The organism is Burkholderia sp. MSMB2157WGS (assembly GCF_001532755.1).
In the GTDB taxonomy this organism is placed as follows: domain Bacteria; phylum Pseudomonadota; class Gammaproteobacteria; order Burkholderiales; family Burkholderiaceae; genus Burkholderia.
The window spans coordinates 1-55,787 of sequence record NZ_LPJG01000014.1 but is presented as its reverse complement, the minus strand read 5'-3'; the positions used below and the strand labels follow the sequence as shown (position 1 = coordinate 55,787).

Below are 55,787 nucleotides of genomic sequence, written 5' to 3'. Positions count from 1 at the left end.
AGTATTCGTGCAGTTCGTGTCGCCGAATGCGCCTGCGGGGCCGCCGAACAACACGCCGTCGAATACGTCGACGCGCGGCGCCGTCTCCGCGGCGCCCGTGCGGGTCGTGCCGAATCCGCAGTCGATCGCGAAGCCGTCGCGCCATCATGGCGGCGACAAGGGCAAGGCGGCGCATCACTGAGCGCGATACGTCGAATGCATTGAAAGAGCGCGGGAAATGCCGCGCTTTTTTATTTCCTGCCAGTTTTCAATCGGTCGGGGCGATGCGTGCTCACCACCACCAGCCCGGATAGCCGTAACCGATGCCCGTGCCCCAGCGATTGCCCCAACCGCCGTAGTATCCGCCGTAGACCGTCACGGGCGGCGGCGAGTAATAGGCCCACGCGCGTGCGGCCGCTTCGGCCGCCATCGCGCTGTTCTGCTCGCGCAGGACCTGCTGGTCGATCTCGTCATAACGCTTGCGTTCGGCGCTCGACAGCACCGGCGGCTGGCCACCCGACGCGCTCGGTTCGGGCAGGCGGCTCAGGATCGTGGAACTCGGCGGCGGCATCGCGCAGCCGGCAAGCGCGAGCGTGCCGGCGGTCGTGCTCGCCACGACGATGCTGCGGATGGTGCCAAAGGGGCGGGGGCGATTCATGTGTTTCTCCTGCGGCGCGCCGACCGTGGAAAGCGGCTGGCACCGAAGGCCGGCCCTCCGGCGCCGGAGCCGTGCATGCGGCGCTCGTGCGTCATTATGCGCCCGTGCCGCGCCGGTGACGGGCACGGGCGCGCGGCTCAGTGACGCTGGTCGGTCGCGGGTGCGATGCCGGTTTCGATGCCGGGCGCCGCGAACAGCTGCGCGACGTCGACCGGATCGAACTCGTAGCGCTGGTTGCAGAACTCGCAGTGGATCTCGACGTGGCCGCGCTCGACGATCACGCTGTCGACTTCTTCGCGACCGAGCATGCGCAGCATCGCACCGACCTTCTCGCGCGAGCACGAGCACTGGAAGCGCGTGCCGGCCGGTTCGAAGTGCTGCACGTTTTCCTGCCAGAACAGCCGGCGGAACACCACTTCCGGTTCGACCTCGAGCAGTTCCTTCGCGGACAGCGTGCCGCCGAGCGTGCACACGCGCTCCCACGTGTCGATATCGGTTTCGGCGTTGCGCGGCACGATGCCGCCGTCGCCCGGCAGCTTCTGCAGCAGCATGCCGACCGCGCGGTCGCGATCGGCGGCGAGCCACAGCCGCGTGTCGAGCTGCTCCGAGTGATGCATGTAGTGCTCGAGTACTTGCGACACCGATTCGAGCGGGCCGTCGACGCCGTTCAGCGGCACGATGCCCTGGTACGGCTGCTGGCCGGGCAGTTTGTCGGCCGGATCGAGCGTGATCACGCAGCGGCCGTGGCCGCTCGCGTTGACGAGCGCCGCGAAACGCGTGTCGTCGCCGATCGTCTGCGCGGCGTCGCCCGAGAACTTCGCGGTGGCCCGCATCGACAGATCGGACCCGCACTGGACGACCAGCATCTGGACCGGCCCGTCGCCGAAGATCTGCATGATCAGGGTGCCGTGAAATTTCAGGTTCGCGGACAGCAGCGCGCACGCGGCCATCATCTCGCCGAGCACCGTGCGCACGGGGGCAGGGTAGTCGCGGCGGGTGAGTACTTCCTGCCACGTGTTGCGCAGCGAAACGATCTCGCCGCGCACGGGCGCCGCATTGAACATGAATTTCTGTAACTGGTCGCTCACTCTTCTTCCTTGAAATCCGTGCGAATCACCCGATCCGCACGAGTTGCTCCTTGAAATGCGCGCGTCGCTCGACATACGTCTTCGCGTTCGCGCGCAGCCGCGCGACGTCTTCGGCCGACAGCTCGCGCACGACTTTCGCCGGTGCGCCGAGAATCAGCGAGTTGTCCGGGAACGTCTTGCCTTCCGTCACGACCGCGCCGGCACCGACCAGACAGTTGCGGCCGATGACCGCTCCATTCAAGACCACCGCCTGAATCCCGATCAGCGAACCTTCGCCGATCGTGCAGCCGTGCAGCATGGCCTGGTGCCCGATCGTCACGTTCTCGGCAATCGTCAGCGGAAAGCCCGGGTCGGTATGCAGGACCGCGCCTTCCTGGACGTTGCTGCCGGCGCCGACCGTAATCGGCTCGTTGTCGCCGCGAATCGTCGCGCCGAACCACACGCTCGCGTTTTCCTCGAGCACGACTTTACCGATGATGGCCGCCGTATCGGCGACGAATACGCTTTCGTGGATCGTCGGGGCCGTCTCGCCCAGCTTGTAGATCGTCACGGAGTCTCCTTGTCTCTTCGATGATGGGCGCCGGTAGAATGGCGCGTCCGGTTTGCCCGGCGCGTGGCGCCGCTGAACAAACGCATATTGTAAACCGTCGCGTGCCTGTGCTCCCGCGACGCGTACGCAAGGTGTCCCTGTTTATGAGCATCGTGTCTTCTTCTTTCGGCCAGGTGCCGGCCTGCGTGCGCAGCGTGGCGCTCGATGCGCTGTGTGTCGCCGAGCCGGCGGCCAAGGCCGCGCAGGTGCGCGCGCTGCACGATGCGCTGCGGGCCGGGCAGGCCGCGATCGCCCCGTCGCTTCGACTGCGCGAACCGGCCGGTCTGCCCGGCCGCCCGGCGCGGCCGCCGCTCGTCGAGCCGCGCCAGCTCGAGCGGCGCAGCATGCGGTCGCCGGAAGGGCGCGCCGTGCTGCTGCACGCGCTCGCCCATATCGAGTTCAATGCGATCAACCTGGCGCTCGACGCGGTCTGGCGCTTCGCGGGCCTGCCGGACGCGTTCTATGCGGACTGGCTGAAGGTCGCGACCGAGGAGGCCTACCACTTCACGCTGCTGTCCGACCGGCTCGCGGCATTCGGGCACGCATACGGCGATTTTCCCGCGCACAACGGGCTGTGGGAGATGTGCGAGCGGACCAAGGACGACGTGCTGGCGCGCATGGCGCTCGTGCCGCGCACGCTCGAGGCCCGCGGGCTCGATGCGTCGCCGCCGATCCGCGCACGGCTCGTGCAGGCGGGCGACGATGCGTCGGCCGCGATCCTGGACGTGATCCTGCGCGACGAAATCGGCCACGTCGCGATCGGCAACCGCTGGTTCCGCCATTTGTGCGACGCAGCCGGCCGCGATCCCGTACCGACTTATCGGCAGCTCGCCGAGCAATACCACGCGCCGCGGCTGCGCGGCCCGTTCAATTTCGATGCGCGACGCGACGCGGGCTTCGAGCAAGCCGAACTCGACGAACTGGCCGAGCAGGACGCGGCGGACGGACGTCCCGCGCCTTAGCCGGACCACGCGTTCGGGTGCGTCCTTGGTGGCTGCCGGCCGGCTCGCACGGCCGATCGACGGCATGCTGCCGGCGGGCCCCGGGACGACCTTGCCACTAGAGCGGTACTTCGATTGCCGGCCGCCGGAACCGGACTGTCGCCGCTATAATCGAACGACCATTCTTTTTTTGGCGGCTGCGATGAGTGCCTCGAGTTCTGTTTCCGATTTCGTCACGGTGCGCGGCGTCCAGCTGCATGTGCGGCGCTGGGGCCGGCCCGATGCGCCGACGCTGTTCATGCTGCACGGCTGGATGGACGTTGCGGCGTCGTTCCAGTTCGTCGTCGACGCGCTCGCGGGCGACTGGCAGGTGATCGCGCCCGACGCGCGCGGCTTCGGGCTGTCCGACTGGCCGGTCGCGCGGCAGGGCGGCGGCCATTACTGGTTCCACGAGTACCTGGGCGATCTCGATGCGCTCGTCGACCGCTATGCGCCGACCGGCGAGGTCAATCTGGTCGGACACAGCATGGGCGCGAACGTCGTGTGTCTGTATGCCGGCGCGCGGCCGGAACGGGTGCGGCGCGTGGTCGACCTCGAGGGGTTCGGGCTTGCGCCGGCCCGCGCCGAACAGGCGCCGCGCCGGCTGCGCGGCTGGCTCGACGAGCTGCGCGAGCCGCCCGCGCTGCGGCCGTACGCGTCCCTCGACGACGTGGCGGCGCGCCTGATCAAGACCAATCCGCGGCTCGACCCGCGCCGCGCCGCGTTTCTCGCCGCGCACTGGTCGAAACGCGGCGACGACGGCCTTTACCACCTGCTGGCCGACCCGGCGCACAAGATGCCGGGCCCGCTGTTGTACCGGCTCGACGAAGTGATGGCCATCTGGAAGCAGGTGCGCGCGAAGGTGCTGCACGTCGAGGCCGTCAATTCGCCGACGCTCGCGCACCTCGCCGGCGACATCCCGCTGCCCGAATTCAAGGCGCGCTTCGACGCGTTCCCCGACTGGCGCGAGAAGCTCGTCGAGGATGCCGGCCACATGGTGCATCACGACCAGCCCGAGCAGATCGCGTCGCTGATCGAGGCGTTCTGCGCGTAGGCGCGTGGCGGCGCCGGCACGGCAGGCGGGCGGCGCAATTGCCGCGTTGCAGTAGAATGAGGCCTTACCTGCCATGCCGACGATGAACGCCGATCTCCACTGCCATTCCAATGTTTCCGACGGGTTGCTGTCGCCTGCCGACGTCGCGCGCCGCGCGCATGCGGGCGGCGTGACCCTGTGGGCGCTGACCGACCACGACGAGATCGGCGGCCAGGCGGCGGCACGCAGCGAGGCGGAAGCGCTCGGCATGCGCTATCTGAGCGGCGTGGAGATTTCGGTCACGTGGGCATCGCGCACCGTGCACATCGTCGGTCTGCACATCGATCCCGCCCATCCGGCGCTGGTCGACGGCCTGTACCGCACCCGCCACGGCCGCGCGGCGCGCGCGCTGGCGATCGCGGAGCAGCTCGCGACGCTCGGCATACCCGGCGCGTACGAAGGCGCGCTGAAATACGTATCGAATCCCGATCTGATCTCGCGCACGCACTTCGCGCGCTTTCTCGTCGAGAACGGCCACGCCGAATCGACGACCGACGTGTTCGACCGCCTGCTCGGCGACGGCAAGCCCGGCTTCGTCCCGCATCGCTGGGCGTCCTTGTCCGACGCGGTCGGCTGGATCCGTGCGGCGGGCGGCGAAGCGGTGGTCGCGCATCCGGGCCGCTATCGCTATACGCCGGTCGAATTCGACGCGTTTTTCGGCGAGTTCATCGATCTCGGCGGTCGCGCGATCGAGGTCGTCACGGGCAGTCACACGCCCGACCAGTACCGCGAATACGCGGACGTCGCGCGCCGCTTCGGTTTCGAGGTGTCGCGCGGCTCGGACTTCCACGCGCCGGGCGAGGGCCGCATCGAGCTCGGCGGCCTGCCGCCGTTGCCGCCCGACCTGACGCCGGTCTGGGAGCGCTGGCTCTGACGCCGGGCGGCTTCGGCCGCCCGCGTTGCCGCCGATGCGCATCCGACTTCTCCCTCTTTACGTGTCCCCATGTCCCAGTTCTTCAGGATTCATCCGGATAATCCGCAGCCGCGCCTGATCAAGCAGGCGGTGGAGATCGTCAGCAAGGGCGGCGTGATCGCGATGCCGACCGATTCGAGCTATGCGCTCGCGTGCCATCTCGACGACAAGGATGCGGTCGAGCGCGTGCGCCGGATTCGCGGCCTCGACGAGAAGCAGCATCTGTCGCTGCTCGTGCGCGACCTGTCGGAGCTCGCCAACTTCGCGATGGTCGACAATCGCCAGTATCGGCAGATCAAGTCGGTGACGCCGGGCCCGTACGTGTTCATTCTGCAGGCGACGAAGGAGGTGCCGCGCCGGCTGTCGCACCCGTCGCGCAAGACGATCGGGTTGCGCGTGCCCGATCACGCGATCACGCTCGCGCTGCTGGAGTCGCTTGGCCAGCCGCTGCTCGGCACGACGCTGATCCTGCCGCCGGACGACGAACCGCTGAACGATCCCGAAGAAATCCGCACGCGGCTCGAGAAGCAGGTCGACCTCGTGATCGACGGCGGTGCGTGTCCGCGCGAACCGTCGACGGTGATCGACCTGACCGGCGATGCGCCCGAACTCGTCCGCGCGGGGCGCGGCGCGCTCGAACCGTTCGGGCTTTCGGCCGCATGATGTGTCGTGCCATTTTTGCGCGAGTGCGCTTGTTACAATAACGCGATATGGATGCTTCCCTGATACAGACCATCGCCGTCTACGCGCTGCCCGTGATCTTCGCGATCACGCTGCACGAGGCCGCGCATGGTTACGCCGCGCGCCTGCTCGGCGACAACACCGCCTACGCGATGGGACGCGTGTCGTTCAATCCGATGCGCCACATCGACCCGCTCGGCACGATCGCGATTCCGCTCGCGATGTACTTCCTGACCGGCGGCGCGTTCCTGTTCGGCTATGCGAAGCCGGTGCCGGTGTCGTTCGGCAACCTGCGCAATCCGCGCTGGGGCAGCCTGTGGGTCGCGCTCGCGGGGCCGGCCTGCAACTTCGTGCAGGCGCTGGTCTGGGGCCTGCTGACCCTCGTGCTGCCGGCCGTCGGCATCGACGAGCCGTTCTTCACGCGGATGGCGTTCGCCGGCGTCAGCGCGAACCTCGTGCTCGGCGTGCTGAACCTGTTTCCGCTGCCGCCGCTCGACGGCGGCCGCATCCTGGCGGCGCTGCTGCCGACCAGGCAATCGATCGCGCTGTCGCGCATCGAGCCGTACGGTTTCATCATCGTCCTCGTGCTCGTCACGACGGGCGTGCTGACGAATTTCTGGCTGCGTCCGCTCGTCAACGTCGGCTACGCCGTCCTGAGCGCCGTCCTGTCTCCCTTCGCCTCGCTTTTCTAACGACAATCATGTTCCCAGAACGTATTTTCTCCGGCATGCGACCCACCGGGTCGCTGCACCTCGGTCATTACCACGGCGTGCTGAAAAACTGGGTGAAGCTGCAGTCCGAGTACCCGTGCTTCTTCTGCGTCGTCGACTGGCATGCGCTGACGACGCACTACGAGACGCCCGAGGTCATCGAGAAGAACGTGTGGGACGTGCTGATCGACTGGCTCGCGTCGGGCATCGACCCGGCGCAGGCGACGCTGTTCATCCAGAGCAAGGTGCCCGAGCATGCGGAACTCGCGCTGCTGCTCGGCATGAGCACGCCGCTCGGCTGGCTCGAACGCGTGCCGACCTACAAGGAGCAGATGGAGAAGCTGAAGGACAAGGATCTGTCCACCTACGGCTTCCTCGGCTATCCGGTGCTGATGGCCGCCGACATCCTGCTGTATCGCGGCTCGCTCGTGCCGGTCGGCGAGGACCAGGTGCCGCACGTCGAGATGACGCGCGAGATCGCGCGCCGCTTCAACTACCTGTACGGCCGCGAGCCCGGTTTCGAGGAGAAGGCGCTCGAAGCCGCGAAGAAGCTCGGCGGCAAGCGCGCGAAGCTCTATCACGAGTTGCGTAACGCGTATCAGCAGGAAGGCGACGACGAGGCGCTCGAACAGGCGCGCGCGATGCTGCAGGAATCGCAAAGCCTGTCGATGAGCGACCGCGAGCGCCTGTTCGGCTATCTCGAAGGCGCACGCAAGATCATCCTGGTCGAGCCGCAGGCGCTGCTGACCGAAGCGTCGCGGATGCCGGGCCTCGACGGGCAGAAGATGTCCAAGTCGTACGGCAACACGATCGGCCTGCGTGAAGACGCCGAGACGATCACGAAGAAGGTCCGCACGATGCCGACCGATCCCGCGCGCGTGCGCCGCACCGATCCGGGCGATCCCGACAAGTGCCCGGTGTGGCAGCTTCACCAGGTCTATACGGACGAAGCGACGCACGAATGGGTGCAGAAGGGCTGCCGCTCGGCGGGTATCGGTTGCCTCGACTGCAAGCAGCCGGTCGTCGAAGGCATCCTGCGCGAACAGCAGCCGATGCTCGAGCGTGCGCAGAAGTACATGGACGATCCGTCGCTGTTGCGCGCGATCGTCGCGGACGGTTGCGACAAGGCGCGCAAGTACGCGACGGAAACGATGCGCGACGTGCGCGACGCGATGGGCCTGTCGTACAACTGATCCGGCGCATGAGCGAGTCCGTCATCGCCGCCGCGGGCGGCCACGTCGGCCAGGCCGAGCCGTCGCGCTGGGTTGCGCAATGGGCGCGGCTCGTGCCGGCCGGCGGGGCGGTGCTCGACGTCGCGGCGGGCGGCGGCCGCCATGCGCGCTGGTTCGCGTCGCGCGGGCATCCGGTCGTCGCGCTCGACCGCGATCCGGCCGCGCTGGCCGCGTTGCGCGCGATTCCCGGCGTCGCCGCCCGCGCCGCCGATCTCGAAGGCGCGCCATGGCCGCTGCCGGCCGACGAGCGGTTCGCGGCCGTGATCGTCACGAACTATCTGCATCGCCCGCTCTGGCCCCATCTGCTCGCTGCCGTGGCGCCCGGCGGCGTGCTGATCTACGAAACCTTCGCGCAAGGAAACGAAACGGTCGGAAAGCCGTCCAATCCCGCGTTCCTGCTCGCCCCGGGCGAGTTGCTGGACGCCGTGCACGGCCATCTGCGGGCGGTCGCGTACGAGAACGGTTTCGTCGCCGCGCCGCGCGAGGCGTTCGTCCAGCGTCTTTGCGCAGTGCGCGAGGGCGCGACCCCAAAGGCGGGGGCGGGAATTCCACGTTACGAACTGCCCGGCTAATCCGCTACAATCTCAATGTTTACCGGTACACAATCAATCGCGTTTCATGGCTAACGGCACCCAAGACGGCATTCAAATCCGCGGCAGCATCCCCGCGATCGTCACCCCGATGCTCGAAGACGGCAGTCTCGACCTGCCGGCGTTTCGCAAACTGATCGACTGGCACATCGCGGAAGGCACCGATGCACTCGTCGTCGTCGGTACGAGCGGCGAGTCGGCAACGCTCAACGTCGAAGAGCACATCCTGATGATCCGCACGGCGGTCGAGCATGCGGGCAAGCGCATCCCGATCATCGCGGGCGCGGGCGGCAACTCGACCGCGGAGGCGATCGAGCTGACGAAGCACGCGAAGGCGGTCGGCGCGGACGCGACGCTGCAGGTCGTGCCGTACTACAACAAGCCGACGCAGGAAGGCATGTACCGCCACTTCCGGACGATCGCCGAAGCGGTCGACCTGCCGGTGATCCTGTACAACGTGCCGGGCCGGACGGTCGCGGACATGGCGCACGAGACGACGCTGCGCCTCGCGCAGGTGCCGGGCATCATCGGCGTGAAGGAAGCGACCGGCAACATCGATCGCGCCGCCCACCTGATCAAGGCCGCGCCGAAGCATTTCGCGATCTACAGCGGCGACGATCCGACCGCGATCGCGCTGATGCTGCTCGGCGGCCACGGCAACATCTCGGTGACCGCGAACGTCGCGCCGCGCGCGATGAGCGAGCTGTGCCGCGCGGCGCTGGCCGGCGACGTGCAGACGGCCCGTACGCTGCACATGAAGCTGCTGTCGCTGCACAAGAACCTGTTCATCGAAGCGAACCCGATCCCGGTGAAGTGGGCGCTGCAGGCGATGGGCAAGATGCAGGGCGGCATTCGGCTGCCGCTCACGGCGCTCGACGAGCGCTGCCACGATGCCGTGCGTTCGGCCCTCGTCGAGGCCGGCGTTCTCGCCTGATGCCGAGGCGGCCGCGTCCTGCGGCCGCCGGCTCGACCCCTGATCAACCCGCACCGGCCGGCTCCGTCCGGCGCCGCTCCTGACGAGCGTTCTAGCAAGACGAAGGATTTCATGAAACGTTTCGCCTTTTCCTCTCGTGCCATCCAGTTGTCGGTGATGGCGCTGGCGCTGGGCGCGCTCGCCGGCTGCGATACGCTGAACGACTACCTGGCCCCTGACCGGGTCAACTACAAGAACACTGGTTCGGCGCCGCCGCTCGCGGTGCCGAGCGACCTGAAGCCGGTGCCGACGACGCAGCAGTTCGTCGCGCCGCCGACCAATGCCGGGCTCGGCACGCTGCCGCCGCGGGCCACGACGCAGGCCGGCAATGCGACCGACGGTATCCCGAGCGCGCAGGATCCGCTCGGCATGCACATCGAGCGCGACGGCGATCGCCGCTGGCTCGTCGTCGACGGCCGGACGCCCGAGCAGCTGTGGCCGATCCTGAAGGAGTTCTGGCAGGAGAACGGCTTCTCGCTGAAGACCGATGCGCCGTCGACGGGCATCATGGCCACCGACTGGGCCGAGAACCGCGCGAACATTCCGGACGACTGGTTCCGTCGCACGATCGGCAAGGTCATCGATTTCGCCTATTCGTCGGGGACGCGCGACCGCTTCCGCACGCTCGTGAACCGGACGTCGGACGGCAACACCGACATCTCGATCACGCACAGCGCGATGGAAGAAATGATGGTCGGCCCGCAGGGCGGCACGTCGTCGCGCTGGGAAGAGCGTCCGCGCAACCCGGTGCTCGAAGCCGTGTTCCTGTCGAAGCTGATGCAGAAGTTCGGCCTGACCGACGCGCAGGCGAAGCAGTTGCTGACCGATGCGCGCCCCGCGACGGCGCCGGCGCAGGTCGCCGACACGAGTGGCGGTGCAGCGACGCTGCAACTGGCCGAGTCGTTCGACCGCGCGTGGCTGCGCGTGGGCCTGGCGCTCGACCGGACCAACTTCACGGTCGACAATCGCGACCGCGAGAAGGGGGTCTACACCGTGCGCTACGCGAACTCGATGGAAGAGCTCAAGCGTGACGGCCTGTTCGGCAAGCTGTTCTACGGCGGCCCGTCGGCGGCCAAGCCCGGCAAGGAATATCTGATCAACGTGCGCGCGCAGGGCAATGGCGGTACGCAGGTCGCCGTGGTCGGCGCGGACGGCCAGATCGACAACTCGTCGGACGCGCAGCGGCTCATCTCGCTGCTGCACGCGCAACTGAACTGAGCGCGTGCGATTCGCCAGCCTCGGAAGCGGCAGCGAAGGCAACGCGCTGGTCGTCGAGGCCACGAGCGGCACGACGACCACCCGCGTGCTGCTCGACTGCGGCTTTTCCGCCAAGGAGGTCGAGCGCCGGCTCGGCCGACTGAATCTCTGCATCGCCGATCTCGATGCGATCCTCATTACCCATGAACACAGCGACCACGTCGGCAGTGCGCTGACGCTCGCACGCCGTGCGTCGCTGCCGCTCTACATGAGCTGGGGCACCGCGCGCGCGGTCGGCGCGGACGAGGCCGATGTCGATCTCCACGTGCTGTGGGGCGACGAGACGGCCGCGATACGCGATCTGGCCGTGATGCCCTATACGGTCCCCCACGATGCGCGGGAACCGCTCCAGTTCGTCTTCACGGACGGAAGCCGCCGGCTCGGCGTGCTGACGGACGTCGGGATGGCCACGCCGCACATCACGGCCGTCCTGAGCGGCTGTGACGCGCTGGTGCTCGAATCCAACCACGATACCGCGATGCTGGCCGCCAGCCGCTATCCGCAGTCGCTGAAGGCGCGGATCGGCGGCAACCACGGCCACCTGAGCAACGACGCGGCGGCGGACATCCTCGCGTCGCTCGAACGCAGCCGTCTCCAGCATCTGGTCGCGGCCCATCTAAGCCAGCAGAACAACCTGCCGGAACTGGCTCGCCAGGCGTTTGGCGGTGTACTCGGGACGGACGGGGAGGACGTGATCGTGGCCTCGCAGGACGCGGGCTTCGACTGGCTGATGCTCGTGTGAGCGGGCAGAGGCTGCTGCGGCAGCTTCAAGCGGCTGCCGGGCGCGCGATTCGAAAGCGGCAGACGTAAAAAAACCGGCCCTCGGGCCGGTTTTTTTCAGCTGATGCTGAAGGCTTACTGGCTTGCGCCCGAAGCCGGAGCAGCCGTCGCTGCCGAAGCAGCCGACGCCACTGCAGCAGCAGCGTCGCTCGCAGCAGCCGTTGCCGACGAAGCAGCAGCCGAAGCGTCGCTCGCAGCACCAGCAACTGCCGAAGCAGCCGACGAAGCAGCAGCAGCCGCGTCGCTTGCAGCCGACGAAGCAGCTTGATCAGCGCTCTTGTTGCAAGCAGCCAGTGCAACAGCAGCCAACAGGGAAGCTACGAGGAGGGATTTCTTCATGATCACGTCCTTTTATGGTTAAAGGTAAGCAACAGCGCGAAACAATACCGGTAATGTGCTCCAACACCGACCTGGGCCGCTGGTGGAGACGCACTTCTAGAGCGTGAATCTTCCCTACGGCTTGGGCGGAAATTATATGCACTTTCCTATCGACCGTCGACAAATGCGGGGTCAATACGTTGTCTTTCCCATACAGAATTTGATCTGTACGGGCATACGGGGCGACTCACACTAATTCCGGCTTCCGACCCGTATCCAGCCCGCACGATACCACTCGTGCAACAAAGCTGTCATCGACGGAACCCGGGATAGTGTTACAAACCGTTTCGCCTCCATCTGGCGTCGATTGGCCAGTTCGGGCAGCCATTCATCGGCTTGCTCGAGCGGCCCTTCCTCGCCATTAATGAAGTACGAGCGCGCGTTATACATCAATGCAGCCCTTCTGTCGAGACGCACGCCACGGCGTGACGCTTGCGTGACGAACGCGGCCTCGGACAGCGGACGCTCGGGCGGGTCGAAAACAACGCTCGGTTTCGGCTCGCTCAGGTAGCAGCCGAGGAATTCGGCGACGTCGCGCTTGCGCCAGCGGATCGCGTCGACGATCTCGGCGACACGGTCGATCATGGCCGGCGGCAATTGCGCGGGCGCGTCGACGGCCGGCTGCTTCGGATCGCGGTAGAGGTCGTCGCCGCGCGCGTCGCGCAGGCCGCCGCGCTCTGCGAGGTAGTACAGGAACTGGGCGCCCAGCTCGCCGGCGGACGGGGCCCGGAAGCCGATCGAGCAGGTCATGCACTCGCCTTCGGCGACGCCGTCGTGCGCGATGTGCGGCGGCAGGTACAGCATGTCGCCGGGCTCCAGCACCCATTCGTCGCTCGGCTCGAAGTTCTCGAGAATCTTCAGCGGCACGTCCGGCTGCAGCGACAGATCCTTCTGCGCGCCGACCCGCCAGCGGCGCCGGCCTTCGACCTGCAGCAGGAATACGTCATAAGAATCGAAGTGCGGGCCGACGCCGCCGCCGTCCGTCGCATACGAGATCATCAGATCGTCCAGCCGCGCGTCAGGGATGAAGCGGAAGCGGTCGAGCAGCGCGCGGGCCGCGTCGACGTGCAGATCGAGCCCCTGCACGAGCAAGGTCCAGGATTTGCGCGTGACCGCAGGCAGCGAGTCGGGCTCGAACGGACCGTGCGCCAGTTGCCACTTGTTACGAAAATGGGTGATCAATCGCGATTCCGCGTCATAGTCGGCGGCGAGCTCGAACAATGCGTCGCGCGTGACCGGCGACGCGACGCCGGGAATTGCCTGGCGGATCAGCAGCGGCTTTTTCTGCCAGTAGCCGCGCATGAATTGCGCCGGCGTGAGGCCGCCGAGCAGCGGCGTGGGAAGATCGGAGGGCGGCGCGCCGAGCGGGGCGGCAGCGGCATCCCGCGGTTCGGCTTGAGACCGGTTGCGCATCGTATAATGGGACTTGTACTTGGGAGAATTGGATGAAAATCGCAAAAAACACCGTCGTATCGGTCACTTACAAGCTGTCGGACGCACAGGGCAATCTGATCGAGGAAAGCGACGAGCCGATGGTCTATCTGCACGGCGGCTATGATGGCACGTTCCCCAAGATCGAGGAACAGCTCGACGGGCACGAGGCGGGCTACCAGGCGCAGATCCAGCTCGAGCCGGAGGACGCGTTCGGCGACTACGATCCCGAGCTCGTGAAGATCGAGCCGCGCGATCGTTTTCCCGAGCCGCTCGAAGTGGGCATGCAGTTCGAAGGCACGCCGGAAGACGCCGACGAGGAAGTCGACTCGCTGATCTATACGGTCACCGATATCGCCGAAGACAAGGTCGTGCTCGACGGCAATCACCCGCTGGCGGGCATGGCGCTGCGTTTCGCGCTGACCGTGAAGGACGTGCGCGAAGCCACCGAAGACGAAATCGAGCACGAGCACGCGCATGGCGCGGAAGGGCTCGAGATCGTCGACGAGGATGACGACGAGGACGGCGAAGCGCCGTCAGGGCGTACGCTGCACTGAGCTTGCCGGCAGGCCCGGCGCCGGCCCTGATGCGGCGGGCGGCGCCGGCCACGACGCGCCGCCCGGTGCGGCGCCGTCGCCCTGCAACGGCGGCGCGACCGACGACGCGTCGGGCAGCGCCGGCAGTGCGGGGATTTCCGGCATCTGCGGCAGCGGCACGTCGTCGCGTGGCACGAGCGGCAGCGTGGGCGGCACCGGCAGGTTCTTCGGCACCTCCTGCAGGCTCACGTTGAAGATCGTCTGCCGCGCCGGCGATACGGTCACCTTGACCCATTGATTCGCCGGATGGCGCGGTCCGATCGCGACGCGCGTCACGTTTCCTACCAGCTCACCGTCGTCGGCATGCAGCGGACGGTCGATCAGAAAGCCGTTCGCCAGCGGTTCGCCGCTCGCGTGCATCACCAGTATCGGGCCGCGGAACGTCGCCGCCGCCTTCACCAGCGTTCGTTTCAATTCACGGAAGCCGTCGCGCACGCGCGGCCGGTTGAAACGCAGCCACGCGAAGCGCTCCGAGCGTTCGTAGCGTTCGAACTGCGGATCGCCCTCGAAAATCACGACCATCGCGCGGGCTTCGCGCCGCTTCGCATATTCGGCGGCGTGGTCGATCCAGAAGCCGTTCGCGATGATGCGGTCCTCGAATTCGCCGTTGCGGCCGCCCGCCGTCAAATAATGATTGTTCGGCGCGGGCGCATTGAGTGCGACGTAGACAATGTCGTCGCGCATCCAGCGTGCGTTCTCGCGATATGGCCGGAACCGTGCGACTTCGCTTTCCCTCGTTATCTGCAGCGCACCGGGGTCGGGCAGCGCCGACTCGGCGAGCAGCGTCTGTCGCACGAAATCGAGCCGCTCGACCGGATCGTAGCCGCCGCCGGCCGCGGTGTTGCACGCGATCCAGTCGTCGTGGCCGGGAATGAACACGAGCGGCACGCGCGCCGAATCCAGGATCGCGCCGCGCTGCGAATACAGCGTGTCGCGGCATGCTTCCTTCGGGCCTTTGAGATCGCCCGCGTAGACCACGAACGCGAGATTGCGCTCGCGTGCGATCGCATCGAGCAGCCGCTGCGCGGCCGGTTCGTCCGCCGGCCCGTTGATGACGCCCGACACCACCGCGAACGAGTGGGGTGCGGTGCTGCGCTTGGGCGGCGCGGCCAGCGCGCCGGCCTGCGCCAGCGCAAGCATTGTCGCGGCGAGCGCGGCGGCAGCGCGGGCCGGCAGGCCCCGCGGAATGCGCTTACGCGTGCCCGTCGGCATCGTACGACCGGACCAGCGTGCGCAATTCGTACAGCAGGTCGAGCGCCTCGCGCGGCTTGAGATCGTCGGGATCGATGTCGCGCAGCTTTTCGAGCGCCGGATGCGGCGTGGCGGGCAGCGCGGGCGCATCCGCGCATTCGAGATCGTCGATGGTTGCCGGCGGCGCGCTGAAGAGATCGAGTTGTGGCGTGTGCTGGGATGCCGACTGCTGTTCGAGATACGCGAGGTGCTTGCGCGCGGCGCGGATTACGGGCGCCGGGACGCCCGCGAGCTGCGCGACCTGAAGGCCGTAGCTCTGGTTCGCCGGGCCTTCGTTGACCGCATGCAGGAATACGATCCCGTGGCCGTGCTCGACGGCCGACAGATGGACGTTGGCCGCCTGCGGGAATTCGGCCGGCAGTTGCGTCAGCTCGAAGTAGTGCGTCGCGAACAGCGTGTAGCACGCGTTGTGCGCCAGCAGGTGGCGCGCGATGGCCCACGCGAGCGCGAGGCCGTCGAAGGTCGACGTGCCGCGGCCGATCTCGTCCATCAGCACGAGGCTTTGCGGCGTCGCGTCGTTGAGGATCGCCGCGGCTTCGGTCATCTCGACCATGAACGTCGAGCGGCCGCCCGCGAGATCGTCGGCCGCGCCGATGCGCGTGAAGATTCGGTCGATCGGGCCGAAGCACGCCGATTTCGCCGGCACGTAGCTGCCGACGTACGCCATCAGCGCGATCAGCGCGGTCTGCCGCATGAACGTGGACTTACCGCCCATGTTCGGCCCGGTGATCAGCAGCAGCTTGCGATCGGCGCCGAACCGGCAGTCGTTCGCGATGAACTGCTCGACCTGCGCTTCGACGACCGGATGGCGACCCTGCTCGATTTCAATGCCGATCTCGTCGGTGAAGGTCGGGGCGACCCAGTCGAGCGCACGCGCGCGTTCGGCGAAGGCGGCCAGCAGGTCGAGTTCGGCGAGGGCCGATGCGACGCGCTGGCACTCGGGGATGAACGGCAGCAGCGCCTGCAACACCGAGTCGTACAGCGCACGCTCGCGCGCCAACGCGCGCTCCTGTGCGGACAGCGCCTTGTCCTCGAAGGTTTTCAGTTCCGGCGTGATGTAGCGCTCGGCGTTCTTCAGCGTCTGGCGGCGGCGGTAATCGTCGGGCACCTTGTCGGTCTGGCCGCGCGTGACCTCGATGTAGAAGCCGTGCACCTTGTTGTATTCGACGCGCAGGTTCGCGATGCCGGTGCGCGCGCGCTCGCGCGCTTCGAGATCGATCAGGAACTGCCCGCAGTTCTCCGAAATGTCGCGCAGCTCGTCGAGCTCGGCATCGTAGCCGCGCGCGATCACGCCGCCGTCGCGCACCATCGCGGCCGGCTCGGTGGCGATCGCGCTCGTCAGCAGGTCGAGGCATTCGGCGGGCGGCGCGAGCGCCGCGTCGATGCGAGCGAGCGCATCCGCGTTCGCGACGATCGCGCCGATGCGCTCGCGCAGCGCCGGCAGCGCGGCGAACGTATCGCGCAGGCTCGACAGGTCGCGCGGGCGCGCCGACAGCAGCGCGAGACGCCCGGTGATCCGTTCGACGTCGGCGATCTGGCGCAGCGCGCTGCGCAGCGCATCGAGGCTCGCGTTGGCCGGTGCATCGAGCAGCGCGCCGATCGCCTGTTGGCGCGACTGCGCGGCAACCGACGCGCGCGGCGGGTGATGCAGCCAGTGGCGCAGCAGGCGGCTGCCCATCGTCGTGCAGCAGGTGTCGAGCAGCGAATACAGCGTGGGCGACTCGGTGCCGCGCAGCGTCTCGGTCAGTTCGAGGTTGCGGCGCGTGGCCGGATCGAGACCGATGTATTCGGTTTCGTTCTCGACCTTCAGGCTGCGCACGTGCCGCAGTTGCTGGCCTTGCGTGGCCGCTGCGTAGAGCAGCAGCGCGCCGGCCGCGCCGCACGCGCTCGTCAGCGAATGCGCGCCGAAACCGTCGAGGCTCGCGACGTCGAGCTGGTCGCACAGGCGCTGCGTGCCCGACGCGATGTCGAAGTGCCAGGCCGGCACGCGCTTGCTTGCGCCCGCGCCGGCGGGAATGGCGTCGGTTGCACCGTCCGGCGTCAGGATTTCGGCCGGCCGGATGCGTTCGAGCGCAGCGGCAAGCTGCTCGGGCTCGATTTCGGCGAGCCGCAATGCGCCGCTCGCGAGGTTCAGCCACGCGAGGCCGATATTGACCGCGACGCCGCGCTTGTTGTGGCCGGTGCACATCGCGAGCAGGTAGACGTCGTTCTTGTCGGACAGCAGCGCGGCATCGGTCAGCGTGCCGGGTGTGACGACGCGTACGACCTTGCGCTCGACCGGCCCCTTCGACGTGGCCGGATCGCCGATCTGCTCGCAGATCGCGACCGATTCGCCCATCTTCACGAGCTTCGCGAGATACTGCTCGACCGCGTGATGCGGGACGCCGGCCATCTTGATCGGCGTGCCGGCCGACGCGCCGCGCTGCGTGAGGGTCAGGTCGAGCAGGCGCGCCGCTTTTTCCGCATCCTCGAAGAACAGCTCGTAGAAGTCGCCCATCCGGTAGAAGACGAGCGTGTCCGGATGATCGGCCTTGATGCGCAGGTACTGCTGCATCATCGGGGTATGGCCGGCAAAGGCCTCGGGCGACAGCGTGGTCATAGGTCAGGCATTAAGTTGTTGCTTGGGTTGCCCGAGTTTACCAGTGGCTTCGACGTCCACGCGCGAAGTTCGCCGTTTGGCCAGGTGCAAGCGATGGCCAGCGGCAGCGGGCGATGCCTACTTGCTCTCGTCCAGCGCGTCGTTCCAGACCTTCGCGCCTCGCTCGTGCGAGGCAACGCCTTTGAAGAACGACTCGATGGCGGCGCGCATGTCGAAGTCGTCACACTTGTCCCACAAGACGAGTTTGGGTTTGTGTACGCGGAAGTCGCCGGTGCTCTTCGGCGTGTATGCGACCGCAATGGCCGCCCTTGCCGACGGGAAAGCGTAGGACCGCGCTTCCAGAACGATCGCATCGAGCTTTTTGCCATCGGGAGTCGCGAGCCGGCCGTCGTACGCCAGTACGCCGTCGCTTGCGTTGGACGGATCGCTGTCGAGACGCTTTCGACCTTGCGCGACTGCCTCGGCTGCATCGTCGAACACCAGCCGCTCGATTTTCCGCTGACCGTCGTCGGTCTGAAATGCCGCGATGGGGGTAAGGCCATCTGCGTCGGAGACACACCAGACGGCATGCGCCGCAATAAAACCAGCTAGTTCGAAGGCGGTGAGCATGATAGTGGGGGCGGACAGGTCAGAGCCGAGCGCTCATATGACCGGGAAAGTTGCTTTCGACTGCACGAGTTTACCAGCGGTCCAAACGGGACCGCTCGCAGTTCGCCATTCGGTCGGTCGTCGGCGATGGCGATCGGCTGCCATGTGAGAGACGTGCCCACTCGACTGCCAGCCCACAAAGCAAAGCGTCCGACGTCGCCGGACTGCTCCCGCATCGCTGGATACCCCGCGCCACCAAACTGGCAAGATGGGTTCACCGGTGCCTACAATCAGACCAATGCGTGCGCCGATTCCGAAAGACTTTCCCCAACGCCCCGTATCGGCGACTCGATTTCGTCTCGCGGGCGCCGCCGCGTCGATTACCTTGGAGCAACAGGAGAACCCGATGATCAAAGTCAGTGTCATGTACCCGTACGCCGCAGGCGCGCGATTCGATCATGCTTACTATCGCGAGCGGCATATGCCGATGGTGAAACAGCGCCTCGGCGCCGCATGCCTGTACTACACGGTGGACAAGGGAATCGCCGGTGGCGCTCCGGGCATGGATCCCGTGTACGTGGCCAAGTGCGACTTCGTCTGTACTTCCTTCGAAGCTTTCCAGGCGGCCCGCGATCCGCATGCGCAGGAGATCATGGCCGACATTGCCAATTACACGGATATACGCCCCGTGCTGCAGATCAGCGAGGTGGTCGTGGAGCGTTCGGAAACCTGATCCAGGTTCCGATATCGTCAGGCATTGCATGCGCGCGCGACGTACGCGGCCTGGCCACGCCGCGCCTCGCCCCGCGGTGCCGATGTCCGGTTTCCGTCATGGCCACCGGTACGTCGCCTTGACCGGCCCTCATTTCGTCGGGGATGCAAGCCGGCGTATTGCGGGCGAGCGGGGAGAATCGGATCCGTCCGGAAACGCCATGACCTGTGAAACGTTTGGCAAACTGCGTCATCCGGCCCATCCGTCTTTCTGCTGGCCGATACGCTCGGGACTTACACCGATTCGCGTCGCAAAACTGAAACTTGGGCCCGTGTCGACGAGATCGGCGTGCTACGCTGAAACGTCGATGTATAAAAATACAATAGATTAACGGGGCACGAACATGAAGCAAGCCGTACAGGATGTCGGGGGAGCGTGCGCGCAAAGTACGCCGGTGTCGCCCATGACCGCGGTCGCGGGCAAGTCGGAGCGGATCGATCCGATCGAGCTTGGCGCTCGCGTGTCTTCGGTGACCGTGCTGGGCGCATTCGCCTATTTGATTTATATGCAGTGGCGATTGAATCCGAGCCGGATCACGCTGATCCTGCTGCTGGTTTCCGCGGGACTGACCGTCGGAATGTCGGCTTTCGCGAAACTGCCGAAGCGGCGCGACTGGCATCCCGTCGCGGTGATCGTGGCGCTGGGCGGTTCGTTCTACTGCCTTGCCTATCAGCTGAACGCCAGTACGCAACTGATTCCGGAATGGGCAGGCGGCGTCTGGCAAGTTTCCGGGATTGCGTGGCAACTGTTCGCGAAGCTGTCGCTGGGGCGCTCGTTCGGTCTGCTGCCGGCGAATCGCGGCGTGGTTTCGACCGGGGCGTACCGGTTCATGCGTCATCCGATCTATGCCGGTTACCTGTTGTCCGAAATCGGCTTCCTGCTTGCGAATTTCAGTACCCGGAACCTGCTCACGATCGGCATCTGGATGCTGCTGCAGATCGCGCGAATCGTCATGGAGGAGAGGGTGTTGTCGGAAGACGCCGATTATCGTGCGTACAAGACGAAGGTGCGGTACCGGTTGATTCCGGGCGTGTTTTGACGGGAACACCGAAAGCGCGCGACGGCCGGGCGCCGATCGCGCATGGGCGCGGCGGACACGCGAAAGCCGGCGCGTTCGGGTCACGGACCTTCGCGCGCCGGCCCCGTATCGCAGATCAGGACGCGTGCGCCGACGTCAGGCTGAGCGCCACTGCCTGCGCGACCTCGATCCCGTCGATCGCTGCCGAATAGATGCCGCCCGCATAGCCGGCGCCTTCGCCGGCCGGATACAGGCCTTCGACGTTCAAGCTCTGGTAGTCGTCCTTGCGCCGAATCCGGATCGGCGACGACGTGCGCGTTTCCACGCCGGTGAGCACGGCATCGTGCATCGCGAAGCCGGCGATCTTCTTGTCGATCTCGGGCAGCGCTTCGCGGATCGCTTCGATCGCGTAGTCCGGCAGCGCGGTGCTGAGATCGGTCGGATTCACGCCGGGCTTGTACGACGGTTCCACGGTGCCCAGCGACGTCGACGGCCGGCCCGCGATGAAATCGCCGACCAGTTGGCCCGGCGCGCGGTAATCGCCGCCGCCGAGTTCGAATGCGCGTTCTTCCCATTTGCGCTGGAACGCGATGCCGGCGAGCGGACCGCCCGGATAGTCGTCCGGCGTGATGCCGACGACGATGCCCGCATTCGCATTGCGCTCGGCGCGGGAATACTGGCTCATCCCGTTGGTGACCACGCGGCCGGGCTCCGAGGTCGCGGCGACCACCGTGCCGCCCGGGCACATGCAGAAGCTGTAGACGGCCCGCCCGTTGCTTGCGTGGTGGACCACCTTGTAGTCGGCCGCGCCGAGCTGCTTGTGGCCCGCGAACTTGCCGAAGCGGCTGCGATCGATCAGCCCCTGCGGATGTTCGATGCGAAAACCGAGCGAGAACGGCTTGGCTTCGATGTAGACGCCGCGGTCGTGCAGCATCTGGAACGTGTCGCGCGCGCTGTGGCCCACGGCCAGCACCACGCGGTCGCACCGCAGCGTTTCCCCGTTCGACAGCTTGAGCGCGCGCACCTTGCCCTGGTCGATGTCGATGTCGTCGACGCGGGTTTCGAAACGCACTTCGCCGCCGAGTTCGTGGATCGACGCGCGCATTTTTTCCACCATGCTGACGAGTCGGAACGTGCCGATGTGCGGCCGGCTCAGATACAGGATGTCCTCGGGTGCGCCGGCCTTGACGAATTCGTCCAGCACCTTGCGGCCATAGTGGTTCGGATCCTTGATCTGGCTGTACAGCTTGCCGTCGGAGAACGTCCCCGCGCCGCCTTCGCCGAACTGCACGTTGGATTCGGGGTTGAGCACGCTCTTGCGCCACAGGCCGAAGGTGTCCTTGGTGCGCTCGCGCACGGCCTTGCCGCGTTCGAGAATGATGGGACGGAAGCCCATCTGCGCGAGGATCAGCCCCGCGAACAGCCCGCACGGCCCCATGCCGACGACGACCGGGCGCAGGAAATCGGCGTGCTCGGGCGCCTTCGTGACGAAGTGATACGTCATGTCGGGCGTCACGCCGCAATGCGGCTTGCCGGCGATGCGCTCGAGCGCGGCCGCCTCGTCGGTGACTTCGACGTCGACGATGTACGTGAGCTTGATGTCGGCGCGTTTGCGTGCGTCGTGCGCGCGGCGGAACACGGTGTAACGGAGCAGTCCGTCTGCCGCCACGCCGAGCTCCGCGAGGCGCGCGCGAATCGCGGCCTCGAGCGCGCTGTCGGGGTGGTCGAGAGGGAGTTTGATTTCGCTTAGCCGTAACATGGGGACTCGGATGCGATTGCCACGGCGCCGTGGCGGTGTTGATACAGGCGGGGCCGGCACGCCGGCGGCGTCGTTCGCCGTGCGGGCATGCCGGACGCAAACCATGCGCTGTCGTTGCCGGACGAGCGGTGCGAGCGGCGGTACGCCGACCCGTACGGGCAACGCGAGCAACTTCAGGATAGGCGCACGAAGCGACCCGTGTGCACGGAAGATTGTCCCGCGTGTCGGGCGATCGGCGCGCCATCGTGACGATGCCGCGCGAGCGGTTTGCGCGAAAGCCGCGCCGCGCGGGCGCGGCCCGGGCTCATTCCGCTGCCGGATGCACGCGGCTGTAGCGGTTCAGGATCGGGATCATCTGCGCGTAGATCTTCGGGTTCGCGGCGACGATCTCGTGGCGATGCAGGAAATCGGCGTCGCCCGTGTAGTTGCCGACGAGGCCGCCGGCCTCGGTGATCAGCAGGCTGCCCGCCGCCATGTCCCACACGTTGATGCCTTGCTCGAAGAACGCGTCGAGGCGGCCGGCCGCGACGTTCGCGAGGTCGAGCGCCGCCGCGCCCGGGCGGCGCAGGCCCGTGCAGGCCTGCGTCATCTCGGTGAAGAGGCGCGCGTAGGCGTCGAGGCCGTCCTTCTCGCGGAACGGGAAGCCCGTGCCGACCAGCGCGTCCGACAGGCGGTCGCGGCGGCCGACGCGGATGCGGCGGTCGTTCAGGTACGCGCCGCGGCCGCGGGTGGCCGTGAACAGGTCGTTCTTGTTCGGATCGTAGACGACGGCCTGCGTGACGACGCCCTTGTGCTCGAGCGCGATCGATACGCAGTAGTACGGGAAGCCGTGGATGAAGTTGGTCGTGCCGTCGAGCGGATCGATGATCCACTTGAATTCGGATTCGTTCTCCGATTCGCCCGATTCCTCCGCGAGGATCGCGTGGTCGGGGTAGGCGGTCTTCAGCGTCTCGATGATCGCGTCTTCGGCGGCCTTGTCCACTTCGGTGACGAAGTCGTTCTGTTGCTTCTTGCGGATCTCGATCAGGTCGAGATCGAGGGACGCGCGATTGATGATCTGTCCGGCGCGGCGCGCAGCCTTGACAGCAATATTGAGCATGGGATGCATGAGCCTGGATCCTGTAGCCGGCGGCACGGGCCGCCACGAAGTGGGACAACCGCCCGGAACGGCGCAAGCGTGCCGGGGCGAGGTGAGACGCGAATTGACAAAGAGCGGGGTACGACCCGCGCTGCGCCGAGCGCAACACGTAAAGGCATGATTTTACCCGATTTTCGGCGCTTTCAGGCGACCGGCATGCGGGGAAACCCCCACTGGCCGTCCGGACGAGTGGGTTTGCGGGAGCGATGGCGATACCATACGGCCATTCTGATGAACCGAGTCGTATCGTAGTGGAAACCTCGCAGAACCCCGCCGCGCCGTCCGAATCGGGCGCGGCCTCGTCCTCGCCGCCGACCGGCGGCTTCACGTCCACCCGTTTCGTGCTTGTCGAGCCGAGCCATCCCGGCAACGTCGGGGCGGCCGCCCGCGCGCTGAAGACGATGGGCTTCTCGCGCCTCGTGCTGGTCGCGCCGCGCGTGCCGCACGTGCAGCGCGACCCCGAGGCGATCGCGATGGCCAGCGGCGCGGACGACGTGCTCGCGTCCGCGCACGTCGTGCCGACGCTCGGTGAAGCGCTGTCCGGCGTTCACTGGTCGATCGCGCTGACTGCGCGCACGCGCGAATACGGGCCGCCGCGCCTCGCGCCGCGCGCGGCCGCCGCGCAGGCGAGCACGCAGGTCGGCACGGGCGACATCGCGCTCGTGTTCGGCAACGAGCGCACCGGCCTCGCGAACGAGCATGTCGAGCAGTGCAGCGCGCTCGCGCACATTCCGGCCAACCCGGCCTACAGTTCGCTGAATCTCGCGCAGGCCGTGCAGGTGCTCGCATACGAGTTGCGCGTCGCGTTTCTCGAGCAGGCGAGCGAGCCGTCGGCGCAGCCGCAGGCCGAAGCCGGCACGCTCGCGCAGAGCGACGAAATCGAGCGGATGTACGTGCACCTCGAGAACGCACTGATCGCGCTCGACTTCCTCGATCCGCGCAACCCGAAGAAGCTGATGCCGCGGCTGCGGCGCCTGTTCGCGCGCACGGGCCTCGAGCGCGAGGAGGTCAACATCCTGCGCGGTGTCGCGAAGCACATCCTGCTGAAATCGGGCAAGCCGGGCGGCGACGCGTAAGGGGCCCGCGCTGCGATTGTCAGGCGCGGGGGAGTTCGCCGATGAAGGCGGCGTGTGGCCGGACAGGCCATGCAGCGGCCGACCGGCCACGCCGAACCCACTGTTTCTCCCGATCGACCCTCCGCGGAAACCCCGTCGCAGCAAGCGTCCCGGCCGAATACCCGTGCCGGCCGCGGGGTGAACGCGCGGCCGCGTGCGGCCCAGCGCGACTGGCCCTACAATCGCCGGACGTCATAAGCAAATGACCCGGCGCGATAACGGCCGGCATTGCCGGCGATGCGCGCCGGCCTTTTCCCTGATCACATCATGTTCACGAGACTGCGCGAAGACATTGCAACGATTCGCGAGCGGGATCCCGCCGCTCGCAGTGCGTGGGAAGTGCTGACCTGTTATCCGGGGCTGCATGCGCTCGTGCTGCACCGTTTCGCGCATGCATGCTGGCGCGCGAAACGCTACTGGCTCGCGCGATTCGCGTCGCAGGCCGGTCGATTCCTGACCGGGATCGAGATCCACCCCGGCGCGACGATCGGCCGGCGCGTGTTCATCGATCACGGCATGGGCGTCGTGATCGGCGAGACGGCGATCGTCGGCGACGACTGCACGATCTATCAGGGCGTGACGCTGGGCGGCACGTCGCTCACGCGCGGCGCGAAACGCCATCCGACGCTCGAGGCCGGCGTGATCGTCGGTGCGGGCGCGAAGGTGCTCGGCGGGTTCACGGTCGGCGCGGGCGCGAAGATCGGCTCGAACGCGGTGGTCGTCAAGCCGGTGCCGGCGGGCGGTACGGCGGTCGGCAATCCGGCGCGCATCGTGATGCCGGCGCAGCCGAAGCTGCAACCCGAACGCGCGGCATTTTGCGCATACGGGATCACGCCGAACGCCGACGATCCGATGTCGCTCGCGATTCACGGGCTGATCGATCACGCGGCGAAGGAAAGCCGCCGCGTCGACGAGATCGTCGCGGCGCTCGAGCGGCTCGGCACGCATCTGGAAACGCTGCAGGGCGCCGACGCGGCGGGCCTCGACCTGCGCAGGCTGTCCGCGGTGCTGGAAGGCAGGACGGTCGAACGCCAGATGTAACGAACGGGAAGGGCGCCGACGGCGGCTGTCGGCGCGGCCGCGGCGGCGTCAGTCGAGCGGCATCGCGTGGATGCCTTCCGCATCGACGCGCAGGTAGCCGCCGCGCGGCGTGCCGTGATCGAGATCCCAGTCGGGCAGCACCCAGCGGATTCCACCCGGTTCCGCGTGGCGCGCGGGGCGGTGCGTGTGGCCGTGAATGATCACGCTCGCGCGGCTTTTCCGGAACAGCGCGGCCACGCCTTCCCGCGTGACGTCGTAGAGGGCCGAAGCGGGGCGCATGCGGCCCGCTTCGCTGGTCGAGCGCATGCGTTGCGCGAGCGCGCGGCGCCAGCGGAACGGCCACGCGAGAAACAGCCATTGCGCGACGCGGTTGCGCGCGAAGCGACGGAACATCTGGTAGCCGCGGTCAGCTGTGCATTGCGCGTCGCCGTGCGCGAGCACGATGCGCTGGCCGAACGCGACGATCAGCGAAGGATCGGGCAGCAGCATCGCGCCGGCCGCCTTCATGAAGCGCCGGCCAAGCAGGAAATCGCGGTTGCCGTGCATCACGTAGAGCGCGATGCCGCGTTCCGAGAACGTGTGCATCAGCGCGGCCATGCGCGCGGCGAACGGATCGTCGTCGAGGATGTCGTCGCCGATCCAGTATTCGAACAGGTCGCCGAGGATGAACACCGAATCGGCGCTGTCGGCGGTGTATCTCACGAAATGCTCGAACGCGGCGACCGTCTTCGGAATCGCTTCGCTCAAGTGCAGATCGGAGAGAAACAGGAACGGGCGTGCGGCTTGCGCGTATTCGCGCTCGCCCGGCACGCCCGCGGAGACGCTTCGCGGCGGACTCTCCTGCAACATCGAAGTGCCTCCGTAACGACTGCGCGTCAGACCACCACGGCCTTTTCGATCACGACGTCGTCGGTCGGCACGTCCTGATGGAAGCCGGCGTTGCCCGTCTTGACGCCCTTGATCTTGTCGACCACGTCCTGGCCTTCGACGACCTTGCCGAACACCGCGTAGCCCCAGCCCTGCGGCGTCGGCGACGAGTGGTTCAGGAAGTCGTTGTCGTTCACGTTGATGAAGAACTGGGCGGTCGCCGAATGCGGATCGTTCGTGCGCGCCATCGCGATCGTGTAGTTGTCGTTCTTCAGGCCGTTGTTCGCTTCGTTGTCGATCGGCGCGTCGGTCGGCTTCTGCTTCAGGCCCGGCTCGAAGCCGCCGCCCTGGATCATGAAGCCGTTGATCACGCGATGGAACACGGTGCCGTCGTAATGGCCCTTCTTCACGTAGTTCAGGAAGTTCTCGACCGTCTTCGGTGCCTTCGCGGCGTCGAGTTCGAGCTTGATCACGCCGTGGTTCGTATGCAGTTCAACCATGATGAATTCCTTCGGTGAGGCGGTTTAAATGGCACGCGGCCGGTCGTGCGACGCGGCCGCGTGAGGCGCCGGACGTGCCGGCAGGTGCTTACTTCGAGACGATGCTCGCCGATTCGATCACGACCGGCTGGGCCGGCACGTCCTGCATCGGGCCGCGCGAGGTCGTCGCCACGCCTTCGATCTTCTTCACGACGTCGAGACCCGACACGACCTTGCCGAACACCGCATAGCCGTTGCCGTCCGGGTTCGGGTAGTCGAGGCCGCCGTTGTCGACCGTATTGATGAAGAACTGCGCGGTCGCCGAATTCGGGTCGCTGGTGCGCGCCATCGCGATCGTGCCCGTCAGGTTCTTCAGACCATTGCGGCTCTCCAGCGGGATCGGCGCACGGGTCGGCTTCTCCTCGAAGTTGGTCTTGTAGCCGCCGCCCTGGATCATGAAGCCCTTGATCACGCGATGGAAGATCGTGCCGTTGTACTGGCCGGACTTCACGTAATCGAGGAAGTTGGCGACGGATTTCGGCGCCTTCTCCGGATAGAGCTCGACGCGGATGTCGCCCTGCGAGGTCTTCAGCTGCACGACGGGGTGCGCGGTGGCCGTTTGCGCGAACGCGGGTGCGGTCGCGAGAAGGGCGGCGCCGCCAAGCGCCAGCAACAGACGTTTCATTGCGATCCTCAGGTTGGGAGGGGAAGGAAGGCCGCGCCGCTTATTTCGACGGCGCGACGTACGGCGCCGCCAGTGCGCCCGACGGACCGCTGAACTGGAACGTCGGCGACATCGGCAGCGTGGTGGTGCTCACGTTCGCGGCGGCGCGATCGGTGTAGTCGCGCGTGGTCGGCGTCGTCGCGCGGGCGTTCGGCGCGGCCTTCGACGGCGACACGATCTTCTGGAGATCAGCGAGGCGCTGCGCGGTCGCGCCGCTCGTGCGGCCGAGCGATTGCGCGCGCTTGTACGATTCGGCCGCGAGCCGCAGGTACAGATCGCCGAGGTTCTCGTACGCGAGCGAGTAGCTCGGGTTCGATTGCGTCGCGGTGACGAGCGCGGTGCGCGCTTCGTCGTAGCGGCCGTGTTTCGCGTAGAGCGCCGCGAGATTGTTGTACGGCTCGGGCAGTTCGGGGTACGCCTGCGTGATCGCGACGAACTGCTGGATCGCGTCGTCGTCGCGGTTCAGGCGGGCCAGCACGGTGCCGCGCTTGAACTGCGCCTGCACGTCGTGCGGGTTCGACGCGATGCGTGCGTCGAGCTGCGCGAGCGCCTGCTTCCACTGCTTGCCGGCGATCGACGCGTCGATTTCGGGGGTGCCGTCGGCGACCGCCGGGGCCTTTTGCGCATGCGCCGCGGGAGCCGCGAAAAGCGTCAGCGCGACGCCCATGACGGTGGTCGCAACGAGGGTCGCAGCGCTCGGCGCGCGGCCGCGATGAGGTTTCATAGGCGTAAATCGGAATGTTATACTCCGAGCCATTCTAACAAAACGTCTGCGCGTTCCGGCGAGCGTCAGACAGTCTTTCTCAGCCTCTCGTGGCCGTCACCGCTGTGCTTGCAGCCTGACCGCCCCATGTGATATCGAGGACGCGCGGCCTGGCGCCGCGGCAGATGGTCCGTCCGTTTCACATGCTGGGCGAGCTTCGCCAGGGCGGTTTCCTTCGGCTCACGGTTCATCTCTATGGAATCACTGCGCATCTACAACACGCTCGCGCGTGACAAGCAAGTTTTCGTGCCGCGCCAGTCCGGCGAAGTGCGGATGTACGTATGCGGGATCACCGTCTACGACTATTGTCACGTGGGCCACGCGCGCATGCTGGTCGTGTTCGACCTCGTCCAGCGCTGGTTGCGTGCGATCGGCTATCGGGTCACGTATGTGCGCAACATCACCGACATCGACGACAAGATCATCCGCCGCGCGGTCGAGAACGGCGAGACGATCAAGTCGCTGACCGACCGCTTCATCGGCGCGATGCACGAGGACGAAGCCGCGCTCGGCATCCAGCGGCCCGACATCGAGCCGCGCGCGACGCAGTTCATCCCGCAGATGCTCGGCATGATCGAGACGCTCGAGACGAACGGCTACGCGTACCAGGCGACCGACGGCGACGTCAATTACTCGGTGCGCAAGTTCACGAACTACGGGAAGCTGTCGGGCAAGTCGCTCGACGATCTGCGCGCGGGCGAGCGCGTCGCCGCGAACGACGCGAAGGAAGATCCGCTCGACTTCGTGCTGTGGAAGCGCGCGAAGCCGGAAGATCCGGAAGGCGCGTCGTGGGCGTCGAAGTACGGGATGGGGCGCCCGGGCTGGCACATCGAGTGCTCGGCGATGGGCTGCACGCTGCTCGGCAATCACTTCGACATCCACGGCGGCGGGCAGGATCTGCAATTCCCGCACCACGAGAACGAGATCGCGCAGAGCGAAGGCGCGACCGGCGAGACGTTCGTCAACTACTGGATGCACAACGGCTTCGTGCAGGTCGACAACGAGAAGATGTCGAAATCGCTCGGCAACTTCTTCACGATCCGCGAAGTGCTCGAGCGTTACGACGCGGAAGTCGTGCGCTTCTTCATCGTGCGCACGCACTACCGTTCGCCGCTCAATTACAGCGACGTGCACCTCGACGATGCGCGCGCGTCGCTCACGCGTCTGTACACCGCGCTGAAGGACGTCGACGCCGATACGCTCGCGCTCGACTGGAACGAGCCGCACGCGCAGCGTTTCGCGGCCGCGATGAACGACGATTTCAATACGCCGGTCGCGGTGGCGACGCTGTTCGAGCTGGCGGGTGAAGTCAACCGCACGCGCGATGCGTCGCTCGCGCGGCAACTGAAACAGCTGGCGGGCCTGCTCGGCCTGCTGGGCCGCGAACCGCGCGCGTTCCTGCAGCAGGCGTCGGGCGCCGCGCAGGCGGGCGGGCTCGCTGCCGACGAGATCGAAGCGAAGATCGCCGCGCGCGTCGCGGCGAAGCAAGCGAAGGACTATGCCGAAGCGGACCGGATCCGGGCGGAATTGCTCGACGCCGGCATCGCACTTGAAGACAAACCGGGTGGATCGACCGAATGGCGTCGCGTATGAGCGCGGTGCGTTCCACTGACCGATCCGTCAGGTAGGAGGCAAGATGGCAACGGCCAGAAAAGCGCCGGTCAGGCGCGCGACCCCGGTCGCCGCGCGTCCGGCAGCCAAGCGCGTACCGGCGACGAAGGCGGACGCGACGCGCGCCGTGCCGAACGGCGCGCTGAACGGTCATGCGCAGCCTGCGGCCGCGCCGCCGGCCGCCGACACGGCCCGCAAGACACGTGTGTCCGAAGCGGACGGCGAGGAGGTCGTCGTGCGTCCTGCCTATTGGGACAAGGCGTGCGCGGACCTCGTCAAGCGCGACCGGATCCTGAAGAAGCTGATTCCGAAGTTCGGCCCCGCGCATCTCGTGAAGCGCGGCGACCCGTTCGTCACGCTCGCGCGCTCGGTCGTCGGCCAGCAGATTTCGGTGCCGTCCGCCCAGTCGCTGTGGGCGCGCATCGAGGACGCCTGTCCGAAACTCGCGCCGCAACCGGTGATCCGGCTCGGCGCGGACAAGCTGATCGCATGCGGGCTGTCGAAGCGCAAGACGGAATACATCCTCGATCTCGCGCAGCATTTCGTGTCGGGGGCGCTGCACGTCGACAAATGGACGTCGATGGACGACGAGGACGTGATCGCGGAACTCACGCAGATCCGCGGCATCAGCCGCTGGACCGCCGAGATGTTCCTGATCTTCAACCTGTCGCGGCCGGACGTGCTGCCGCTCGACGACCCGGGCCTGATCCGTGCGATCAGCGTCAATTACTTCAGCGGGGAACCCGTCACGCGCAGCGAGGCGCGCGAGGTCGCGGCCAACTGGGAACCGTGGCGCACCGTCGCGACCTGGTACATGTGGCGCAGCCTCGATGCGCCCGACGCCGACGCCTGAGCGCCGGCTATCGGGTTTTAAACATCAATAGTTGAGAGCCGGTTTTGAGCGTCGCCCGCGCGGGTAGAATACGCGCTGCCGCAAGACCCAAGGATTCGAACACATGAAGACCACGTTTCTGGATTTCGAACAGCCGATCGCCGAACTCGAGGCCAAGATCGAAGAGCTGCGATTCGTGCAGGACGACTCGGCTGTCGATATTTCGGAAGAAATCGAGCGGCTGTCGAAGAAAAGCCAGCAACTGACGAAGGACCTCTACGCGAACCTGTCGCCGTGGCAGGTTTCGCAGATCGCGCGGCATCCGCAGCGTCCGTACACGCTCGATTACGTCGCGGAGCTGTTTACCGATTTTCACGAGCTGCATGGCGACCGCGCGTTCGCGGACGACCTGTCGATCGTCGGCGGTCTCGCACGCTTCGGCGGCCATCCGTGCATGGTGATCGGTCACCAGAAGGGCCGCGACACGAAGGAGCGCGCCGCGCGCAACTTCGGGATGCCGCGCCCGGAAGGCTATCGCAAGGCCGAACGCCTGATGCGTCTGGCCGAGAAGTTCGGGCTGCCGATCTTCACGTTCGTCGACACGCCGGGCGCGTACCCGGGCATCGGCGCGGAAGAGCGCGGCCAGTCGGAGGCGATCGGCCGCAATCTGTACGTGATGGCCGAGCTGAAGACGCCGATCATCACGACGGTGATCGGCGAGGGCGGCTCGGGCGGCGCGCTCGCGATCGCGGTGGCCGATACCGTGATGATGCTGCAGTTCTCGACCTACTCGGTGATCTCGCCGGAAGGCTGCGCGTCGATCCTGTGGAAGAGCGCCGCGAAGGCGCCGGAAGCGGCGGAAGCGCTGGGCCTGACCGCGCACCGCCTGAAGGCGCTCGGCCTGATCGACAAGATCGTCAACGAGCCGCTCGGCGGCGCGCATCGCGATCCGAAGGGCATGGCCGCGCTGCTGCGCCGTGCGCTGGCCGATTCGCTGCGCCAGTTCCAGGGCATGAGCATCGATGCGCTGCGCGAGCGCCGCTTCGAGCGCCTGATGGCCTACGGCAAGTTCAAGGAAACCACGCCCGGCGCATGACCGGCTGCGTATTCGATTCGCGCGCCGCTGCGCGCGCGTCCCGCTCGTGATCCCGCCCACCGAATTCTCCGCCGACCGTGTCGTATTCGACGCGGTCGGCGTTGCGCTTTCCGGCCTGCCGCCGGATGCGCGCATCGCGATCGCCTACAGCGGCGGTCTGGATTCGACGGTGCTGCTCGATGCGGCCGTGCGCGTCGCGGGCGCATCGCGCTGTGTCGCGCTGCACGTGCATCACGGCCTGAGCGCGAACGCCGATGCATGGGTCGCGCATGCCGAAGCGGAGGCGGCGCGGCGCGGTGTCGCATTCGAATCGATGCGCGTCGACGTGCCGCGCGACAGCGGGCTCGGTCTCGAGGCGACCGCGCGCGAGCGTCGCTACGCGGCGCTCGACGAGATGGGCGAGCGCCACGGCGTGGCGGCGTTGTGGCTCGCGCAACATGCGGACGACCAGGCGGAAACGGTGCTGCTGCAACTGTTGCGCGGGGCGGGAATCGCGGGGCTTGCCGCGATGGCGCCGCGTTATCGCCCCGACGGCACGCGCATCGAGCGTGTGCGTCCATTGCTGCGACTGTTGCGCGCACAACTCAAGCGCTATGCGGAGCAGCACGCGCTCGCGTGGATCGACGACGAATCGAACGGCGATACGCGCTATGCGCGCAATGCGCTGCGCATCGACGTGCTGCCGGCGCTGGCCGTGCATTTCCCGGGCTTTCGCGACGCGCTCGGTCGCGCGGCCCAGCATGCGGCGGCCGCTCAGCGGCTGCTCGACGATCTGGCCGAGCTGGATTTCGCCGTCGCCGCGCGCGACGACGGTCGGGCGCTGTCGCGCGATGCGCTGGTCGCGTTCGACGACACGCGAGGCGCGAACCTGCTGCGCTTCTGGATGCGTCGGCTCGGTTTGCCGGGCGCGTCGGCTGCCCGGCTGGCCAACATGATGCGGCAACTGCGCGCGGCGCGCGACGCGCATGCGCTGCGCGTCGATCATGCGGGGCAGTGCCTGCGGCTCTATCGCGATGTCGTCTACTGGGAAGCGGGCGACAGCAGCGAACCGGCCGACGACGGTACGGGCACGCCGCAACCGGAGGCGGCGCTCGCCTGGGACGGACAGGAAGTGTGGCGCCTGCCGGGATGGCGCGGCACGTTCGTGTTCGCGCCGGCCGACGCGGGCAGCGCGGACGCGGTGCCGGAGGCGCTGCTGCGCGGCGCGCGACTGGCGGTGCGCACCCGGGCCGGCGGCGAAAGGATGCGTACGTCGCCGGGCGGGCCGGGCCGGACGCTGAAGAATCTGTTCCAGGAGCGCGGCGTGCCGGCGTGGCAGCGCGACGTGCCGCTGCTGTTCGCGGGCGACCGACTGATCTACGTGCCGCGGCTGGGCGTCAATCGCGACATCGACGTGCCCGAGGACGCGGCGCCCGGCGCCCCCGCATCCCCCGCATGGCGCCGGATCGAATGGCGCCCGGACCTGCTGATCGCCTAGCGGCGGCGGGCTGCCGGCGGCGCGACGGCGGGCCCTTTTTCACCATTTGGTAAACAGCGCCGGAACGGCCGTCGACACGGTGCGCGGCTTGTCAAGCGGGCTTCTATCGGGTACGCTCGGTCGTTTGCTCGGCTCGATTTTTGAGCGTTTTGTGCAGGTTTTCCGCGTGACGTACCCGGTTTGCGCGGCCTGATCGGCCTTCCGGGCAAAATCCGTCACGCTTGCGTGTTGCGTCCCAGCCGTCCCCCTCGTCGTCCGTCCACAGCCACAAGCCGCGTGACCGAACGGCTCCGCGGCCTGCCCAGCGCGCCCGTGCGGTTTCTCCTCCAGTTCAGAACGACAATGGCACTCATCGTACACAAATACGGCGGCACTTCGATGGGCTCGGTCGAGCGCATCAAGAACGTCGCGAAACGCGTCGCAAAATGGCATCAGGCCGGGCACCAGATGGTGGTCGTGCCGTCGGCGATGTCCGGCGAAACCAACCGTCTGCTCGGTCTTGCGAAAGAGATTTCGAGCCAGCCGAGCCCGCGTGAGCTCGACATGATCGCGTCGACCGGCGAGCAGGTCAGCGTCGGCCTGCTGTCGATCGCGCTGCAGGAAATCGGCGTCGAGGCCGTGAGCTATGCCGGCTGGCAAGTGCCGATCAAGACCGACAGCGCATTCACGAAAGCACGCATTCACTCGATCGACGACGAGCGCGTGAAGGACGATCTGAACGCGGGCAAGGTCGTGATCATCACGGGCTTCCAGGGCGTCGACCCGGACGGTCACATCACGACGCTCGGCCGTGGCGGCTCGGACACGTCGGCGGTGGCGGTGGCGGCCGCGCTGGGTGCCGAGGAGTGCCTGATCTATACCGACGTCGACGGCGTCTACACGACCGATCCGCGTGTCGTCGAAGAGGCGCGCCGCCTCGATCGCGTCACGTTCGAGGAGATGCTGGAAATGGCGAGCCTCGGCTCGAAGGTCCTGCAGATCCGCTCGGTCGAATTCGCCGGCAAATACCAGGTGAAGACGCGTGTGCTGTCGAGCCTGACCGATCCGCTGATTGCGCTCGACGAAGAAATGCGCTCGGGCACCCTGATTACTTTTGAAGAAGACGAGACCATGGAAAAGGCAGTCATTTCCGGCATCGCGTTCCAGCGCGACGAAGCACGCATTGCGGTGATGGGCGTGCCCGACAAGCCGGGTATCGCATATCAGATCCTCGGCCCGGTGGCCGATGCGAACGTCGACGTCGACATGATCATTCAGAACCAGAGCGTCGAAGGCAAGACCGACTTCACGTTCACGGTCGGCCGCGGCGACTACCAGAAGGCAATGGACATCCTCACCAACCAGGTGCAGGGCCATGTGAGCGCCGAGCGCGTGCAGGGCGACCCGAAGGTGTCGAAGGTGTCGGTCGTCGGCGTCGGCATGCGTTCGCACGTGGGCGTCGCGAGCAAGATGTTCCGCACGCTGTCGGAAGAGGGCATCAACATCCAGATGATCTCGACGTCCGAAATCAAGATTTCGGTGCTGATCGACGAGAAATACATGGAACTGGCCGTCCGCGCGCTGCACAAGGTATTCGAACTCGACCAGGCATCGTGAATTTTTCGTGATGCATTGAAGAAAATGCATCACGGAAATTGACGTACGGTTCGAAACCCTTTATTATCTCGTTCTCGTCGCACTGCCTCCCTGGTGCGAGCGAAAGTTTGGGAGACGTGGCCGAGAGGTCGAAGGCACTCCCCTGCTAAGGGAGCATCTGGGCCAAAACCTGGATCGAGGGTTCGAATCCCTCCGTCTCCGCCAAAAGCGGTGACAAAGCCCCGCAAGTTCTCGGACTTGCGGGGCTTTTTCTTTTTCAGCCTGAGGCTTGCCCAATTTCGCGAACCCGCCTCGACGCAACATGTTTGCCGTCGTCGATCGGCGCCTGCTAGTCCGGCACACGGATGTTGAACGGCTTGCCGGGTATCCAGGCCCACGTGGCAAGAACCTTCGCCCCTGCCGGCCCGGCAGTCGTCACGTGGACGGCACCGGCCGGCATCCGGTAGCTCTCGCCGGCGTGAACGACTCGCGTGGCTTGACCGTCGGCCTCCACCGTGACCTCGCCGGACAGCACGTATGCAACCTCGGGCCCAGTCGCCTTGTGCCGCGGCTTCGACGCGTTCGGAGGAAATTCGGCAATGCCCATGCCCATCTCGTGATCCGATCCCGGGACCGGAACGCGTTGCAAGACGACGGTGTCCTTGGCCGCGGGTGCCCGATCGACGGCTTCGGCGAGTCGAGCGCTCGCCAGGGTCAGCAAGATGAGAGGAAGGCAGTGATAGATTTTCATGGGACAGTCTCTGACTAGCATGCGCCGTTGGCGCGTGACGGGAGAATCCGGTATGCGGAGGTCGCTCCATCGATCGAGGTGTGCTCGCCGGCAACGACGATCCCGACCGCTGTCGGGGAACGAAGGAATGCAGCGAACGTACCGAAGCCACCGGTCGAGCCGGCTTTGCTGCGATCTGCACGGCGAGCGAGGAACTATGCCTACCGTCCGGCCCGTCGACAATCGAGAACATCTTGTCCACGCCGAAAGAAAATCTTTGGGGCGAACGGAGCAGGTGCGGCGTAGGGATATGAAGCGGGAATCGTCCGCGAGCGACTTTGTCCGGCTAACCCGGGTCTATCGGCATGCAATGTGCAATGGTCGACGACTCCCGCACCACGCGATCACTAACGTGCGATGACCCTGCGCGTAGGGAATTGCTCGAGATATCGGCGTTAGCGGCGGGCCACGTGAAACCGACAGGCGAGGGCAACGCTTTGCCCGGCTTGCGCTACGCGAAATGAATCGAAATAGTAATGAAAGTATTCGTGTAAGACGGAGAAGGCGAAGCGACCGCTGCATCGCGGAACGTCAGCCATCTCGTTCCAACCCTTTGAAATGATCGGTTGACGTCAAAAATGCGGCAGCGCGTCGATATGCGTGGCGTAGCCGATCACGTACTACGAAAAATTACTCATAAAAATCAGTGAACTATGTCGACTCCCAAAAATAACACTCTGCTGCGCTGCAGAAAATAATCAATCGCCTTATGCTGGTTAACCCGATCGCGTTTGAGCGACATCAAGTTTTCCGGTGATGCCGCTTTACATTTAGCCAACATTGGCGATTCACGAAATCTACCTGTCGATTCGATTTCGTTCCTTTCGTCGCGCCTGTCCCCGATGCAACGCGCGACCTCCTCAAGGCTTTGTTGACATGCATGATTTCCCCTTCCTGAGCCTGGCCATCTGGGTTCCGATACTGTTCGGCGCGGGGTTGCTGCGCGCCGGTTCCGACCGGCATTCACGCCGGATACGACTGATCGCGCTGGTCGGCGCGATTGCCGGGCTCGCGGCCGTCGTCCCGCTGATTGCCGGCTTCGACGCGCATTCGGCGACGATGCAGTTCGTCGAAAGACGCGACTGGCTGGCGGCGTTCAATGCCGGATGGCGGGTCGGCATCGACGGCGCGTCGCTGTGGCTCGTCGTGCTGACCGCGTTCACGACGCTCGTGGTGGTGGTGGCGTCGTGGGAATCGGTCACGGTGCGCGTCGCGCAGTACTACGCGTCGTTCCTGATCCTGTCGGGGTTGATGGTCGGCGTGTTCGTCGCGCAGGACGGGCTGCTGTTCTTCATCTTCTTCGAAGCGACGCTGATCCCGCTGTATCTGCTGATCGGCACGTGGGGGCGCGAGCGCCGCGTGTATGCGGCCGTGAAGTTCTTCTTCATCTCGTTCGCCGGCTCGCTGTTGCTGTTGATGGCAATGCTGTACCTGTACGCGCAGTCGCATACGTTCGACATGGCCGTGTGGCGCACGTTGCAACTTGGCTTCGCGCCGCAGTTGCTGGTGTTCCTCGGTTTCTTCGCCGCGTTCGCGGTCAAGGTGCCGATGTGGCCGGTCCACACGTGGCTGAGCGACGTGTACACGGACGGTCCGACCGGTGCCGCGCTGATGCTCGCGATGCTCAAGCTCGGCGGTTACGGATTCCTGCGCTTCGCGCTGCCGATCACGCCCGATGCGAGCCACTTCTTCGCGCCGGCCGTGATCGCGCTGTCGTTGTTCGCGATCGTCTACGCGAGCCTGATCGCGCTCGCGCAGACCGATCTCGGCAAGCTGCTCGCGTATTCGACGGTCGCGCACATGGGGATCGTCACGCTCGGGCTGTTCCTGTTCAACCGGATCGGCGTCGAAGGCGCGATCGTGCAGCTTGTCTCGTACGGTTTCGTGGCGGGCGCGATGCTGTTGTGCGTGAACGTACTCGTGGATCGCACCCGGCAGCGCGAGATCGCCGCGTACGGCGGCGTGGCGGGCGTGATGCCGCGTTTCGCGACCTTCACGCTGCTGTTCGCGATGGCCAACGTCGGCCTGCCGGGCACGTCGGGGTTCGTCGGCGAGTTCATGGTGATCATGGGCGCGATTCGCTTCAACTTCTGGATCGGCGCGATCGCGGCGCTCACGCTGATCCTCAGCGCGTCGTACACGCTATGGATGCTCAAGCGCGTGGTGTTCGGCAAGGTCTCGAGCCAGCGGATCGCGAAGCTCGCCGATCTGAACCGTCGCGAGATCGTGATGTTCGCGTCGCTCGCGCTGATCGTGCTGGCGGTCGGCATCGATCCGAAGCCCTTCACCGATGCGATCGATCCGACCGTCGGCAAGCTGATCCAGGAAGCGAGCCGTTCGAAAGTGCCGGCAGGGGACGGCCCCGTGCAAGCGCTGCCGTCGTACATGGCATCGACGCACGACTGATCGCGGCGCACCGAGCTGCGCCGATCGAGCGGGCCGCATCGCGCGGCGCGCATCGTTGCGCACGCATCGATCGAGGCCCGGAACGGCGCGTGCCGGGCTCGCTCCCGGCTGCGTGAAATTGCCCCGCGACAATGTGACTCACGGCAGATTTTGCAATGATGATTTGCCGCATGCACCGGTTTTTCATCGCACCCGCGCGACGTATGATTCGGCCAATTTCGTGAATCGAATGCGCATCGGGCATACGCAAACGGATTCAATGACCCTCGGGCGGTGTGATGAAAAGAAGCGTTTCAAGAGGCTGGACGGCGCTGATGTCGAGCGGCGCGGCGTTGAGCCTGTCAGGCTGTAATTTAGATGTGCTAAATCCGAAAGGAAGCGTCGGCGCCGCCGAAAAGGCGCTGATCGCCACCTCGACGTGGGCGATGCTGATCGTCGTCGTGCCGGTGATCCTGCTCACGCTGTGGTTCGCGTGGCGTTATCGCGCGTCCAATCGCAGTGCCACCTACGCGCCGAACTGGTCGCACTCGACCGCGATCGAGGTCGTGATCTGGACGGTGCCGACGCTGATCATCCTGTTTCTCGGCGTGCTCACGTGGAAGACCACGCACGAGCTCGATCCGTACAAGCCGCTCGAATCGGCGGTGAAGCCGATCGACGTCGAGGTGGTCGCGCTCGACTGGAAGTGGCTGTTCATCTATCCGGAACTCGGCATCGCGTCGGTGAACCAGCTCGCGATTCCGGTCGGCACGCCGGTGAACTTCCGCATCACGTCGGATTCGGTGATGAATTCGTTCTTCATCCCGCAACTCGGCGGCCAGGTCTACGCGATGGCCGGCATGCAGACGCGCCTGCACCTGATCGCCGACGAGCCCGGCAACTACGCGGGCACGTCCGCCAACTTCAGCGGCCGCGGGTTCTCCGATATGAAGTTCCGCACGCTCGCCGAGCCGCGCGAGCAGTTCGACGCGTGGGTGCAGAAGGTGAAGGCGTCGCCGGACCGGCTCGACGCGACGATGTACGGCGGCGTCGCGCAGCCGAGCGAGAAGGCGCCGGTGCGCTACTTCTCGTCGGTCGACCCGCGGCTCTTCCACAACATCATCGCGAAATACAACGATGGCCACGTCCTCGACCTGAAGGACGCCGCCTGCGGCACGAAGGGGTAACGCATGTTCGGCAAACTCACACTTTCGGCGATCCCGTTCGATCAGCCCATCATCATGGGGGCCGGCGCCTTCATGGGGCTGGTCGTGCTGGGCATTCTCGCCGCGCTGACGATCACCGGCCGGTGGAAATGGCTGTGGACGGAATGGCTGACCACGGTCGACCACAAGAGACTCGGCGTGATGTACATCATCGTCGCGCTGATCATGCTGCTGCGCGGCTTCGCCGACGCGATCATGATGCGCATGCAACTCGCGCTCGCGTACAACGCGCCCGGCTACCTGCCGCCGCACCACTATGACCAGATCTTCACGGCGCATGGCGTGATCATGATCTTCTTCATGGCGATGGTGTTCATGGTCGGCCTGATGAACCTGGTCGTGCCGCTGCAGATCGGTGCGCGCGACGTCGCGTTCCCGTTCATCAACTCGCTGTCGTTCTGGATGACGGCGGTCAGTGCGATCTTGATCAACGTGTCGCTCGTGATCGGCGAATTCGCGCAGACGGGCTGGCTCGCATACCCGCCGCTGTCGGAGCTGCAGTTCAGTCCGGGGGTAGGGGTCGACTACTACCTGTGGGCGCTGCAGATCTCCGGCGTCGGCACGCTGCTGACCGGCGTGAATTTCTTCGTGACGATCATCAAGATGCGCGCACCCGGCATGACGCTGATGAAGATGCCGGTATTCACGTGGACGGCCCTCTGCACGAACGTGCTGATCATGGCGTCGTTCCCGATCCTGACCGCGACGCTCGCGCTGCTCGGCCTCGACCGCTACCTCGGCATGCACTTCTTCACGAACGACGCCGGCGGCAACGCGATGCTGTACCTGAACCTGATCTGGGCGTGGGGTCATCCGGAGGTCTACATCCTGATCCTGCCGGCGTTCGGAATCTTCTCGGAAGTCATCGCGACGTTCGCGAAGAAGCCGCTGTTCGGCTACAAGACGATGGTGTACGCGACCTGCGCGATCATGGTGCTGTCGTTCCTCGTGTGGCTGCATCACTTCTTCACGATGGGTTCGGGCGCGAACGTGAACGCGTTCTTCGGGATCATGACGATGATCATCGCGATTCCGACCGGCGTGAAGGTATTCAACTGGCTGTTCACGATGTACCGCGGCCGGATCGAATTCACGACGCCGGTGCTGTGGACGATCGGCTTCATGGTCACGTTCACGCTCGGCGGCATGACCGGCGTGATGATGGCGATTCCCGGCGCGGACTTCGTGCTGCACAACAGCCTGTTCCTGATCGCGCACTTCCACAACGTGATCATCGGCGGTGTGTTGTTCGGCTATCTCGCGGGCTTCAACTACTGGTTCCCGAAGGCGTTCGGCTTCAAGTTGAACGAGAAGCTCGGCAAGGCCGCTTTCTGGTTCTGGCAGGTCGGCTTCTACGTCGCGTTCGTGCCGCTCTACGTACTCGGCTTCATGGGCATGACGCGCCGCCTGAACCACTACGACAATCCGGCGTGGCATCCGTGGCTGCTGGTTGCCGCATTCGGCGCCGTGCTGATCGCGATCGGCATCGCGTGCCAGCTGCTGCAACTGGTGGTCAGCATCCGCAACCGCCATCTGCCCGAGTACCGCGACACGACGGGCGACCCGTGGGGCGGCCGTACGCTGGAGTGGGCGACCTCGTCGCCGCCGGCCGACTACAACTTCGCGGTGATCCCGCAGGTGCGCACGCTCGACGCGTATGCGGACATGAAGGCGCGCGGCGAAGGCCGGCCGAACCCGGCGGCGATTCGCGACATCCACATGCCGTCGAATACCTGTGCGGGCCTCGTGATCGCGATCTTCAGCCTGGTGCTCGGCTTCGCGCTGGTATGGCACATCTGGTGGATGGCGATCGGCGGGCTCGTCGGGATCGTCGCGACGCTCGTGATCTACAGCTCGCGCGATAACGACGGCTATTACATCCCTGCGTCGACGGTGCGCAAGACCGAAGACAAGCAGCCGACGAAGCGCCCGGCTGCGCGCGTCGACGACGTGGAACTGGAGGCCAACTGATGTTGCAGAAAACCTTGAGCGCAACCCTGCTCGAGCACGACGACCATCCGCCGTCGCATTCGGTGTTCGGTTTCTGGCTGTACCTGATGACCGACTGCGTGATTTTCGCGGCGCTGTTCGCGACGTTCGCGGTGCTCGGCCACCAGTACGCGGGCGGGCAGACCGCGAAGGAGCTGTTCGACATTCCGGGCGTCGCGGTCGAAACCGCGGCACTCCTGTTGTCGAGCATCACGTACGGTTTCGCGATGCTGGCGGCGTACAAGCAGCGGCGCGGCGCGCTGCTCGCGTGGCTCGCGGTGACGTTCGTCCTCGGCGCGGCGTTTCTCGCGATGGAACTGCGCGAGTTCTCGCACCTGATCGCGGAAGGCGCCGGCCCGCAGCGCAGCGCGTTCCTGTCGGCGTTCTTCACGCTGGTCGGCACGCACGGGCTGCACGTGACGGCCGGCCTCTTGTGGATGATCGTGCTGGCCGCGCAGATCGTATTGCGCGGCGGCGACCTGACCGATCGCGACCTGCGACGCCTGACGTGCCTGAGCCTGTTCTGGCACTTCCTCGACATCGTGTGGATCTGCGTGTTTTCCTTTGTCTATCTCGCGAGCGTGATCTAAATGGCCCATTCGCATTCGTCTCAACTCGAAGAAGGGCACGGCAGCGTCGGCGGCTACGTCGCCGGTTTCATCCTGTCGGTGCTGCTCACGGCCGCGTCGTTCGGCCTCGTGATGGGCGGCGTGCTGTCGCCGCATGCGTCGCTGGTCGGGCTCGCCGTGCTCGCGTTCGTGCAGATCGTCGTGCACCTCGTGTACTTCCTGCACATGAACGGCTCGTCGGGCCAGCGCTGGAACGTGATGGCGTTCAGCTATACGGTGTTGACCGCGGCGATCCTGATCGTCGGCACGCTTTGGGTGATGCACAACGTCAGCATGAACATGATGTCGCGTTGAGCGGCAGCGTGGCGCAGCGGGTCGATATCCGTGCGGATTCACGAAGCGAAGGCGGCACGTACGTGCCGCCTTTTTGTTTTTTTCGGCTGCTGCGTTGCGCCGGGCAGTGCAGTCAGTGTCGCGCGCCCGCGTCGGCCGTCAGCGCATGCGTGCAGTCGGCGCGGTACTCGGCCGCGAGCCGATGCTTCGCGCCGTCGAGATCGTCGGGGTAGTACGGGCTCGCATGGGCCGGGTCGTAGCCGACCTGTTCGAGCTCGGTCAGCTCGCGCACGAGGTCCGCACGCGTGACGCCGCGACCCGTGTGCACGAACGGGTACGCGGTGCATTCCTGCGGCGTGAGGTGCGGCCCCGCGAACGCGGCGGTGCTGGCGCATGCGAGCAGCATGCAGGCGACGGTGGTCGACAGTTTCATCCGATGGCTCCTGGTTTCGCGGCCCGATGCCGCATGAGGGCAGCGTAGGCGGACCCGGTCGCAGGGTGGCCGACGCACGGATGAAACATGTTTCATGTGCGCGCGGTGCGATGCAGGATGAAGCTATTTTCATCTGGCGCCACACGGCGATCGTAGCGCTTACGATAGTGGCGGGCGCATCGTGCGCGCCCGTGTTGAAGTTGATTGCGAGGGCAACCATGCGAGTACTGACGGTCGAGGACGATGCGGTGACCGCGAACGAAATCGTCGGCGAACTGACCGCACGCGGGTTCGAGGTCGACTGGATCGACAACGGCCGCGAAGGCATGATGCGCGCGATGAGCGCATCGTACGACGCGATCACGCTCGACCGGATGCTGCCGGGCGCGGACGGACTCGCGATCCTGACCGCGATGCGCACGGTCGGCATCGATACGCCGGTACTGATGCTGAGCGCGCTGGGCGACGTCGACGAACGCATCCGCGGGTTGCGCGCGGGCGGCGACGATTACCTGACGAAGCCGTTCGATTCCGGCGAACTGAGCGCGCGCATCGAAGTGCTGCTGCGCCGCCGGCAGGCATCGGGCGTACCGCAGCAGACGCTGCTGAAGGTCGGCGCGCTCGAGCTCGACCTCATTTCGCGCTGCGCGCGCCGCGGCGCCGACGAGATTCCGCTGCTGCCGACCGAGTTCCGCGTGCTCGAATTCATGATGCGCAACGCGGGCCAGACGATCACGCGCACGATGCTGTTCGAGGCCGTGTGGGGCTATCACTTCGATCCCGGCACCAATCTGATCGACGTCCACATGGGCCGGTTGCGCAAGAAGATCGACCCGCCCGGAGCGGACCCGATGATCCAGACGGTGCGCGGGTCGGGCTACATGCTCGCTTGACGGAGGCGCGAATGGACGCAGCCCGCGCGGCGAACTTCACGCGCCGCTGGCATACGACGACGTTTCGCTGGCTGTGCGCGTACGCGGCGATCTTTTCGGTGTCGCTGCTGCTGCTCGCGGGCGTGATCAGCGTGGCCGCGACGCACACGATGACACGCGATACCGACGAGGTGCTCGCGTGGCAACTGATCTATTTCGATTCGATTCCCGATGCCGCGCTGCCGCTTGCGATCCATCGGCGGCTCGAGCACGAGCACATGCATACGAATTTCTACGGGCTGTTCGATGCGAACGGGCGCCGCTTGGCCGGCGACATCGCGACGCCGCCCACGCTGCGCACGGATCGCCACGGCCGTACGCTGGACCGCACGCTCGCGCTGCTCGACGGCCAGGCGGCGCCGGTCGCGCGCGCGATGGCCGTGCGCCGCGACAACGGGATGACGTTGGTGGTTGCACGCGACCTGTCGCATTTCATCCAGATCCGCGACGTCGCGATCCGCGGGCTCGTGGTCGGCGGCGTGATGATCCTGATCGCGGGCATCGCGGGCGGCAGCATGCTCGGGATGCGGCAGATGCGCCGCGTCGCCGCGATCCGGAGCGTCACGCGACAGATCGCCGAAGGCGATCTCGGCAAGCGGCTGCCGGTCGGCCGCTACGACGAACTCGATCTGCTCGCGCATCTCGTGAATCACATGCTCGACGAAGTCGAGCGACTGATGGGCGAGGTGCGGCATACCTGCGACGGGATCGCGCACGACCTGCGCACGCCGCTCGCACGCGTGCATACGATGCTGGCGCGGCTTGCCGACCAGCCGTTCTGCGCACACGATCCCGCGTCGGCGGCGCTGCTGGCGTCGGCGCGCGACGAAACCGACCGCCTGCTCGAACGTTTTCGCGCGATGCTGCGCATCTCCGAGATCGGGACGCTGAGCCGGCGCGGCGGTTTTGCCGCGGTCGACGTCGCGGCGTTGCTGCGCGACGTGTGCGAACTTTACGAGCCGCTGGCCGAGGCCGTCGACGTGTCGTTCGAGCTCGATGCGGCCGCGGTCGACGGCATCCATGGCGATCGTGCGTTGCTGTTCGAGGCGTTCAGCAATCTCGCGGACAACGCGATCAAGTTCACGCCGCCGGGCGGCCGCGTGCGCGTCGTGCTCCGGACGACGCCGCATGGTCCGCTCGTCCGGTTCGACGACACCGGGCCCGGCATTGCGCCCGGCGAGCGCAATGCGGTGCTCGAACGCTTCTATCGCGGCGAGCGCACGCGCCATGTGAACGGCTCGGGGCTCGGGTTGAGCATCGTGTCGGCGGTGATGCGCGTGCACGGTTTCGCGTTGCGGATCGGCGATGCCCAGCCGGCCGGTGCGGCGATCACGGTCGAATGCTGGCCGCGTTCGCTCGCGTGACGCAGGCGGGGGCGATCGATGCGCATCCTGCTGATTGCGCCGCCGACGCCGGACGCGTTGCGGCTCGACAAGGCGTTTCGCGAGAGCATGCACGGCGTCGAGCGCATCGGCGACTGGCGCGACGGCTGTTTCGCGGCGACGCAGGAGCGGTTCGACGCGATCGTGATCGTTGCGACCGACGGTGCCGCGATGCCGGCGATTCTCGACGGATTGCCGCCGCTCGCCGCGTCGGCCGGCAGCGCGACGATTGCCGCGATCGTCGCCGGCACGACGTCCGCCCAGCGTGCGCGGATGCTCGAGGCCGGCTGCGACGTATGCCTCGCCCATCCGTGTTCGTTCGTCGAATTGCACGAGCGGTTGCGCGCGCTGTGGCGCCGCGCGGGCATCGTCGCGATGCGTGACTCGATCCGGCTCGACACGGCGACGCGCGCACTCGACGAGCGTGGCCGGCAGCTCGCGCTCAGCGCACGGGAATTTCGCGTGGTCGAATGCCTGCTGCGCGAAGCAGGGCGGCCGGTCGGGCGCGACGCCGTGCTGCGTTACGCGTGGGGCGATGTCGACGTCGAACCCGAAACGGTCAATGCGCTGATCGTGCGGTTGCGGCGCAAGCTGGCCGCGCATGCGTTTTCCGCGCGGATCGAAACGGTTGCGCGATTCGGCTTCCGGTTCGACACGGGCGGATGACGGCCGAGGATATCGCCGCCCGGCTCGAAGAAGGTCTTGACGACCGCCGAAGCTGCCAAACAGCCGCGACTCGGTATGCGCGGGCTCGGCGGGGCAAATCGGCGTCGATTGTTACAAGACGTTAGCGCGGGCTTTCCGTTGCGATGCCGCGCATCAGTTCTTACAAACTTGAAATATGCGGGGACGGCGCTTGCCGCTATAGTCGAATCACACATGACACAACCAGAAGAGGAATCCATGAAGACTTTGCGTGTTGCCTCGCTCCTGACCGGTATGACGGCCTTGCTCGTGTCGGGCGCAGCAATGGCGGGAGTCAATGTCGGGATCAACGTCGGCGTGCCGGCACCGGTCTACGTCGCGCCCGCGCCCGTGTATGCGCCGCCGCCTCCGCCGGTCGTCTATCAGCCGGCGCCTGTCTATGCACCGGCGCCCGTGTATGCGCCGGCGCCGGCGATCGTGATCGGCTGGCACGGCGACCGCTACTGGGACGGCCGCCGCTACTGGGGCCGCGACGAGTGGTATCGCCACCATGGGCGCGGCTGGGGCGGCGATCGCGGCCACTGGGATCACGGCCGCCACAACGGCTGGCGCTGATCGGCGACCGGTCGCGCATGCGTGCCGCGTGCGCGACAGTGGCTCGCGAGGAAACCGCCCGTGTGGCGGTTTTCTTTTGGCTCGACGGATTGAATGGGTAGAATCGCTCCACGTTACTACCCTCATTCGACGACAGGGCCTCTATGACGAAGGGTTCGCCCCGGACCGCCGCCGCGCGCGCCTGCGTCGGCGCGCTGCGGGCCGCCGGCCGCATGGCCGCGGTGCTGGCGCTGCACGCGGCGCTCGCCGCGCCGTCCGCGCACGCGGCCTACGCGATTGCGCAGTACGGCGAGCCGAAGTATCCGCCGGGCTTCCGGCATTTCGACTACGTGAACCCCGACGCGCCGAAGGGTGGCACGCTCGTGCTCGCGAACCCGAACCGGATGACGTCGTTCGACAAGTTCAATCCGTTCACGATGCGCGGCAACTCCGCGCCCGGCATCGACATGCTGTTCGAGAGCCTCGCGACCGGCAGCTCCGACGAACCGGCGTCCGCATACGGGCTGCTGGCGGACGACATCGACGTCGCGCCGGACCGCCGCTCGGTCACGTTCCACCTGAATCCGCGCGCGCGCTTCTCGAACGGCGATCGCGTCACGGCCGACGACGTCAAGTTTTCGTTCGACACGCTGAAGAGCAAGCAGGCCGCACCGCAGTTCGGCGCGTATTTCGCGGAGATCGCGAAAGCCGTGGTCGTCGATCCGGCGACGGTCCGGTTCGAGTTCCGCAGCGCGAATCGCGAGTTGCCGCTGATCGCCGGCGGCGTGCCCGTGTTCTCGCGCAAGTGGGGATTGCGCGCGGACGGCTCGCGCGTCCCGTTCGACCAGCTCGCGTTCGAGCAGCCGATCGGCAGCGGCCCGTACCTGATCGAGCGCTACGACAACGGCCGCACGATCACCTACCGGCGCAATCCCGCGTACTGGGGCGCCGATCTGCCGGTACGGATCGGCACCAACAACTTCGAGCGGATCGTCTACAAGCTGTACGGCGACGGCGTCGCGCGGCTCGAGGCGTTCAAGGCCGGCGAATACGACGTGCTCGTCGAGTACGTCGCGCGCAACTGGACGCGGCGCGACGTCGGCAAGCGCTTCGACAGCGGCGAGCTCGTCAAGCGCGAATTCCGCCAACATAACGGCGCGGGCATGCAGGGCTTCTTCATGAACCTGCGCCGGCCGCTGTTCCGCGACGTGCGCGTGCGCCAGGCGCTCGATCTCGCGTTCGACTTCGAATGGCTGAACCGCCAGTTGTTCTACAGCGCATACACGCGCCTCGACAGCTATTTCGCCGATACCGACCTGCAGGCGACCGGTACGCCGGGCGAGGGCGAGCTGAAGCTGCTGGAGCCGCTGCGTGCGCAGCTCGATCCGGCCGTGTTCGGCCCGATGGTCGCGCAGCCGGACACGAATCCGCCAGGCTCGCTGCGCGCGAACCTGCTGAAGGCGCGCGCACTGCTCGAGCAGGCCGGCTGGACCTACCGCGACGGCGCGCTGCGCAATGCGAAGGGCGAGCCGTTCGCGTTCGAGATCCTGGACGATGCGGGCGGCGCGATGGAAGGCGTCGTGACCGCCTACCGGCGCAACCTCGCGAAGCTCGGCATCGACGTGCGCTTTCGCACGGCCGATTACGCGCTGCTGCAAAAGCGCCTCGATGCGTTCGACTACGACATGACGACGATCCGCCTGCCGGGCGTGCAGGTGCCGGGCGCCGAGCAATACTCGCGTTACGCGAGCAAGTTCGCCGACGAGCCGGGCTCCGACAACTTCATCGGGCTGAAATCGCCGGCCGTCGACGCGTTGCTGCATGCGCTCGGCACCGCGCAGACGCGCGAGGAACTGCTCGACGCGACGCACGCGCTCGACCGGGTGCTGATGCACGGCTACTACGCGGTCCCGCAGTGGTACAGCACGACGCACCGCATCGCGTACAAGCGCACGCTGGCCTATCCACAGACGCTGCCGCTGTACTATTCGGCCGAGGGCTGGGTCGTGTCGACCTGGTGGGCGAAGCCCGATCACTGACCCGCGCCGGCCCTCCGTCCAACCCGCCATCCGATCACGAGTCGACGCCCTATGTGGAGCTACATCCTCAAACGCCTGCTGCTGATGATCCCGACGCTCGTCGGCGTGCTGACGCTCACGTTCGCGGTGATCCAGTTCGTGCCGGGCGGCCCGGTCGAGCAGGCCGTGCAGGAGTTGCGCAAGGGCGCGACGGAGCAGGGCGCGACGCCGTTCGGGATGCGCGCGCACACCGGCGTCGACGCGCAGCAGCTCGCGCAGCTCAAGGCGCTGTACGGTTTCGACAAGCCGCCGCTCGAACGCTATTGGCTGATGCTGAAGCGCTTCGCACGCTTCGATCTCGGCGACAGCTATTTTCGCCACCAGAGCGTGTGGTCGCTGGTCGTGCAGAAACTGCCCGTGTCGATCAGCATCGGGCTGTGGACGTTCTTCCTCACGTACCTGATCTCGGTGCCGCTCGGCATCGCGAAGGCGGTGCGCAACGGTTCGCCGTTCGACGTCGCGACGAGCCTCGTCGTGCTCGTCGGCTATGCGATCCCGGGCTTCGTGCTCGGCGTGCTGCTGCTCGTGCTGTTCGGCGGCGGCTCGTTCTGGCAGCTCTTTCCGCTGCGCGGCCTCACGTCGGACAACTTCGCGCAGTTGTCGCTCGTCGGCAAGGTGCTCGACTACCTGTGGCACATCGCGCTGCCGATCACCGCGTCGGTCGTCGGCAGCTTCGCGGTCGTCACGATGCTCACGAAGAACGCGTTTCTCGACCAGATCCGCCGGCAATACGTGCTGACCGCGCGCGCGAAGGGGCTCTCCGAGCGCAGCGTGCTGTGGAAGCACGTGTTCCGCAATGCGATGCTGCCGCTGATCGTCGGCTTCCCGGCCGCGTTCATCGGTGCGTTCTTCACGGGCAGCCTGCTGATCGAGACGCTGTTCTCGCTCGACGGCCTCGGGCTGCTGTCGTACGAATCGGTCGTGCGGCGCGACTACCCGGTCGTGCTCGGTACGCTGTACCTGTTCACGCTGATCGGGCTCGCGACCAAGCTGGTCTCCGATCTTTGCTATGTGTGGGTCGATCCGCGCATTCAATTCGACAACCTGGAGCGCTGACATGAAACGAGCCATTCGCATGCCCGGCGCCGGCGGGCGAGGTGCGCGATGAACCGGGCCGTCGTCTCTTCCCGCATCGACGCCGCGCGGGCGCGCGTGTCGCCGTCGCCCGCCCGCCGCGTGTGGCAGCGCTTCAGGCAGCAGCGCCTCGGCTACTGGAGCTTCGTGATCTTCGTCGTGGCCTTTGCCGCGAGCCTCGCGGCGCCGCTGTGGTCGAACGACAAGCCGCTCGTCGTGCGCTACGACGGCCAGACCTATTTCCCGATGTTCCATGCGTACCCGGAGACGACCTTCGGCGGCGATTTCCCGACGCCGGCCGACTATCTCGATCCGTATGTGCGCAAGCGGCTCGAGGCGCCCGGCAACTTCGTCGTGTACCCGCCGAACCGCTACTCCTACGACACGCTGAACTACTTCTCGACCGTGCCGAACCCGGCGCCGCCGTCGCGCGAGAACTGGCTCGGCACCGATGCGCAGGGCCGCGACCTGCTCGCGCGGCTCGTGTACGGGTTCCGCGTGTCGGTCGAATTCGGGCTGATCCTGACCGTGATCGGCACGCTGCTCGGGATCGCCGCGGGCGCCGTGCAGGGCTTCTTCGGCGGGCGCATCGACATCGTCGGGCAGCGGCTGATCGAGATCTGGAGCTCGCTGCCCGAGCTGTACCTGCTGATCATCTTCGCGTCGATCTTCGAGCCGAGCTTCCTGTTGCTGATCGTGCTGCTGTCGCTGTTCGGCTGGATCGGCCTTGCCGACTACGTGCGCGCGGAATTCCTGCGCAACCGCACGCAGGACTACGTGCGCGCGGCGCGGGCGATGGGACTCACGAACTGGCAGATCATCTGGCGCCACGTGCTGCCGAACAGTCTCACGCCCGTGATCACGTTCCTGCCGTTCCGGATGAGCGGCTCGATCCTCGCGCTGACGAGCCTCGACTTCCTCGGGCTCGGCGTGCCGCCGCCGACGCCGAGCCTCGGCGAGCTGCTCGCGCAGGGCAAGGGCAACCTCGACGCGTGGTGGATTTCGCTGTCGACGTTCGGCGTGCTGGTCGCGACGCTGCTGCTGCTGACCTTCATGGGCGATGCGCTGCGCAACGCGCTCGACACGCGCATCACCGACTCGATGCGCGTCGCGGGAGGCCAGCGATGAGCGACGCAGCCGTATCGAAGGTGGACGAACCGCTGCTGTCGCTCGAGCATCTGCACGTGCGCTTCGGCGACACGGTGGCCGTCGACGACGTGACGCTCGCGATCGGGCGCGGCGAGCGGGTCGCGCTCGTCGGCGAGTCGGGCTCCGGCAAGAGCGTGACCGCGTTGTCGATCCTGCGGTTGCTGCGCGACGCCGAAGTCGGCGGCGCGATCCGCTTCGCGGGGCAGGATCTGGCAAGCAAGAGCGAGCGCGAGATGCGCGGGCTGCGCGGCTCGGACATCGCGATGATCTTCCAGGAGCCGATGACGGCGCTCAACCCGCTGTATACGATCGGCGTGCAGATCGGCGAGACGATCGTGCTGCACGACGGCGTATCGGCGGTGGAAGCGCGCAAGCGCGCGATCGCGTTGCTCGCGCGCACCGGCATCGCCGAGCCCGAGAAGCGCGTCGACAGCTACCCGCATCAGTTGTCGGGCGGCCAGCGGCAGCGCGCGATGATCGCGATGGCGCTCGCGTGCCGGCCGCGCCTGCTGCTGGCCGACGAGCCGACCACCGCGCTCGACGTGACGATCCGCGCGCAGATCGTCGACCTGCTGCTGGAGCTGCAGCGCGACGAAGCGGAAAAACGCGGGATGTCGATCCTGCTGATCACGCACGACCTGAATCTCGTGCGGCACTTCGCGCAGCGCGTCGCGGTGATGGAGCGCGGCCGGCTCGTCGAGAGCGGGCCCGTCGAGCGGATCTTCGCGGCGCCCGAGCATCCGTATACGCAGCGGTTGCTGAACAGCCGGCCGCAACGCGCGGTCACGCCGGTGATGCCGATCGCGCCCGTCGTGCTCGACGCGCGCCACGTGAGCGTACGGTTCGCGCGCAAGCGGCCGGGCTTCGCGGGCTGGTTCGGCACGGTGCCGGTGACGGCCGTCGCGGACGTGTCGGTGTCGGTGCGGCAGGGCGAAACGCTCGGCATCGTCGGCGAATCGGGATCGGGGAAATCGACGCTCGCGATGGCGCTGCTGGGGCTGCAGAAGACGGCCGGCGGCGAGATCGAATTCCAGGGGCGCGCGCTGTCGGCCTATCGCGGCCGCGAACGGACCGCGTTGCGCTCGAACATGCAGGTGGTCTTTCAGGATCCGTTCAGTTCGCTTTCGCCGCGTCACACGATCGAGCGGATCGTCGGCGAAGGGCTCGCGCTGCATCGCCCGGACATGACGCCCGACGCCCGCCGCGCGAAGTCGCTCGCGGTGCTGCGCGAAGTCGGCCTCGACCGTACGGTGCTGCACCGTTATCCGCACGAATTCTCGGGCGGCCAGCGCCAGCGGATCGCGATCGCGCGCGCGCTCGTGCTGGAGCCGCGCATCCTGATCCTCGACGAGCCGACGTCGGCGCTCGACGTGTCGATCCAGCAGCAGGTGCTGAAGCTGCTCGCGAATTTGCAACAGAAATACAACCTCGGCTACGTGTTCATCAGCCACGACCTGGAGGTGATCGGCGCGATGGCGCACCGCGTCGCGGTGATGCAGGACGGCGCCGTCGTCGAGTCGGGGGAGGTGGCCGACATCTTCACCAGACCGTCACATCCTTACACACAAAAGCTGTTGAAAGCGGTCTGGAAAGCGTGATAGGCGTCCAATGGTCTGACCATCTCGATTGTATTTATTAATTTGTTTTGACAAACGATTACGCGCTGGCTAGTATCGACCGAAATTTTCCGCCAATCAGCTGATTTTTAAGCACATTCCATCGACCAATGCAGCATCGATCCCTGACCCAGGCATGCGCGCGCACCATCGCCGGGCTATTCATCGGCGCCCTGTTCGCAGCAGCTCCCGGCGCGTTCGCCGACGAAGTCAGCAGTTTTAACCAGAATGTCACCAATTCGACTCAGATCGGGTCGGGTGCCTCCCTCCAGCAGACCAGCGCACAGCCGACGAGCGGCGGCGCGAAGTCGTTCCTTGCCGGCATGGCGGGCAAGGCGGGCGACGTGGTGGTCGGCGCGCTGAACATGATCGGCGTGCGATATCGCTGGGGCGGCAACTCGCCGGATTCGGGCCTCGACTGCAGCGGCTTCGTGCGCTACGTGTTCCAGGACACGCTCGGCATGTCGCTGCCGCGTCGCGCGGAAGAAATGAGCCGCGTCGGCGAGAAGGTGAGCATGAGCAACCTGAAGCCGGGCGATCTCGTGTTCTTCAACACGATGCGCCGCACGTTCTCGCACGTCGGCATCTACATCGGCGACAACAAGTTCGTGCATTCGCCGTCGACGGGCAGCACCGTTCGCGTCGACGATCTCGACAGCGGCTACTGGGAAAAGCGTTTCACCGGTGCGCGCCGGATCGAATCGGAATTCCCGATGAAGCCCGAAGATCTGCGTCAGCGCGTGCGCGCGACGATCGGCGACGATTCGGCGAACGGCAACAACTGACGTTTGCCGGGCAGTCGGGCCGGACGATAAAAAACCCTGTCACCGAAAGGCGGCAGGGTTTTTTGTTTTAGGGGCGGCGGCGCCAACGACGCGCAAGTCGTTCCGCCGGCCAGCGGGGAAGCGGCCGGCGACGCGCCCCCGCTATTGCGGCTTACGCGGTGGCAGCCACGCCACGCGCCGCCGCGAGCTTGCGCTGCAGTTCCGGCATGATGCGCGCGACCGCTTCCTCGCCCGCGAGGATCGCCGCGTTGCGCTGGTTGAAGTCGCTGCCGCCCATCGCCGCGAGGTTCGGGCGAATCACGGCGTCCGCATACTTGTCGAGCTCGTAGGTCTTGATCGTCTGGCCCATGATCGTGAAGGTCTGCAGCAGCATCTCGATCGGGTTGTTGGTCGCCGCGCCGTCCGGCCGGGCCGAGATGTCGACCGCGATCACGAAGCTTGCCCCCATCTTGCGCGCGAACGACGCCGGCACCGGGCTCACCAGGCCGCCGTCCACGTATTCGCGATTGCCGATCTTCACCGGCTCGAACACCGACGGCACGCTGCACGACGCGCGTACCGCGAGCCCGGTATTGCCTTGCTGGAACAGGATCGGCTGGCCGCTTTGCAGGTCCGTCGCGACGATGCCGAGCGGCTTCGCCATCTTCTCGATCGGCCGGTTGTTGAGCGTCTTGTTCAGGAAGTTCTGCAGCGCGACGCCTTGCAGCAGGCCGCGCGAGCGAAACGGCAGCGCCCAGTCGCTGATCGACGCCTGGTCCATGTCGAGCGCGATCTTGTTGATCTGCAGCGCGCTCATGCCGGACGCGTAGAGCGCGCCGACCACCGAGCCCGCGCTCGTCCCGGCGACGATTTCGACCGGAATGCCGCGCGCCTCGAGCGCCTTCAGCACGCCGATGTGCGAGAAGCCGCGCGCGGCGCCGCCGCCGAGCGCGATGCCGATCTTGACGGGCTTCTCCTGCGGCAGGGCCGTGCCGGGACGGGACTTGTCGCCGAAGGACGTGCAGGCGGCGAGGCTGGCGGACGCGCACGCGATCGTGAAGTGGCGGCGCGACAGGCGAGGGGACGACATCGAATGGTTCTCCGGCGGCTTGGCGGCGGGTTACACGGCCCGCGGCGGCGATAGGTTGCGAGCGGCCGCGCAGCGGGTTCCGGGCGGCCGGCGCCGGGCCGGCTGGCGGCCGCGGCGCGCACATCATAAAGCAAGCGGCGCGCTTGGCGCGATGTCCGGCGCGAGTATAATTCCGGCTTCTTTCCCGTTCCGGGCGTCGCCGGCTCCGTTGCTGTCGGGGCTGCCGTCGTCCCGCGTCGAATCATTCATGCGCCCCTGGCGTTCGAGTTACCGTTTATGACCCGTCCTGTCCGTACCCGCTTCGCGCCGAGTCCCACCGGCTTCATCCATCTCGGCAACATCCGCTCCGCACTCTATCCGTGGGCGTTCGCCCGCAAGATGAAAGGCACGTTCGTGCTGCGCATCGAGGATACCGACGTCGAGCGCTCGTCGCAGGAAGCGGTCGATGCGATCCTCGAAGGGATGCAATGGCTCGGGCTGGATTTCGACGAAGGCCCGATCTACCAGATGCAGCGGATGGACCGCTATCGCGAAGTGCTCGCGCAGATGCTCGAGAAGGGCCTCGCGTACCCGTGCTACATGTCGGCCGAGGAGCTCGACGCGCTGCGCGAACGCCAGCGCGAAGCCGGCCTGAAGCCGCGCTACGACGGCACGTGGCGTCCGGAGCCCGGCAAGGTGCTGCCGGAGCCGCCGGCCGGCGTGAAGCCGGTGCTGCGCTTTCGCAATCCGCTGACGGGCACGGTCGTGTGGGACGACGCGGTGAAGGGGCGTGTCGAGATCTCGAACGAGGAGCTCGACGACCTCGTGATCGCGCGCCCGGACGGCACGCCGATCTACAACTTCTGCGTGGTGGTGGACGACATGGACATGGGCATCACGCACGTGATCCGTGGCGACGACCACGTGAACAACACGCCGCGCCAGATCAACATCCTGAATGCACTCGGCGGCGAGCCGCCCGTCTATGCGCACCTGCCGACCGTGCTGAACGAGCAGGGCGAGAAGATGAGCAAGCGGCATGGCGCGATGAGCGTGATGGCGTATCGCGACGCGGGCTTCCTGCCGGAGGCCGTCGTCAACTATCTCGCGCGGCTCGGCTGGTCGCACGGCGACGCCGAGATCTTCTCGCGCGAGCAGTTCGTCGAATGGTTCGATCTCGAGCATCTCGGCAAGTCGCCCGCGCAGTACGACCACAGCAAGCTGAGCTGGCTGAACGCGCATTACATCAAGGAAGCCGACAACGCGCGCCTCGCCGAACTCGCGAAGCCGTTCCTCGACGCGCTCGGCATCGACGACGCGGCGATCGCGACGGGCCCCGCGCTCGACGCGGTGGTCGGCCTGATGAAGGATCGTGCGACGACGGTCAAGGAAATCGCGGAAGGCGCGACGATGTTCTACCGCGTGCCGGCGCCCGACGCCGATGCGCTCGCGCAGCACGTGACCGATACGGTGCGGCCAGCGCTGGCCGATCTCGTCGTCGCGCTGAAGGCGGCCGACTGGACGAAGGAGGCGGTGTCCGCCGCGTTGAAGGCGACGCTCGCCGCGCACAAGCTGAAGATGCCGCAGCTCGCGATGCCGGTACGTCTGCTGGTGGCGGGCACGACGCACACGCCGTCGATCGATGCGGTGCTCGTGCTGTTCGGCCGCGACGTCGTGGTGTCGCGCATCGAGGCCGCGCTGGCCTGACGTTCTTGCGCGCGCGAAGTGGTCCGCGGATGAGCGAACGGACCGCTTCGCAAAAAATTTCGCGCGAATCGTAAAAAGGGTATTTACAAGTTCGAAATCGGTCCATATAATCTCATTTCTGTTCTGCAAGGGGGTATAGCTCAGCTGGGAGAGCGCTTGCATGGCATGCAAGAGGTCAGCGGTTCGATCCCGCTTACCTCCACCAACAGAACAAGCTGGATTGATTTGCGAAGCAGCGGTAGTAATAAATGCTTCACAAAATGATTCAAAGCAGTTAGAATTTCGGCCTTCGCTGTTGAATGAAAAGTAAATAGCGAAAGTCAGACGAATCTGAAAAGATTTTGTCCCCTTCGTCTAGAGGCCTAGGACATCACCCTTTCACGGTGAGTACAGGGGTTCGAATCCCCTAGGGGACGCCA

Annotated in this window: 55 protein-coding genes and 3 tRNA genes (1 of these 58 running past the window's edge); 40 read left to right on the top strand and 18 right to left on the bottom strand. The window is 66.4% G+C overall.

Annotated features, from left to right (window positions below; all coding sequences use genetic code 11):
• Positions 1-181 carry the final stretch of a cell division protein FtsB gene (gene ftsB / locus WT53_RS09590; protein ID WP_034207737.1) on the top strand. It extends 245 nt beyond the left edge of the window, so only the last 181 of its 426 coding nucleotides appear in the window; its start codon lies off the left edge, out of view; it ends in the stop codon at positions 179-181.
• A gap of 90 nt (positions 182-271) precedes the next feature.
• Here ftsB and WT53_RS09585 read toward each other — a convergent pair whose 3' ends face one another.
• The 3 genes from WT53_RS09585 to WT53_RS09575 all read right to left on the bottom strand — a co-directional run bounded on the left by WT53_RS09585 (position 272) and on the right by WT53_RS09575 (position 2,275).
• Positions 272-637: a hypothetical protein gene (locus tag WT53_RS09585; RefSeq protein ID WP_060259495.1), complete on the bottom strand. Its 366-nt coding sequence runs from the start codon at positions 635-637 to the stop codon at positions 272-274.
• A gap of 137 nt (positions 638-774) precedes the next feature.
• Positions 775-1,725, bottom strand: a complete 951-nt coding sequence (gene hslO / locus WT53_RS09580) for an Hsp33 family molecular chaperone HslO (protein WP_060259493.1) — start codon at positions 1,723-1,725, stop codon at positions 775-777.
• Positions 1,726-1,750: 25 nt separating this feature from the next.
• Complete coding sequence (locus tag WT53_RS09575) at positions 1,751-2,275, bottom strand: gamma carbonic anhydrase family protein (protein WP_034207734.1); 525 nt, start codon at positions 2,273-2,275, stop codon at positions 1,751-1,753.
• Between the two features lie 143 nt (positions 2,276-2,418).
• Here WT53_RS09575 and WT53_RS09570 point away from each other — a divergent pair, with 143 nt between their 5' ends.
• The 11 genes from WT53_RS09570 (at position 2,419) to WT53_RS33825 (ending at position 11,791) form a co-directional block, all read left to right on the top strand.
• On the top strand, positions 2,419-3,276 hold the full coding sequence (locus tag WT53_RS09570) for a ferritin-like domain-containing protein (protein ID WP_060259490.1): 858 nt from the start codon (positions 2,419-2,421) through the stop codon (positions 3,274-3,276).
• A 181-nt stretch (positions 3,277-3,457) separates the two neighbouring features.
• The gene (locus WT53_RS09565; RefSeq protein ID WP_059828283.1) at positions 3,458-4,348 is read left to right on the top strand and encodes an alpha/beta fold hydrolase; all 891 of its coding nucleotides are present in this window, start codon (positions 3,458-3,460) and stop codon (positions 4,346-4,348) included.
• Between the two features lie 82 nt (positions 4,349-4,430).
• Positions 4,431-5,261: a 3',5'-nucleoside bisphosphate phosphatase gene (locus tag WT53_RS09560; RefSeq protein ID WP_034207938.1), complete on the top strand. Its 831-nt coding sequence runs from the start codon at positions 4,431-4,433 to the stop codon at positions 5,259-5,261.
• Between the two features lie 69 nt (positions 5,262-5,330).
• Positions 5,331-5,963: an L-threonylcarbamoyladenylate synthase gene (locus WT53_RS09555; protein WP_006478414.1), complete on the top strand. Its 633-nt coding sequence runs from the start codon at positions 5,331-5,333 to the stop codon at positions 5,961-5,963.
• A 47-nt stretch (positions 5,964-6,010) separates the two neighbouring features.
• On the top strand, positions 6,011-6,673 hold the full coding sequence (locus WT53_RS09550; protein ID WP_034207732.1) for a site-2 protease family protein: 663 nt from the start codon (positions 6,011-6,013) through the stop codon (positions 6,671-6,673).
• 8 nt (positions 6,674-6,681) lie between these two features.
• Complete coding sequence (locus WT53_RS09545; protein ID WP_006487046.1) at positions 6,682-7,884, top strand: tryptophan--tRNA ligase; 1,203 nt, start codon at positions 6,682-6,684, stop codon at positions 7,882-7,884.
• Between the two features lie 8 nt (positions 7,885-7,892).
• On the top strand, positions 7,893-8,495 hold the full coding sequence (locus WT53_RS09540; protein ID WP_034207731.1) for a bifunctional 2-polyprenyl-6-hydroxyphenol methylase/3-demethylubiquinol 3-O-methyltransferase UbiG: 603 nt from the start codon (positions 7,893-7,895) through the stop codon (positions 8,493-8,495).
• A 46-nt stretch (positions 8,496-8,541) separates the two neighbouring features.
• On the top strand, positions 8,542-9,447 hold the full coding sequence (gene dapA / locus WT53_RS09535; RefSeq protein ID WP_034207730.1) for a 4-hydroxy-tetrahydrodipicolinate synthase: 906 nt from the start codon (positions 8,542-8,544) through the stop codon (positions 9,445-9,447).
• A gap of 111 nt (positions 9,448-9,558) precedes the next feature.
• Positions 9,559-10,704 (top strand): outer membrane protein assembly factor BamC, encoded by a 1,146-nt coding sequence (bamC, locus tag WT53_RS09530; RefSeq protein ID WP_060259486.1) that lies wholly within the window; start codon positions 9,559-9,561, stop codon positions 10,702-10,704.
• 4 nt (positions 10,705-10,708) lie between these two features.
• Positions 10,709-11,485 (top strand): MBL fold metallo-hydrolase, encoded by a 777-nt coding sequence (locus tag WT53_RS09525; RefSeq protein ID WP_034207728.1) that lies wholly within the window; start codon positions 10,709-10,711, stop codon positions 11,483-11,485.
• 102 nt (positions 11,486-11,587) lie between these two features.
• Entirely contained in the window at positions 11,588-11,791 is a 204-nt protein-coding gene (locus tag WT53_RS33825) for a hypothetical protein (RefSeq protein WP_006487056.1), read from the top strand.
• Here WT53_RS33825 and WT53_RS34405 read toward each other — a convergent pair whose 3' ends face one another.
• Together WT53_RS34405 and WT53_RS09520 are read right to left on the bottom strand one after the other, a co-directional pair.
• Complete coding sequence (locus tag WT53_RS34405) at positions 11,792-12,037, bottom strand: hypothetical protein (protein WP_011657350.1); 246 nt, start codon at positions 12,035-12,037, stop codon at positions 11,792-11,794.
• Positions 12,038-12,093: 56 nt separating this feature from the next.
• The gene (locus tag WT53_RS09520) at positions 12,094-13,314 is read right to left on the bottom strand and encodes a cupin domain-containing protein (RefSeq protein ID WP_034207727.1); all 1,221 of its coding nucleotides are present in this window, start codon (positions 13,312-13,314) and stop codon (positions 12,094-12,096) included.
• Between the two features lie 32 nt (positions 13,315-13,346).
• On the opposite strand from WT53_RS09520, the gene WT53_RS09515 reads away from it, so the two are divergent.
• The gene (locus WT53_RS09515; RefSeq protein WP_034207726.1) at positions 13,347-13,889 is read left to right on the top strand and encodes a peptidylprolyl isomerase; all 543 of its coding nucleotides are present in this window, start codon (positions 13,347-13,349) and stop codon (positions 13,887-13,889) included.
• Here WT53_RS09515 and WT53_RS09510 read toward each other — a convergent pair.
• From WT53_RS09510 to WT53_RS09500, 3 genes are all read right to left on the bottom strand, one after another.
• The gene (locus tag WT53_RS09510) at positions 13,869-15,140 is read right to left on the bottom strand and encodes a hypothetical protein (RefSeq protein ID WP_179949004.1); all 1,272 of its coding nucleotides are present in this window, start codon (positions 15,138-15,140) and stop codon (positions 13,869-13,871) included. The genes WT53_RS09515 and WT53_RS09510 overlap by 21 nt on opposite strands.
• A complete protein-coding gene (gene mutS, locus WT53_RS09505) occupies positions 15,121-17,778 on the bottom strand; it encodes a DNA mismatch repair protein MutS (RefSeq protein ID WP_060259483.1) in 2,658 nt (885 codons plus the stop codon). Before mutS ends, WT53_RS09510 begins: the two co-directional genes overlap by 20 nt.
• Positions 17,779-17,895: 117 nt before the next feature.
• A complete protein-coding gene (locus WT53_RS09500; protein ID WP_034207724.1) occupies positions 17,896-18,387 on the bottom strand; it encodes a hypothetical protein in 492 nt (163 codons plus the stop codon).
• 385 nt (positions 18,388-18,772) lie between these two features.
• Between WT53_RS09500 and WT53_RS09495 the strand changes: the two genes are divergently transcribed.
• Together WT53_RS09495 and WT53_RS09490 are read left to right on the top strand one after the other, a co-directional pair.
• The gene (locus tag WT53_RS09495) at positions 18,773-19,099 is read left to right on the top strand and encodes an EthD family reductase (protein WP_034207723.1); all 327 of its coding nucleotides are present in this window, start codon (positions 18,773-18,775) and stop codon (positions 19,097-19,099) included.
• A 442-nt stretch (positions 19,100-19,541) separates the two neighbouring features.
• The gene (locus WT53_RS09490; protein ID WP_060259480.1) at positions 19,542-20,177 is read left to right on the top strand and encodes an isoprenylcysteine carboxylmethyltransferase family protein; all 636 of its coding nucleotides are present in this window, start codon (positions 19,542-19,544) and stop codon (positions 20,175-20,177) included.
• 115 nt (positions 20,178-20,292) lie between these two features.
• Here the strand turns inward: WT53_RS09490 and WT53_RS09485 are convergent, their stop codons facing one another.
• Together WT53_RS09485 and WT53_RS09480 are read right to left on the bottom strand one after the other, a co-directional pair.
• Complete coding sequence (locus tag WT53_RS09485) at positions 20,293-21,915, bottom strand: NAD(P)/FAD-dependent oxidoreductase (RefSeq protein WP_060259477.1); 1,623 nt, start codon at positions 21,913-21,915, stop codon at positions 20,293-20,295.
• Between the two features lie 304 nt (positions 21,916-22,219).
• Positions 22,220-23,023 carry an inositol monophosphatase family protein gene (locus WT53_RS09480; RefSeq protein ID WP_059608913.1) on the bottom strand — a complete coding sequence of 268 codons (804 nt, stop codon included), beginning with the start codon at positions 23,021-23,023 and terminating at the stop codon, positions 22,220-22,222.
• Positions 23,024-23,304: 281 nt separating this feature from the next.
• On the opposite strand from WT53_RS09480, the gene WT53_RS09475 reads away from it, so the two are divergent.
• Both WT53_RS09475 and cysE read left to right on the top strand, forming a co-directional pair.
• A complete protein-coding gene (locus tag WT53_RS09475; protein WP_060259474.1) occupies positions 23,305-24,129 on the top strand; it encodes an RNA methyltransferase in 825 nt (274 codons plus the stop codon).
• Positions 24,130-24,435: 306 nt separating this feature from the next.
• Entirely contained in the window at positions 24,436-25,209 is a 774-nt protein-coding gene (cysE, locus tag WT53_RS09470) for a serine O-acetyltransferase (RefSeq protein ID WP_060259471.1), read from the top strand.
• A 48-nt stretch (positions 25,210-25,257) separates the two neighbouring features.
• On the opposite strand, the gene WT53_RS09465 is transcribed toward cysE, so the two are convergent.
• From WT53_RS09465 to WT53_RS09450, 4 genes are all read right to left on the bottom strand, one after another.
• Entirely contained in the window at positions 25,258-26,058 is an 801-nt protein-coding gene (locus tag WT53_RS09465; RefSeq protein WP_034207717.1) for a UDP-2,3-diacylglucosamine diphosphatase, read from the bottom strand.
• Between the two features lie 26 nt (positions 26,059-26,084).
• Positions 26,085-26,576 (bottom strand): peptidylprolyl isomerase, encoded by a 492-nt coding sequence (locus WT53_RS09460; protein ID WP_006483987.1) that lies wholly within the window; start codon positions 26,574-26,576, stop codon positions 26,085-26,087.
• Positions 26,577-26,664: 88 nt separating this feature from the next.
• Complete coding sequence (locus WT53_RS09455; RefSeq protein WP_034207716.1) at positions 26,665-27,240, bottom strand: peptidylprolyl isomerase; 576 nt, start codon at positions 27,238-27,240, stop codon at positions 26,665-26,667.
• A 40-nt stretch (positions 27,241-27,280) separates the two neighbouring features.
• Entirely contained in the window at positions 27,281-28,003 is a 723-nt protein-coding gene (locus WT53_RS09450; protein ID WP_060259468.1) for a tetratricopeptide repeat protein, read from the bottom strand.
• 234 nt (positions 28,004-28,237) lie between these two features.
• Between WT53_RS09450 and cysS the strand changes: the two genes are divergently transcribed.
• The 6 genes from cysS to WT53_RS09420 all read left to right on the top strand — a co-directional run bounded on the left by cysS (position 28,238) and on the right by WT53_RS09420 (position 34,858).
• Positions 28,238-29,635, top strand: coding sequence for a cysteine--tRNA ligase (gene cysS, locus WT53_RS09445; protein WP_034207714.1), 1,398 nt, complete (start codon positions 28,238-28,240; stop codon positions 29,633-29,635).
• 43 nt (positions 29,636-29,678) lie between these two features.
• Entirely contained in the window at positions 29,679-30,506 is an 828-nt protein-coding gene (locus WT53_RS09440) for a DNA-3-methyladenine glycosylase (protein WP_034207713.1), read from the top strand.
• Between the two features lie 103 nt (positions 30,507-30,609).
• Entirely contained in the window at positions 30,610-31,581 is a 972-nt protein-coding gene (locus WT53_RS09435; RefSeq protein ID WP_034207712.1) for an acetyl-CoA carboxylase carboxyltransferase subunit alpha, read from the top strand.
• Positions 31,582-31,627: 46 nt separating this feature from the next.
• Positions 31,628-33,058: a tRNA lysidine(34) synthetase TilS gene (gene tilS / locus WT53_RS09430; RefSeq protein WP_060259463.1), complete on the top strand. Its 1,431-nt coding sequence runs from the start codon at positions 31,628-31,630 to the stop codon at positions 33,056-33,058.
• 342 nt (positions 33,059-33,400) lie between these two features.
• A complete protein-coding gene (locus WT53_RS09425; RefSeq protein WP_011549493.1) occupies positions 33,401-34,654 on the top strand; it encodes an aspartate kinase in 1,254 nt (417 codons plus the stop codon).
• Between the two features lie 110 nt (positions 34,655-34,764).
• A tRNA-Ser gene (locus WT53_RS09420) sits at positions 34,765-34,858 on the top strand.
• Between the two features lie 124 nt (positions 34,859-34,982).
• On the opposite strand, the gene WT53_RS09415 is transcribed toward WT53_RS09420, so the two are convergent.
• A complete protein-coding gene (locus WT53_RS09415; RefSeq protein WP_059782962.1) occupies positions 34,983-35,384 on the bottom strand; it encodes a cupin domain-containing protein in 402 nt (133 codons plus the stop codon).
• Between the two features lie 915 nt (positions 35,385-36,299).
• On the opposite strand from WT53_RS09415, the gene WT53_RS09410 reads away from it, so the two are divergent.
• The gene (locus WT53_RS09410) at positions 36,300-37,829 is read left to right on the top strand and encodes a NuoM family protein (protein WP_034207710.1); all 1,530 of its coding nucleotides are present in this window, start codon (positions 36,300-36,302) and stop codon (positions 37,827-37,829) included.
• Positions 37,830-38,085: 256 nt separating this feature from the next.
• Here WT53_RS09410 and WT53_RS34060 read toward each other — a convergent pair whose 3' ends face one another.
• Complete coding sequence (locus WT53_RS34060; RefSeq protein ID WP_257127826.1) at positions 38,086-38,289, bottom strand: hypothetical protein; 204 nt, start codon at positions 38,287-38,289, stop codon at positions 38,086-38,088.
• Between WT53_RS34060 and cyoA the strand changes: the two genes are divergently transcribed.
• Genes cyoA through cyoD form a run of 4 tightly spaced genes read left to right on the top strand, consistent with a single transcriptional unit; the run spans position 38,189 to position 41,946 of the window.
• The gene (gene cyoA / locus WT53_RS09400) at positions 38,189-38,995 is read left to right on the top strand and encodes a ubiquinol oxidase subunit II (protein ID WP_257127824.1); all 807 of its coding nucleotides are present in this window, start codon (positions 38,189-38,191) and stop codon (positions 38,993-38,995) included. The two genes, WT53_RS34060 and cyoA, sit on opposite strands and share 101 nt — an antisense overlap.
• Positions 38,996-38,998: 3 nt before the next feature.
• Entirely contained in the window at positions 38,999-41,005 is a 2,007-nt protein-coding gene (cyoB, locus tag WT53_RS09395; RefSeq protein WP_034207707.1) for a cytochrome o ubiquinol oxidase subunit I, read from the top strand.
• Positions 41,005-41,613 (top strand): cytochrome o ubiquinol oxidase subunit III, encoded by a 609-nt coding sequence (gene cyoC, locus WT53_RS09390; RefSeq protein WP_027784811.1) that lies wholly within the window; start codon positions 41,005-41,007, stop codon positions 41,611-41,613. The genes cyoB and cyoC overlap by 1 nt, the downstream gene beginning before the upstream one ends.
• The gene (gene cyoD / locus WT53_RS09385) at positions 41,614-41,946 is read left to right on the top strand and encodes a cytochrome o ubiquinol oxidase subunit IV (protein WP_034207706.1); all 333 of its coding nucleotides are present in this window, start codon (positions 41,614-41,616) and stop codon (positions 41,944-41,946) included.
• Positions 41,947-42,058: 112 nt separating this feature from the next.
• Here the strand turns inward: cyoD and WT53_RS09380 are convergent, their stop codons facing one another.
• Entirely contained in the window at positions 42,059-42,358 is a 300-nt protein-coding gene (locus WT53_RS09380) for a DUF4148 domain-containing protein (RefSeq protein WP_034207705.1), read from the bottom strand.
• A gap of 218 nt (positions 42,359-42,576) precedes the next feature.
• On the opposite strand from WT53_RS09380, the gene WT53_RS09375 reads away from it, so the two are divergent.
• The 9 genes from WT53_RS09375 to WT53_RS09335 all read left to right on the top strand — a co-directional run bounded on the left by WT53_RS09375 (position 42,577) and on the right by WT53_RS09335 (position 52,613).
• Positions 42,577-43,251 (top strand): response regulator transcription factor, encoded by a 675-nt coding sequence (locus WT53_RS09375; RefSeq protein WP_034207704.1) that lies wholly within the window; start codon positions 42,577-42,579, stop codon positions 43,249-43,251.
• Between the two features lie 11 nt (positions 43,252-43,262).
• A complete protein-coding gene (locus WT53_RS09370) occupies positions 43,263-44,654 on the top strand; it encodes a HAMP domain-containing sensor histidine kinase (protein WP_060259460.1) in 1,392 nt (463 codons plus the stop codon).
• 18 nt (positions 44,655-44,672) lie between these two features.
• On the top strand, positions 44,673-45,338 hold the full coding sequence (locus WT53_RS09365) for a response regulator transcription factor (protein WP_059782911.1): 666 nt from the start codon (positions 44,673-44,675) through the stop codon (positions 45,336-45,338).
• A 237-nt stretch (positions 45,339-45,575) separates the two neighbouring features.
• Positions 45,576-45,932, top strand: coding sequence for a hypothetical protein (locus WT53_RS09360; RefSeq protein ID WP_027808916.1), 357 nt, complete (start codon positions 45,576-45,578; stop codon positions 45,930-45,932).
• A 143-nt stretch (positions 45,933-46,075) separates the two neighbouring features.
• Positions 46,076-47,950 carry an extracellular solute-binding protein gene (locus WT53_RS09355; RefSeq protein WP_060259457.1) on the top strand — a complete coding sequence of 625 codons (1,875 nt, stop codon included), beginning with the start codon at positions 46,076-46,078 and terminating at the stop codon, positions 47,948-47,950.
• A 51-nt stretch (positions 47,951-48,001) separates the two neighbouring features.
• Positions 48,002-49,045: a microcin C ABC transporter permease YejB gene (locus WT53_RS09350; protein ID WP_034207700.1), complete on the top strand. Its 1,044-nt coding sequence runs from the start codon at positions 48,002-48,004 to the stop codon at positions 49,043-49,045.
• A gap of 48 nt (positions 49,046-49,093) precedes the next feature.
• Entirely contained in the window at positions 49,094-50,191 is a 1,098-nt protein-coding gene (locus WT53_RS09345; RefSeq protein ID WP_060259454.1) for an ABC transporter permease, read from the top strand.
• Entirely contained in the window at positions 50,188-51,810 is a 1,623-nt protein-coding gene (locus WT53_RS09340) for an ABC transporter ATP-binding protein (RefSeq protein WP_060259451.1), read from the top strand. The genes WT53_RS09345 and WT53_RS09340 overlap by 4 nt, the downstream gene beginning before the upstream one ends.
• 128 nt (positions 51,811-51,938) lie before the next feature.
• Positions 51,939-52,613, top strand: coding sequence for a C40 family peptidase (locus WT53_RS09335; protein ID WP_060259447.1), 675 nt, complete (start codon positions 51,939-51,941; stop codon positions 52,611-52,613).
• 151 nt (positions 52,614-52,764) lie between these two features.
• Here WT53_RS09335 and WT53_RS09330 read toward each other — a convergent pair whose 3' ends face one another.
• Positions 52,765-53,682, bottom strand: coding sequence for a patatin-like phospholipase family protein (locus WT53_RS09330; RefSeq protein ID WP_060259443.1), 918 nt, complete (start codon positions 53,680-53,682; stop codon positions 52,765-52,767).
• A 276-nt stretch (positions 53,683-53,958) separates the two neighbouring features.
• Between WT53_RS09330 and gltX the strand changes: the two genes are divergently transcribed.
• From gltX to WT53_RS09315, 3 genes are all read left to right on the top strand, one after another.
• Positions 53,959-55,368, top strand: coding sequence for a glutamate--tRNA ligase (gltX, locus tag WT53_RS09325; RefSeq protein WP_060259440.1), 1,410 nt, complete (start codon positions 53,959-53,961; stop codon positions 55,366-55,368).
• Positions 55,369-55,497: 129 nt separating this feature from the next.
• Positions 55,498-55,573: transfer RNA gene (locus WT53_RS09320), tRNA-Ala, on the top strand.
• 138 nt (positions 55,574-55,711) lie between these two features.
• Positions 55,712-55,787, top strand: a tRNA-Glu gene (locus tag WT53_RS09315).

Coding starts and splice junctions, on each gene's coding strand:
- WT53_RS09585 (WP_060259495.1), bottom strand. CDS start 637: ATGAATCGCCCCCGCCCCTTTGGCACCATCCGCAGCATCGTCGTGGCG.
- WT53_RS09570 (WP_060259490.1), top strand. CDS start 2,419: ATGAGCATCGTGTCTTCTTCTTTCGGCCAGGTGCCGGCCTGCGTGCGC.
- WT53_RS09565 (WP_059828283.1), top strand. CDS start 3,458: ATGAGTGCCTCGAGTTCTGTTTCCGATTTCGTCACGGTGCGCGGCGTC.
- WT53_RS09560 (WP_034207938.1), top strand. CDS start 4,431: ATGAACGCCGATCTCCACTGCCATTCCAATGTTTCCGACGGGTTGCTG.
- WT53_RS09555 (WP_006478414.1), top strand. CDS start 5,331: ATGTCCCAGTTCTTCAGGATTCATCCGGATAATCCGCAGCCGCGCCTG.
- WT53_RS09550 (WP_034207732.1), top strand. CDS start 6,011: ATGGATGCTTCCCTGATACAGACCATCGCCGTCTACGCGCTGCCCGTG.
- WT53_RS09545 (WP_006487046.1), top strand. CDS start 6,682: ATGTTCCCAGAACGTATTTTCTCCGGCATGCGACCCACCGGGTCGCTG.
- WT53_RS09540 (WP_034207731.1), top strand. CDS start 7,893: ATGAGCGAGTCCGTCATCGCCGCCGCGGGCGGCCACGTCGGCCAGGCC.
- dapA (WP_034207730.1), top strand. CDS start 8,542: ATGGCTAACGGCACCCAAGACGGCATTCAAATCCGCGGCAGCATCCCC.
- bamC (WP_060259486.1), top strand. CDS start 9,559: ATGAAACGTTTCGCCTTTTCCTCTCGTGCCATCCAGTTGTCGGTGATG.
- WT53_RS33825 (WP_006487056.1), top strand. CDS start 11,588: ATGCTGAAGGCTTACTGGCTTGCGCCCGAAGCCGGAGCAGCCGTCGCT.
- WT53_RS09520 (WP_034207727.1), bottom strand. CDS start 13,314: ATGCGCAACCGGTCTCAAGCCGAACCGCGGGATGCCGCTGCCGCCCCG.
- WT53_RS09515 (WP_034207726.1), top strand. CDS start 13,347: ATGAAAATCGCAAAAAACACCGTCGTATCGGTCACTTACAAGCTGTCG.
- WT53_RS09510 (WP_179949004.1), bottom strand. CDS start 15,140: ATGCCGACGGGCACGCGTAAGCGCATTCCGCGGGGCCTGCCGGCCCGC.
- mutS (WP_060259483.1), bottom strand. CDS start 17,778: ATGACCACGCTGTCGCCCGAGGCCTTTGCCGGCCATACCCCGATGATG.
- WT53_RS09500 (WP_034207724.1), bottom strand. CDS start 18,387: ATGCTCACCGCCTTCGAACTAGCTGGTTTTATTGCGGCGCATGCCGTC.
- WT53_RS09495 (WP_034207723.1), top strand. CDS start 18,773: ATGATCAAAGTCAGTGTCATGTACCCGTACGCCGCAGGCGCGCGATTC.
- WT53_RS09490 (WP_060259480.1), top strand. CDS start 19,542: ATGACCGCGGTCGCGGGCAAGTCGGAGCGGATCGATCCGATCGAGCTT.
- WT53_RS09485 (WP_060259477.1), bottom strand. CDS start 21,915: ATGTTACGGCTAAGCGAAATCAAACTCCCTCTCGACCACCCCGACAGC.
- WT53_RS09480 (WP_059608913.1), bottom strand. CDS start 23,023: ATGCATCCCATGCTCAATATTGCTGTCAAGGCTGCGCGCCGCGCCGGA.
- cysE (WP_060259471.1), top strand. CDS start 24,436: ATGTTCACGAGACTGCGCGAAGACATTGCAACGATTCGCGAGCGGGAT.
- WT53_RS09465 (WP_034207717.1), bottom strand. CDS start 26,058: ATGTTGCAGGAGAGTCCGCCGCGAAGCGTCTCCGCGGGCGTGCCGGGC.
- WT53_RS09460 (WP_006483987.1), bottom strand. CDS start 26,576: ATGGTTGAACTGCATACGAACCACGGCGTGATCAAGCTCGAACTCGAC.
- WT53_RS09455 (WP_034207716.1), bottom strand. CDS start 27,240: ATGAAACGTCTGTTGCTGGCGCTTGGCGGCGCCGCCCTTCTCGCGACC.
- WT53_RS09450 (WP_060259468.1), bottom strand. CDS start 28,003: ATGAAACCTCATCGCGGCCGCGCGCCGAGCGCTGCGACCCTCGTTGCG.
- cysS (WP_034207714.1), top strand. CDS start 28,238: ATGGAATCACTGCGCATCTACAACACGCTCGCGCGTGACAAGCAAGTT.
- WT53_RS09440 (WP_034207713.1), top strand. CDS start 29,679: ATGGCAACGGCCAGAAAAGCGCCGGTCAGGCGCGCGACCCCGGTCGCC.
- WT53_RS09435 (WP_034207712.1), top strand. CDS start 30,610: ATGAAGACCACGTTTCTGGATTTCGAACAGCCGATCGCCGAACTCGAG.
- WT53_RS09425 (WP_011549493.1), top strand. CDS start 33,401: ATGGCACTCATCGTACACAAATACGGCGGCACTTCGATGGGCTCGGTC.
- WT53_RS09415 (WP_059782962.1), bottom strand. CDS start 35,384: ATGAAAATCTATCACTGCCTTCCTCTCATCTTGCTGACCCTGGCGAGC.
- WT53_RS09410 (WP_034207710.1), top strand. CDS start 36,300: ATGCATGATTTCCCCTTCCTGAGCCTGGCCATCTGGGTTCCGATACTG.
- cyoB (WP_034207707.1), top strand. CDS start 38,999: ATGTTCGGCAAACTCACACTTTCGGCGATCCCGTTCGATCAGCCCATC.
- cyoC (WP_027784811.1), top strand. CDS start 41,005: ATGTTGCAGAAAACCTTGAGCGCAACCCTGCTCGAGCACGACGACCAT.
- cyoD (WP_034207706.1), top strand. CDS start 41,614: ATGGCCCATTCGCATTCGTCTCAACTCGAAGAAGGGCACGGCAGCGTC.
- WT53_RS09380 (WP_034207705.1), bottom strand. CDS start 42,358: ATGAAACTGTCGACCACCGTCGCCTGCATGCTGCTCGCATGCGCCAGC.
- WT53_RS09375 (WP_034207704.1), top strand. CDS start 42,577: ATGCGAGTACTGACGGTCGAGGACGATGCGGTGACCGCGAACGAAATC.
- WT53_RS09370 (WP_060259460.1), top strand. CDS start 43,263: ATGGACGCAGCCCGCGCGGCGAACTTCACGCGCCGCTGGCATACGACG.
- WT53_RS09365 (WP_059782911.1), top strand. CDS start 44,673: ATGCGCATCCTGCTGATTGCGCCGCCGACGCCGGACGCGTTGCGGCTC.
- WT53_RS09360 (WP_027808916.1), top strand. CDS start 45,576: ATGAAGACTTTGCGTGTTGCCTCGCTCCTGACCGGTATGACGGCCTTG.
- WT53_RS09355 (WP_060259457.1), top strand. CDS start 46,076: ATGACGAAGGGTTCGCCCCGGACCGCCGCCGCGCGCGCCTGCGTCGGC.
- WT53_RS09350 (WP_034207700.1), top strand. CDS start 48,002: ATGTGGAGCTACATCCTCAAACGCCTGCTGCTGATGATCCCGACGCTC.
- WT53_RS09345 (WP_060259454.1), top strand. CDS start 49,094: ATGAACCGGGCCGTCGTCTCTTCCCGCATCGACGCCGCGCGGGCGCGC.
- WT53_RS09340 (WP_060259451.1), top strand. CDS start 50,188: ATGAGCGACGCAGCCGTATCGAAGGTGGACGAACCGCTGCTGTCGCTC.
- WT53_RS09335 (WP_060259447.1), top strand. CDS start 51,939: ATGCAGCATCGATCCCTGACCCAGGCATGCGCGCGCACCATCGCCGGG.
- WT53_RS09330 (WP_060259443.1), bottom strand. CDS start 53,682: ATGTCGTCCCCTCGCCTGTCGCGCCGCCACTTCACGATCGCGTGCGCG.
- gltX (WP_060259440.1), top strand. CDS start 53,959: ATGACCCGTCCTGTCCGTACCCGCTTCGCGCCGAGTCCCACCGGCTTC.